The organism is Thalassospira australica, assembly GCF_000763295.1.
GTDB lineage: Bacteria > Pseudomonadota > Alphaproteobacteria > Rhodospirillales > Thalassospiraceae > Thalassospira > Thalassospira australica.
The window spans coordinates 574,682-619,067 of record NZ_JRJE01000031.1 but is presented as its reverse complement, the minus strand read 5'-3'; the positions used below and the strand labels follow the sequence as shown (position 1 = coordinate 619,067).

Genomic DNA, 44,386 nt, shown 5'->3' with positions numbered 1-44,386 from the left:
GCCGGGAACCACCTGATCCCTTCCCGAACTCAGAAGTGAAACCAGCCTGCGCCGATGGTACTTTGTCTTAAGGCACGGGAGAGTAGGTCACCGCCGGGCTTTCCAAATACAGCACCATATTCCCTATAAACACGTGACATCCTAGAAAACCCTCGACCTTCATTGGTCGGGGGTTTTGTCGTTTTGGCATATTTTCAGGCCATTAATCCCAGAAGGTCCCTCACGGCTTTGTGAGCACTTGGTCATGTAACCTCACGGCGCTTTGACAATGCGTGTGCGAATGGTGCAGTGACCGCAGTGCTTATCCCCCTTACGGTTAAATCATCACTTTGATGTGGTGTTCCGAATTTAACCGAAGGGAAACGACGATGAAAAAAGCAATGGTTCTGGGCGCAGCATTGAGTGCTGCTGTTTCAATGGCTGCTGTTGAGCAGGCGTCTGCAGATGGCGCAAAGGAAAAATGTTTTGGTGTATCACTTGCCGGTCAGAATGACTGTGCAGCAGGTCCGGGCACGACCTGTGCCGGGACGTCGACTGTCGATTATCAGGGCAATGCCTGGAAGCTGGTTCCGGCAGGCACCTGCGAAGATATGAGCTTCACCACGGCAGATGGCCGCGAAGTGATGGGCAGTCTTGATGCGCTTGAGCGCGATATTCCCCAGGGCTAAGTCCCTGACCCCTGAAGACGGTCAGTGCACGCCTCCCCCCAAGTTTGCCCCGGTGTGCTGACCGTCTTCCCCGATTTTCTTGATGTATGTTGGTCGATAAATGATGGATGAAGGTGCGGCTATGGAACAGGTTAGCAGGTTTTCCGAGCTTCCCGAAACGGCCGGTGTCGGTTTTAAGGCCGAACATGCTCAAGATGTGTTTGGCGGGGAGCCATCTGTCGGCTGGTTTGAAGTCCATCCGGAAAACTACATGGTTGCCGGTGGGCCACGTCTTGCCATGCTTGAAGAATTATGCGGACGCTATCCCGTTTCCATGCATGGGGTTGGATTATCCCTCGGCGGCGGAGAGAAGCTTAGTGAACGTCATTTGGCCGATCTCAAGCGTCTGGTGGATCGGTTCAATCCCGCGATGGTGTCCGAACATATTGCCTGGTCGTCGCACGAAGGCCTTTATATGGCAGACCTGCTGCCAACCCCGATGACCGAAACATCATTGGATCAATTGGTTGGCGCAATTGATCAGCTGCAGGATTATATTGGGCGACGGATTTTGATCGAAAACCCGACTTCTTATTTGGGGCTACCGCAAAATTCGATCCCTGAACTTGAATTTATCACCGAAGCTGCACGGCGTAGCGGGTGCGGTTTGTTGATTGATGTGAACAATGTTTACATCTCGGCTCATAATCTTGGTTTTGATGCTAATCGCTTCATGGATGCCGTGCCCGGCGATCTGGTGGGGGAAATCCATCTGGCCGGACATGAACAGGATGCCAACCCCGATGATGATGTTCTGATCGATACTCATTCACGCCCGGTCGCAGATCCGGTCTGGGCGCTTTTTGATCGCCTGATTGCGCGTATTGGTCCGCGTCCGACCCTGATTGAATGGGACAATGATGTGCCAAGCTGGGATGTTCTGGCCCGTGAGGCGGCACGCGCCGATCAGCATTTGGTCGCAATGTGCGAAAAACGTTTTGAGGCAGCGTCATGAATGACCTTAAGGCATTTTATGACGGGTTTTCTGATGCGTTGCGTCATCCTGATCCAACGGCATTGCCACAGGGAATGGAAGACAGAGCGGCACACCGGTTTGCAATTTACCGCAACAATGTTCATCGCGGACTGTATGACGCGCTTGGTGCGGCCTATCCCACGGTACGCAAACTTGTTGGCGAGGGTTTTTTTGGCAAACTTGCCCAGGGTTTTGTGCAAGGGGAAGCCAACCGCCCCGGATCGCTTGCCCTGTATGGGGATGGCTTTGCCGATTTTCTTGATGGGCATGCGGTCATTGATCGTTTGCCATATGTAGGCGATATCGCGCGGCTTGAGCGCGCAGGACTTGAGGCAAGCAACGCCCGTGATGCGCAGCCATTGATGGCAAATGCATTGGCAGGGATTGAAGATCAGCTTGAGCATATGATGCTTTTGGCCCATCCGGCTTGTCGTCTGGTCCGCTCAAGCCATCCGATTTTTGCCATTTGGCAGGCACAAAACAACGCCCCCGATGCGACGGGAAACAAAGTCAGTATCGTTCAGCGCCCCGAGGCGGTTTTAGTTGCCCGACCGGCGATGCAGGTGGAAATGCGGTTCCTTTCCCCCGGACAGGCAGCGTTTTTGGCGGGATTGGTCGAGGAGGGCCTGTGTCTTGCTAAGGCCTGTGCCAAGGCCATCCAGGCCGATCCCAACTTTGATGTGACACAGAGTTTTGCAGAATTATTGATGGCCGGTGCGTTTGATGCCCGCTTTGAAATTACGAAAGGACACGGGCATGACTGCGCGTAAACTGTTTGAGTGCTATGGCGTTGCCGAAGACAAACTTGATGCCCTTGCCCGGCGCGATTTTCTGGCGTTGGCCAGTCGGGCGATGTTTGTCGTTTTGTTGCTGCCGTATTATTTCAACAGTGCCCTTACGAAGCTTGATGGTTTTGGGCTGAGTGCCGGGGCCTTTGCACAGATCCTGCCGCCGATTGCCGAGCAGTATCTTTATGATACGTCCGCCATTCCGTTCTTCCCATGGCATCTGATTGTCTGGACCGGGACCCTTGGTGAGTTCATCTTGCCGATCCTGATCCTGATCGGGCTTTTCACCCGCGTGTCCGCCGTTGGCATGATTGGCTTTGTTGTGGTTCAGACAATTGTTGATGTCGCGTTTCATGGCGCGGCACTTGGCGCGCTTACCAATGGATTGCCGACCGAACTGATTGATCAGCGTTTGCTGTGGATCTTTGTACTTGGGCTTTTGATTTTCGCTGGCGGCGGGAAGCTGTCGGTCGATCGGCTCCTGTCGCGCCGATGGGCGTAGGCGCCTTTTAGTTCGGCCACAACATCGGCGCCATTGATCCAACCAAAAGCCCGGCCATGATGATGTTGAAAATGCGGGTTCGGTTGCCTTGGTTGATGAAGGACCGCATGGCCACCCCAAACATGGCCCAGCTTGAAATTGACGGAATATTGACCAGAGCAAATACCGCGATCATCGCCAAAAGCCCCGGTATGCCTGCGGACGGGACGGTATAAGTGACCGTGACGATCAGGGCGACAGTCCATGCCTTTGGGTTGAGCAGCTGTAACATCGCAGCCTGAACAAATCCGATGGGTTTTGCTGCCGCCGGATCGTTGCCTTCAAGCGATCTGATTTGCGATATCTTGTAGGCAAGCCACAGGATATAGCCAAAGCAGATAAAGCGCAGGGCGTCCTGCACGACCGGGAAACGTTCCAAAATCTCGCCAAGGCCCAAGCCAACCACGAACACCATCGACAGAAAACCACTGCTGATGCCAAGAATCAGTGGGATTGTGCGGGCAATGCCGAAATTGGCGCCTGACGCAAGAAGCAGGAAATTGCCAGGACCGGGCGAAACGGACATGACAAAGGCAAAGCCGATCAGGGCGGTAATGTTTTCGGGGCTCATGATTTCATCATCCATCTGAGGGTGTGTTTTGACGATCATTGATCATTCCCGACCGCACGTCTTTGCGATAAACTACCAATAATTTATCAGATCGTTCCAAATTGCCTTGGTGGATAAGGTGCAGCAAGATGTATTGAGTGACGTTTGTGCCGGATTGCGTTTACGCAGTGATCTCTATTTCACGGCGGAACTGGCAGATGATTTCAGTGTTCTTATTCCCGCTGACGGTGCGCGTATCCGGTTTCATCTGGTTTTGGCCGGCGGCTGCAAGCTTGTTCTGTCCGACGACGAACCGGCACTTGATCTTTGCCAAGGCGACCTTGTTTTGGTGCCAAATGGCCGTGGGCACATTCTGTGTGATGCACCGGGACGCGAAGCGGTAATGTTATCTGATGCGATGGCGGCCGGGTTTGACCCGGTTGCCGGGGTGTTGCGCAATCAGCCCGATGGTCGGGGTGATGTGCGTTTGTTGTGCGGGTTTTGTGCCTTTGACGACGATGTTCGTCATCCGGGCTTTGGTTTGATCGATGATCACGTAATCCTGCGTGCAGATAATGGCGGTGTCGATTTTGGACTGACTGCGCAATCATCCATCGTTGCGATGATCCAGACGCTTGCGCAAAACGCCGAACCTGGTTGGCGCAGTGCCTTGGCGCGTCTGATGGAGGTCCTTGTGATTGCGCTTATGGCAGCACAACTGCAACGCTCTGACATGCCACAAGGTTTCCTTGCCGGATTGGCCGATGCCAAAATTGCGCGGGCTTTATCAAGTATCCATGCCCAGCCGGAAGGTGATTGGACCTCGGACCTGCTCGCCCAACAGGCCGGCATGTCGCGGACGCGCTTTGTTGTGCGATTTGGCGACTGCGTCGGTGTTGCGCCCATGCAATATCTGCAAAATTGGCGCATGCGCCGGGCCAGGGCGCTTTTGCGCGATACCAATCTGTCGATGGATGAGATTGCCTTGCGGTGCGGCTATCAATCGATGCCGGCATTCTCGCGGCGGTTCAAAGCGCAATTTGGGGAAGGGCCAGGGGCATTCCGGCGTGGATTGCGAAAGCCCGAGGCGATGTCATAACCCCTGTGTCGAAACCTATTTTGCTGCGGCCCGGTCGTTTTGTGCACTTACGTCGCGCAGGCTTGCAAGGTATTCCTGGCTGATCTCATGCACCGCCATGATGTGCCCATACAACAGGTCTTCGGCTGCCTTGACGTCACCGCGCAGGATGGCATCGACAATGCCCTGATGTTCTTCGTGTGAGGACGCAAGGCGCGTAAGGCTTTGGAACTGCACACGGCGAAACGGGGCGACGCGCCGACGTACCGCAAGGGTCACATCCACCAGCACATCATTATGGGTGCCGCGATACAGCGTGTTGTGAAATGACCGGTTGAGGGTTTCATAATTGTCGCTATCGCCCAGGCGGACGGTTTCGGCCAGCTCGTGATGGAGCTTTTCAAGGTTGTGACGTTCACCACTGGTCATGCGCTTGGCGGCCAGGCGCCCGCACATGCCTTCTAGTTCTGCCATGCTTTCAAACATCGCGGTTAAACGTTCCGGGGTCGCAAGCGAGACATATACACCCCGGTTGGGGATCTTTTCCGCCAGTTCGGTTGCTGTAAGCAATTGTAAAGCTTCGCGAACAGGCGTGCGTGATACGCCAAACCGCTTGGCCAAAAGCGGTTCTTCAAGGCGTTTTCCCGGCGGAAGTTTGCCCTTCACGATGTCGTCTTCAAGCGCCTGACAAAGCTGCTGGGCAATGCCGATGGGTTCGGATTGCTGCGACGGGGTAGAGAGCGTTTGATGAAGCTCGATCATATGGCGTTTTGAACCCTTCTTGCGTGGTCTGAATGATCTCCTCTTATTCAGATGTATACACGATTTATCTGACCAAATCCAAGTATCCCGTTGGTTGTGGAGCGAGATGATTTTTTCACGCAAGAAACTGCCCATAATTTATGCGGTAAAAATGCGCATTGCCTTAATATGGTTAAATAATATGCATTGTGGTTTTCTGAAATTTTGTGAAAATCAATTAAGTTATTGAAAAACAATAAATGGCATGTGGGTTGCAAGATGTATACACATGGCGGAGTGGGTTCCGCTGGAGTTTCAGGCCCATTGATTGGGCGATCTCTATCAGGGAGACATCAATGACAAACGTTAAGCGACGTGATTTTCTTACCAAATCTGCGATCGGTGCTGCGGCGACCGGTGCTGGTGTGATTGCCGCCCCGAACATTGTTCGTGCGCAGGAAACCTTTAACTGGAAAATGACCAATGCCTATGGTCCGGGCTCGCCATTCTATGCCACGGGTCCGGGCAGCCCGGAAGATTTCTGCAAGCGGGTTAAGGAAATGTCGAATGGCCGTTTGAACATTCAGCATTTTGCCGCTGGTGAATTGATCCCGGCACTTGAAGGTTTCGACGCGGTTCAGGCCGGTACGGTCGAAATGAATGCCGCGAACGCCTATTTCTGGGCTGGTAAAATCTTTGCTGCACAGTATTTCACGACAGTGCCATTTGGCCTGAACTTCCAGGGTGTGAATGCCTGGCTGTATCATGGTGGCGGGCTTGAGCTGTGGCACGAAGTCTATCAGCCCTATGGTCTTGTTGCCTTCCCGATGGGCAATACCGGCGTTCAGATGACCGGCTGGTTCCGTGAGCCGATTGAAAGCCTGGATGATTTCAATGGCCTGAAAATGCGTATTCCGGGTCTGGCTGGCAAAGTTTATCAGCAGATCGGTGTTGAAGTGAAACTGCTTCCAGGCGGGGAAATCTTCCCGGCACTTGAGCGTGGTGTGATTGATGCCGCCGAGTTTGTTGGCCCGTATCAGGATCGCCGTTTGGGTCTGCAGAAAGCTGCGAAATACTATTACACCACCGGTTGGCATGAGCCGTCCAACGTGACCGAACTTCTGATCAATCAGAAAGCCTGGGAAAGCCTGCCGGCTGATCTTCAGGCGATTGTCAAGAATGCGGCACAGGCATGCAACCTTGATAGCCATTCATGGTGTGAGGCCAACAACGCAGCCGCCCTGCGTGATCTGGTCGAGAACTTTGGCGTTACCGCCCAGACCTTGCCCGACGATGTCGTTAACAAGCTTAAAGGCATTACCGCAGATACGCTTGAAGCCGAAGCCGCCAAGGACCCGGTCACCCAAAAGGTCCATGACAGCTTCATGGCATTCCGCGATACCCACCGTGAATGGGCCGCGATCAGTGAAAAACCCTATCACGGCATCGTTTCATCCAAAGGCGGGATGAGCTGATATGAAGTCGACCCGTATTAAACCGTTACCTGACCGTATGTTGGGTTGGGTTGTCGATACTGCCGGATGGGCTGCCGCGATCAGTGGTCTTGCCCTTGTTCTGGTGGTCGGCGGCAATGTTTTGCTGCGCTATCTGTTTAATTCCGGAAGCGTTGCGATGCAGGAACTTGAATGGCATCTGGTTTCACCAATTGCCCTGATGGGGATGGCTTACGGTATGCGCCATGGCGGTCATGTGCGGGTCGATTTTCTCTATGAACGTCTGGGCGTGCGCGCCCGGGCGATCATCGACCTGTTTTCTGCAGCCCTGATGGCGATTTTGGGTGGGGCGTTGATCTGGTTTTCGATCCCCTATGTCGAACAATCCATCATGATGGGCGAAGGCTCACCCGATCCGGGGGGCTTGCCGTATCGCTTTTTGCTTAAGGCCTTTATTCCCGTCGGGTTTGGTCTTTTGCTCGTTCAGGCCATTGCACAGGGCCTGATCAATTACCGAGAAATCATCGCTGGCAACGGCGATCCTGCCTTTGATGCATCTGCTGCGGTCACGCAAAACGGTGCAGGAGACTGATCAGATATGACCGGAAATGAATGGCTGGCCATCGGTATGGTCGGGGGCTTTTTTGGCTTCCTTGTACTCGGTGTGCCGGTGGCGATCTCGCTTGCGATTTCGGGATTTGCCTTTGGAATAATGGGTTTTGGCACAAATTTGTTCAACCTGTTGCCCGCACGCGTTTATGGCGTTGTGACCAACTATACGCTTCTTGCTCTGCCGCTTTTCATCTTTATGGGGGTGATGCTTGAAAAGTCCAAGCTGGCCGAGGAACTGATAGATGTCATCGGTCATGCCATGGGCCGTTTGCGCGGCGGCATGGGTCTTGCGATTGTGATTGTCGGCGTTCTGATGGGGGCGTCATCGGGGGTTGTGGGCGCGACCGTTGTTACGGTTGGCCTGTTGTCGCTGCAGCCGCTGATCAATCGCGGCTATGACAAGGGGGTCGCCAGTGGCGTGATTTGCGCATCGGGCACCCTGGGACAGATTATCCCGCCCAGTCTTGTGTTGATCCTTTTGGCCGATATTCTAGGTGGGTCTGTCGGTACGCTGTTTGCGGCGGCAATGGTGCCGGGGCTTATTCTGGCAGGGATGCTGGGGCTTTATCTGGTTTTGCTCGGGATTTTCAAGCCCGACATGGTGCCCGCCATCCCGCAAGATGAGCGCGACACCATGAGCACGCAGCAATTGCTGATCAAGATTGCCAAGGTGGTTGTGCCGCCGCTGGCGCTTGTGTTTGCTGTGCTTGGCTCCATCGTTGGCGGGGTTGCTGCCCCGACAGAGGCCGCATCAATGGGGGCACTCGGGGCGCTGATACTGGCGTTGATTTCCGGGCGGCTTAACTTTGGTGTGATGCGGGACGTCTTGCATGACACCCTGATCACCAGTGCGATGGTGTTCTTTATTCTGATCTGTGCGCAGCCCTTTGGTCTTGCGTTCCGTGGCTTGGGCGGAGAGGGGCTTGTACATGCCATGTTTGAATGGGTGCCCGGCGGCGATATGGGCAATCTTCTGTTCATGATGGCTGTGATCTTTGTGCTTGGCTTCTTCCTTGAATGGATCGAGATTTCCTACATCGCACTGCCGATGTTCCTGCCGGTCTTCCTTAATAGCGGGATTGATATGGCATGGCTTGCCATTCTGGTGGCGATGAACCTTCAGACAAGCTTCCTGACCCCGCCATTTGGCTGGGCGTTGTTCTTCCTGAAGGGGGTGGCGCCAAAATCGGTTTCAACAATGGATATTTATCGCGGGGTCATACCGTTTATCGGCATTCAGGCAATCGCCCTGATCCTGTTGTTCGTGTTCCCGGAACTGACAAGCTGGTTGCCAAACCTGATCGGCTGGTAGGCAGGGTTTCTACAATGTGAAAAGGCGCTGACCAGAAACGCAAAACAGCGCTATGACCAGATCAACCGGACATGCTGCAGTCAAGACGCAGCATGTCCGAAACGTTGCGGCAGGGAGGCCAAGGCAAGATGTTACGTTCAAGAACCGCTGTCGGGGGCATGGTTACAGCTCCTCATCATTTGGCTGCCCAGGCCGGGCGAGATGTACTGCGCGAAGGCGGCAACGCCGTTGAGGCAATGATTGCCGCAGCCGCGACCATTGCGGTTGTATATCCGCATATGAATGCGATTGGCGGTGATGGTTTTTGGCTGATAGCCGCGCCGGGCAAGGATCCGGTTGCCATTCGTGCTTGTGGTGGTGCGGCGGGGCTTGCGACCCCGGAATTTTACCGTGAGCAGGGCAAGGCTGCGATCCCGGCGCGCGGACCCCTTGCGGCGCTGACGGTCGCGGGGGCCATTGGCGGCTGGCAACGCGCCGCCGAAGTGGCAACGTCACTGGGCGATAACATCCCGATGACACGCCTGATGGCCGATGCCGTTCATCATGGCAAAACCGGGGTGCCGGTTACGAAATCCCAAGTGGCATTGACCACCAGCAAAATGGCGGAGCTTAAAGATTCTCCGGGCTATGTTGATACCTATGCCGCCGATGGCATTCCCGAAATTGGGGACGTGCTTAAGCAACCGGCCCTTGCGGGAACGCTTGAGCATCTTGGGCGCGTTGGCTTTGATGATTTCTATCGCGGCGATATTGCGCGCAGCAACGCGCAGGGGCTTGAGGCGATTGGTAGCCCGCTCAGGCTGGCAGATTTTGAGGGGTATGACGCCAAAATCATGCCGCCACTGTCTGTCAGGCTTTCGACCGGGACGGTGTTTAATATGGTGCCGCCAACCCAGGGTGTTGCATCGCTGATGATCCTTGGTCTGTTTGATCGCCTTGGTCTTGCGGGAGCAAAGCCCGATGAATTTGATCACATCCACGGATTGATCGAGGCCACCAAGCGCGCGTTCCTCAAGCGTGATGCCCATGTTGGCGATCCGGACCGCATGCGCATTGATCCGATGACGCTTCTGTCTGACGAAATGCTGGACAATGAGGCCGCCAAAATCGATATGAAAACAGCACTGCAATGGCCGCATGTGGCAAAGCCGGGTGATACCATCTGGATGGGGGCAGTCGATGCCAATGGCGTTGCGGTTAGCTACATCCAAAGCATTTTCTGGGAATTTGGTTCCGGCGTCGTCGTGCCCGAAACCGGGGTGCTGTGGCAAAATCGCGGTTCAAGCTTCACGCTGCATGACGGGCCCAATCAGTTGGGTGCAGGCCGCCTGCCGTTCCACACCCTCAACCCGGCCTTGGCGAAACTCAACGACGGATCGGTGCTGACCTATGGCACCATGGGCGGCGAGGGGCAGCCACAAACCCAATCGGCGGTCTTCACCCGCAATGTCCTCTATGGGCAGGACCTGCAAGAAGCGGTTAGCGCCCCGCGCTGGTTGCTGGGCAAAACCTGGGGTGAAGACACCACAACCCTTAAACTCGAAAATCGCTTTGACCCGGCCCTGATCGATCAACTGAAATCCGCCGGTCATGCGGTCGAACTCGTCGGCCCATATGAGGACATGATGGGCCATGCAGGTGGCATTCGCCTGAAACCCAATGGCGTTATGGAAGGGGCCACTGACCTGCGCGCCGATGGAAATATTGCTGCCCTATGATCGGTGCGCTATCGACTTAATGTATGGAGGGGGGGGGGCTTGAGAATGAGTTCCAAAATTATCCATTGTTTTAAATTAGATTTTTTTGTTTAATTGATTTTAAGAGGAAAATGTCAACATGAGAGCAATCTTAAGATGAGTATGTATTTTTGGCAATTTGTAGGTGCGTTCTTTGCATGTATGACCATATTTTATCATTGGGATAAGTATCAGCCTGATGATTCGAGAGATGAGATGTCCTCGTGGTTGGTAAATTCAAAGTGGAAAAATGCGTCGTGGATCGCATATTTTTTGAGGTTACTTTATTTTGTTTCAGGGGATAAATTCTTTTCATTGCGCCGTATGTTTGTTTTTTCTTTGTTGAGCGTAATTATCTCGGTATGTGTGTTTTATTTTGGATTTTTTGTCCAAAATGAAGTTTTTATCGGAATGGGTATTCTAGATTTTATTCTTAAGTTTGTTGCAAACGGAGGGTTTGTGATATTCTTGTTGGTGTATGTTGTTCTGAACTGTGCTTCCGATTTTGTGTCTTTTAGTTTAACCGTTTTTCTTTTCAGGCTGGTTGACGGTCTCAATATCGTGCATTCAGTTGTTGTATTATTTGTCGATATTTGTGTGACATTGGTCGTATGGCTTATTTTCTGTGTCAGTGCGTTGTATTTATCATACAAATTAATTGGATTGACTGTTGAAGAAGTCATGATCGCTTATGAAGGGTTCTTTAAACTGTTTCATCAGGTATTGAGTTATCCAATTGAAGATGTGATTTCCGGAAATTTAAATGGTTTGCAAATTGATGATGGCTTCTTGAAGTCGGATGGGGTTAGGATATATTTCTTTGTTGCCATGGTTGTATTGGCATCATTTTATACGAATTTTTTCGTGACCGTTACGTTGTGGGCATTTGCGCTTTCTTCAATATTTGTGTCTTGGTTGCTTCGATTTGGTGCAAGTCGATTTATCCGACGGTTTATTAATGTTGAGAAGCATCCGGTTATAGTTATCGGTGCAGTGTGTTCAATTGTACTTTCCACGATTTTTGTTACATTGAATGCACGAGGATATGCACTTTAGTTTACGCAATCAGTAAAACTCCCACTCGATCAAATGCCGGTAGGTTTCACCGGGTTTAAGCCAGGGTCTTGGAAAGTCCGGGCGGTTGGGGCTGTTGGGATAGGTTTGCGGTTCGAGCGCGATGCCGCCTGACGGGTGCAGGGACATGCCGTTTTCGGTTTTCATCGCGTCATTGAAATGCTGCGATAGATAGAATTGCAAACCAGCCTCGGTTGAAAACAGTTTCATCGATCGGCCACTCTCGGGATCTGAAAGTGTGGCGATTTGGCGCAATGTGCCGCGGTCGCCATTAAGGCAGAAATTATGATCAAAGCCCTGCGTCGCATTGGGCAGCATGTCCGCGACGCGCTGGGGGTTTCGGAAATCATAACCGGTGCCATTGACAGATTTGGGTTTATCAAGCGGGATCAGCTTGTCATCGACTGGAAGCCAGTGATCGGCATCAATCTGCAGAATATGATTGCTGGCCGTTTGATCGAACTTTCCAGTGAGGTTCCAATAGGCGTGGCTGGTCATATTGACAGGGCAGGCCTGATCGCAAGTAGCCGTTATTTCAAGGCGCAGGCGGTTTTCATCAACAATCGAATAGGTCGCAGTCGTGACCAGAGTGCCGGGATACCCCTGATCCCCGTCAGGCGAGGTCAGGGTGAAAGAAACGCTGCGTTCTGATTGTGCGGTGATGGCCCAAATGCGTTTGTCAAACCCGTCGATCCCGCCGTGCAGATGGGTTGTGCCTTCATTGGCGACAAGCCGGATTTCCGCGCCGCTTTCATCGCAATACCGGGAATTTTCAATCCGGTTGGCATATCGGCCGCAGACAGCGCCGATGTAGCTGTCCTGGGCCATATAGGCATCGTCATCTGACAGGCCAATGGCGATGTTTGTGCCGTTGGGGACTGAATCCTCATACAATTCAAGGGCGCACATACGCGCGCCAAGCGCAGAAACCGTAAGGCGAATCTGGGACGTGGTCAGGCGAATGCGTGGTGCATTTGTGCCCTTTTTGCGTGGGGCTGGCTGGGCTGTTTCCGCGTTGGGTTTGGCTGCGTTCATTGGTGTTTGTTCCTCCCGTAGGCTTTGATTTTTCTATGTTAATGCCAATCACGCAATCGCGAAAGGCGATGTGTTTCCTTGCCGTGCAACTATCTGGTTGAGTTCGCTCAACTCATATTGTAATACTATATGGCTTTTAAGCAATAAAACCACACATAGGGAGGAAATCGTGGTGAATTTTAAAAAGCTTGCAGTTTCAACTGCAGCGCTTGGTCTTGCACTTGGTCTTTCGGTTTCTGCGCATGCAGAAATGATGATTGGTTTCTCGCAGATTGGGTCGGAAAGTGGTTGGCGTACGTCGGAAACGGCGTCGATCAAGGCCGAAGCCGAAAAGCGCGGTATTGATCTCAAATTCTCTGATGCGCAGCAAAAGCAGGAAAACCAGATCAAGGCTGTCCGTTCCTTCATCGCGCAGGGTGTTGACGGTATTCTTCTGGCACCGGTTGTTGAAACCGGTTGGGATCAGGTTCTTAAAGAAGCAAAAGACGCCGGTATTCCGGTCGTTCTGGTGGACCGTGGTGTTGACGCCAGCGAAGACATGTATCTGACCAAGGTGGCATCCGATTTCGTGGTTGAAGGGGCACTTGCCGCAGCATGGCTTGCTGCTGAAACCAATGGTGTTTGCGATGTTGTTGAGCTGCAGGGAACCGTTGGTTCGTCTGCTGCCAATGACCGCAAGGAAGGGTTTGAATCCGTTGTTTCGAACTTCCCGGCGATCAACATCATCCGTTCGCAGTCCGGTGACTTCACCCGTTCGGGCGGGAAGGAAGTCATGGAAAGTTTCCTGAAAGCGGAAAACGGCGGCAAGGACATCTGCGCGGTTTATGCCCATAACGATGACATGGCACTGGGTGCCGTTCAGGCAATCAAGGAAGCCGGTCTCAATCCGGGGGAAGATATTCTGATCGTTTCAATCGATGCCGTGCCCGATATCTTCAAGGCCATGGCAGACGGTGACACCAATGCCACCATCGAATTGAACCCGCATTTGGGTGGTCCGTCCTTTGATGCGATCAAGGCATCGATGAATGGCGAAGAAGTGCCGAAATGGATCAAGGCCAATGGCCCGCTGTACCTGCCAGACACCGCAGCCGAAGAATATAAAATGCGCAGCAAGTAACACACGAGCCTCGGTGCTGTGACCTTCGGGTCACGGTGCCGGGTGTGTGGCTGAACATTAATACGGACGTACTCCGATTTTATCGGGGTGCGTCCGGCTGTATCGGCAATAAAAATCAAAGTTACAGGGAGAGGGTGAGACAATGTCAGACACCTCACTTTCTGCAGGTCCGCAGGACACAGTGCTTTCGGTGCGCGGTGCCGGAAAGTTCTTTCCCGGCGTGAAAGCCTTGCAGAATGTCGATTTCGACCTCAGACGCGGCGAAATTCATGCCCTTCTTGGGGAAAACGGGGCGGGTAAATCGACCCTGATCAAGGTGATTACCGGGGTACACCCCCGCGACGCCGGGACGGTATTGCTTGAAGGGACGGAAATTGATCCGCAGCATCCCGGTGATGCCCAGGGATTGGGGATTTCCACGGTTTATCAGGAAGTCAATCTGGTGCCGACGCTTTCGGTGGCTGAAAACCTGATGCTGGAACGTCAAACCCGCAAGTTTGGCCTTATTTCATGGAAAAAGACCGAGGCGGACGCAAAACAAGCGCTTGAAACGCTTGGTCTTGATATCGATGTCAACCGACCGCTTGGGTCCTATTCGGTTGCCATCCAGCAGCTTGTCGCCATTGCGCGCGCTGTTGCCCTTGATGCCAAAGTCCTGATTTTGGACGAACCTACTGCATCGCTTGACGGCGAAGAAATCCAGACGCTTTTCCGCATCATGCGCGCGTTGCGTGACAAGGGGTTGGGCATTGTTTTTGTTACCCACTTCCTTGATCAGGTCTATGCCGTAACTGACCGGATTACGGTTTTGCGCAATGGCCAGCTTGTCGGCACCTTTGTCACCAACGAACTTGAACAGATTGATCTGATCAATCACATGCTGGGCCGTGAATTGGCCGAGGTCAGTGCGCACCGTCATCAGGACGAGGGCAGCTACACCGGACCCAAACGCGAAATTCAGGTCAAAAACCTTGGCAAAAAACGTGTACTTGAACCGGTGTCACTTGATTTGCAAGCAGGCGAAATCGTTGGCCTTGCAGGGCTTTTGGGATCAGGGCGTACCGAACTTTCCGAACTGATCTTTGGCACGCAGCGCGCTGATAGTGGTCTGGTCTTTATTGATGGGGAACCGGTTTTGCTGCGCTCCCCGCGCCATGCGATCCGGGCCGGTTTTGGCCTATGCCCGGAAGACCGCAAACAGGATGGTATTGTCGCCGAACTGAGTGTGCGCGAAAACATCGTGCTGGCCCTTCAGGGACGCAAAGGATGGTTGCGGCCGATCCCGCGTGCCGAACAACAGCAATTTGCCGATGACATGATCAAGGCACTTGGCATTGCCACACCAGACAGCGAAAAGCCCGTCGGGCAGTTAAGTGGTGGCAATCAGCAAAAGGTCATTCTCGCACGCTGGCTGGTGTCCAAGCCGATCCTTCTGATCTTGGATGAACCGACGCGCGGCATCGATGTCGGGGCACATGCCGATATCATCAAGCTGATCAAGGAACTGTGTGACGAGGGGCTGGCATTGCTGGTGGCCTCATCCGAGCTTGAAGAAATCGTCGCCTTTGCTGACCGGGTTGCGGTCATGCGTGATCGCGTAAAGGTCTCCGAACTGGTGGGGGCCGATATCACCCAGGACAATATCATCGAGGCAATCGCCCGATGACCAGCTTGCAAGACAAAAAGAAATTACGGGAAAGCAGCGCAATGTCTGCATCTTCTTTGATAAGTCGGCCCTGGTTTGGCCCGGTCGCGGCACTGGTTTTGATCGTGCTGGGCATCGGGGTGATCTCGCCGGACTTCTTTAACATTCGTATCGTTGACGGGCATCTTTATGGATCGCTTGTCGATGTCGTGCATCGCGGGGCATCAACCGCCCTTGTTGCGGTGGGCATGGCGATTGTGATTGGGACACGCGGCATTGATTTGTCCGTGGGCTCGATCATTGCCATTTCCGGTGCGGTGATGGCCGTGCTGATCCGTGATACCGACCTGCATCCTGTCGTGATCATTCTGGCCGCCCTTGGGGCCGGGATCCTGTGCGGGCTTTGGAACGGTATTCTGGTGGCCTTTCTTGATATTCAACCGATCATCGCAACCCTGATCCTGATGGTGGCCGGGCGCGGGATTGCCCAGATGATTACGGGTGGTCAGATCGTGACTTTCCACGGTGAATTCTTTGAGGCAATCGGCAGTGGCTATTTGCTGGGCATACCGTGGCGGGTGATCATTGCCGCCGCCGTGATTGCCGCGATCTATGTCATCATGCGCCGAACTGCATTGGGCCTGTTTGTTGAATCCGTTGGTGGCAATGCGCGCGCCAGCCGGGTGGCAGGCATTGATGCGCGCGGCATCAAACTGATGGCGTACGGCGCATCCGGGCTTTGTTCGGCCTTTGCAGGGATCATCATTGCGGCCGATATTCGCGGGGCGGATGCCAACAATGCCGGCTTGTGGCTTGAACTTGATGCAATCCTTGCGGTGGTGATCGGTGGGGCGTCGCTGATGGGGGGCCGGTTCTTTATCGCCATGACCGTTATTGGTGTTCTGATCATTCAGGCCCTGACGACGGGGATATTGCTGTCGGGGCTTCCGTCGCAATACACGCTGATTGTCAAAGCGGCTGTGGTGATGGTTGTTTTGCTTGTGCAGGCACCAAAATCACGGGAACTGGTTGGGCAGGCCATGGCGCGCATGAAGCGGGGGAAATCAGATGAAAATTAATGAACGGTTTTATCCGATCCTTGCCACGATTGCGGTTCTGGTACTGCTGTATGGCTATGGGATATTCGAACATCGGGCCTTTTCCGATACCTATGTTCTGGGCGCGCTTCTGACCGATAACGCCTTTTTGATCATAACCGCCGTTGGCATGACTTTTGTTATTCTTTCAGGCGGGATTGATCTTTCGGTTGGCTCCATGATTGCCTTTATCGGGGTTTTGATGGCCGAACTTGTTACCGGCTTTGGCATGCACCCGATAACGGCTGCGGTGATTGCAATGATTGTCGGGTCGGCATTCGGCGCCTTTATGGGGGCGATGATCGCCAAGTTCGATATTCAACCCTTTATCATAACCTTGGCGGGCATGTTCTTTTTACGCGGGGTGTGTTTCCTGATTAATCTGGATTCCGTTCCGCTTGATCACAGCTTTGTCTCCGACTTTGCCGGGTTCAAGGTGCCTTTGCCCGGTCGCGGATGGCTAAGCGCATCGGCCTTGCTGATGCTGGCGACCGTGATTGGCGGGGTGATCATTGCCCATTTCACGTGCTTTGGGCGGAACGTCTATGCGATTGGCGGGGATCGCGCTTCGGCTGCGCTTCTGGGCATTCCGGTGCATAGCACCATCATTCGCGTTTACACCTTGTCTGGCTTCTTTAGTGCGCTTTCAGGCGTTGTCTTTGCCTTTTACACCGCATCGGCCTATCCGCTTGCAGCGGTCGGGGTGGAACTTGATGCGATTGCCGCAGTGGTGATTGGCGGAACGCTTCTGACCGGGGGGATGGGCTTTGTGATGGGAACGTTCTTTGGCGGGATCATCATGGGGGTTATTCAGACCCTGATTGCCTTTGACGGGTCGCTCAATAGCTGGTGGACCAAGATCATGATTGGCGCATTGCTGTTTGGCTTTATCGTTTTGCAGCGTCTGATCACCCGATCGTTCTCGGGCATGCGGGCCGGTGCGACATAAAGCCGGTATCTGAGTTTGAATTAACGAAGCAAGGGCGGCCAGATTTGGCCGCCCTTCATTGTTTTTGTGTTTTATGATCAGCAGCCAGAGCAAGTCTCGCCTTCGTCAGAGCAGACGTCGGCAATCTTGGCTTTCAGGTTGTTAGCCGATTGATCTGCTGCCTTGTAGCAGGCGCTGCCCGCTGTTCCGGTCTTGAGTTGATCGCCCTCGACAAAGTTATAGTGATTTGACCCGCTGCTATAGGTCAGGAAGTTTTTGCCGCAATGCAGATGCGGGTAAGTGTTGCCATCATCCGCACCGGAATCCGTGTAGTAGGTCTGATTGGAACAATAGTCCTTCTTGAGGTTCGCCTGCGCGGTTTGGGCCGTGACGGCAAGTGCGATCAGCGCACCAAGCACTGTCATAAGGTGTTTCATCACATACTCCTTCAAGATGAAGAAAACCGGCCAAAGGGCCGGTTTTGCGACGTCTCAGCGTATGTGTTGTGAGCAAATGCCTCTACAGCCCGATCTGGTCCCAGTCGTGTTCGACGGCCATGCCCAGTTGCTGGCGCAATTGGCGCATGGTTCGGCGCAGCAATTTATGCATGGTTGCGCGTGCTTCTTCCGGGTCACGATGGCTTATTGCGGCATAGACCGCCTGATGGTCGGGCAGGGATTGCACCTTGGCGGCAGGGCCGCCCGATGACAGGCGGAACGATCCGATCAGGGCGGTTTCGATCAACATGCCAAATGATTTCATGAAATCGTTGCCCGATGCATTGAGGATCCCCTGATGGAACTCAAGGTCGGTAAGATAGACCGCCTCTGTATCGGGTTCAGCCTTTTCCATCGCATCATAGGCATCACCAATCGCCTTGATTTCTTCTGGCGTGGCGCGGATGGCGGCCATGGCGGCTGTATTGGGTTCGATGATCAGGCGGGTTTCAAACAGCGCATACAGAAATTTCGGTTCCGGGTCCGGGAAGTGCCAGGACAGAACATCGGGATCAAGCAGATTCCAGCTTGACCGCGGCTTGACCCGTGTGCCGGTTTTCGGGCGCGATTCAATCAGGCCCTTGGCCGACAGGATCTTGATGGCCTCGCGCAATGCCGTGCGTGATACATCAAGGGAGTCGCTTAACGCCGCCTCTGTCGGAAGAACATCGCCCGGTGCCAGTTTGCCCGAAACAATCCGCGCGCCCAGATCGTGCGCAACAATGCTGTGCAGGCTGCGTTTGGCATAGGTTCTTGACATGGACGACATAGATTTCCTCCGGCGTGGCCCTGATTGGAATACAAAAGGTAAAAGGCCCGCTTTGATATTATTCATATAATATGAATTAATTCGCAGAGCAACTTATCTGGCCATCAATGGCTTGTATTGCAAAGTATATAATTATTTCGGGCAGGGTGCGGACAGTTGATGCGAACCCGAATGGGTTATTGCAAAGGTGATGATATCATAAACCAGTGGCGGACATATCCAAAGAACTCTGTTCGGGCGTTTGACGCTTGACAGGCCCGGATATCCTGATCATTAATGTTATTGTATGAAGAATTAAGAAGCGTAATTTCAGGAGGAAACATCAGGGCCATGGGCAGGCGCAACCATCCGGGCCATTAATCCGGTGGCTTGATCGAAATGTGCAGCGGGCCAACCTGTGCTTCAGGAATTTGGTTTTGATGCGCTGCTCAAGTCCTGAAATGATGCATCCTCTGAGAGTTGCGGATTGAAAATCGACCAGTTGCGGGGTGGAAACTCCGTGGTTGGTTGAGAACATAGAAACCACATAGAAATCACACGACGGGAGATGAAACGATCATGTCTGATCGCATGCCGACACATTACACAAGCCTTGAAGATAAATCGGTATTCATCACCGGTGGCGCATCTGGCATTGGCGAGGCGCTTGTGACTGCGTTTGTCGCGCAGGGGGCAAAGGTTGCCTTTGTTGACATCATGGAAGATGCCGGGAATGCCCTTGTTGAGAAACTGTCCAAGGGCGCGCGCAATGCGCCGGTCTTTATCAAATGCGACCTGACCGACATCAACGCTCTTCAGGGGGCTGTTGCCAAGGCAGCCGAAATCAATGGTCCGATCACGGGTTTGATGAACAATGCCGCCAATGACACCCGCCACAAATGGCAGGATGTTACACCGGAATACTGGGATGAACGCCAGGCGATCAATATCCGCCCGTCCTTCTTTGCCATTCAGGCCGTTGCGCCGATGATGCAAAAGGCCGGTGGCGGTGCGATTGTCAATTTTGGCTCCGTCAGCTGGATGATGGGGCAAGGTGGTATGCCCGGCTACACCACGGCAAAGGCCGCAACCCATGGCATGACGCGCGGCATGGCGCGTGATCTTGGCAAGGATCATATCCGTGTTAACACGCTTGTTCCGGGCTGGGTCATGACCCAGCGCCAGCTTGACCTTTGGGTCGATGAGGCCGCTGAACGCGAAATTGATGCGCGCCAGTGCCTTAAGAACCGGGTGATGCCGGACGACATCGCGCGCATGGCGCTGTTCCTGGTTTCCGATGAAAGCCGGATGGTCACAGCCCAGAACTTCATTGTTGATGGCGGCTGGGTCTGATCTGACGCCAAACGCATTTGTTTTCCGTACGTTTACTTACGATCGATCAGGACAGAATTTGATGAGACTGGTTCAATATAAGGATACCGCTGGCGCGCAGCATGTTGGCGTTGTCGAAGATCAGGCAACACTGGTGGCGCTTTCGGGCGTTTCGACCACCCGCGAACTTGCCGGCATTGCCATCGAGCAGGGCATCACCATGATCGCGGCCGCCAAGGCCCGCATGGGGGAGGAGCGCCTTGATTACAACGCGATTGCCGCCGAAGGCCGCCTGTTGCCGCCGATCACCCACGCCGATCCGGCGCACTTCCTTGTTACCGGAACCGGGTTGACCCATCTGGGGTCGGCATCGGCACGCGCAAACATGCATACGTCCAATAACAAGGCCGCCGACGAGACAGATTCCATGAAGATGTTTCGCATGGGTGTTGAGGGCGGCAAACCGGCCGCTGGCGAAACCGGTGTTCAGCCGGAATGGTTCTATAAGGGCGATGGCTCCATCGTTTCCAATCCGGGGGCAGACATCCCAAGCCCGTCCTTCGCCCTTGATGGCAGTGAAGAGCCGGAAATTGCCGCGGTCTATGTGATTGATCCGGATGGCAACCCGGTGCGCATCGGTTTTGCCATTGGTAACGAGTTTTCCGACCATGTCACCGAACGTCAGAATTACCTGTATCTGGCGCATTCAAAACTGCGTGCCTGTTCGATGGGGCCGGAATTGCTGCTGGGTGAATTGCCAAGCCATGTTGAGGGCACGTCACGTCTGTACCGGGATGGCAAAGTGATCTGGCAAAAACCGTTCCTGAGCGGCGAAGACAATATGTCGCACAGCCTTGCAAACCTGGAATATCACCACTTCAAATATGATCTGTTCTGCCGTCCGGGTGATGTGCATGCGCATTTCTTTGGCACCGCGACGCTGAGCTTTGCCGATGGTGTCACGACCCAGGATGGCGACGAGTTCGAAATTGAAGCAGCCCCCTTTGGTCGCGCACTGCGCAATCGCCTTTCGGTTCAGGCCGAACGCCCGGTTGTGGTTAAAACCATCTGATCATCCGGGGATTTTTGTAATCCAAAGGGGTGTTAAGCCCCGTCTCCCTCTGAACGACACGACTTCCCCGGCTCAAGTGATTGGGCCGGGTTCTTGTTTTTTATGGGCCAAGATAACGTTAATGGTCTTGGTGGAGTGCATGGTCAATTGTCCTTTGCCAAGAGGAGCCAGAAAGCGAAAAGCGGCGTCCGTCCCGCACGCATGGCGTGAAGAATGCCCGGCGGATTGTAGAAGGAGCCGCCGGGGCCCGGCTGGAACCAGGGTCCGTCATCTTGGCTGAAATCGCCGGGGGTCAGGACGAGGTAGGTTTCTTCCGGTGGGTGGGTGTGATCGGGATAGCGCACGCCGGGTGCTAACAGGGAGACGCCCAGCCAGACATCGCTGCGACGTTCGATCCCGCCGGGACCGATCAGGATGGCATTGGCATGGCCCGCCGCGAAATCAGCACTGGCATTGGCGGTCGCGCCGCTGCGCGGCTGCCAGCAAAGCTCGGTTTCCACGGCTAGGAAGGCGTCGGCCAGATGGCGCAAATCCCCCGTCAGCTCGGCCGAAGACAGGGCCTTGTCCAGCCAGAGGTCGCAGACCGGCAGGCGCACGGCATCCCGTCCGGAAGCGGGCCGGACCGTTTCCAGTGCTGCGAAGGCCCGTGCGATGCTGCGGCGCGAGGCCGCGTCGGCGGCATGGGTTGTGAAGGCCGCCTCGGCCGCCGTTACCAGGGTCTGAAGGGCAGGGGAGCGCATGTTGTCCGTGTCCTTTTGCGTTTCGATTACTGGACCTCGAAAAAAGGGGGTTGTCGCCTTTTTTGAACTTTAGTGGACATTTTAGACATTGCAAATGCGTTGAAAGGAAGGACAGCAGGAATATCTGCTGTCCTTGTGATGTCTTGCGGTGGTGACGCGAAAGGGGACTAGGTTTGTTCGCTCGCGACCGGCGCGGGGCGCAGCGCAATTGTCACAACAATCGATGCAACGACAAGCACAGCGCCGCCCACACCAAACACGCCAAGCGATCCGACGAAATCAAACAAAAGGCCACCAATCACCGCACCACTGGCAATCGCTGTCTGGAAACCGGCAACAACCAGGCCGCCGCCACTTTCCGCCTCATCAGGCACGGTGCGCGTGATCCAGGTTGACCAGGCGACGGGAACGCCGCCAAATGCCGCCCCCCAGATCGCGACAAGAACGATGGTCGGGTTAAGAGCGCCATTGGTCATGACCATGCCAAGGGTGGCAACGCCCATGACAAGTGGCATCAAGGCGATGGTCATGCGCAGCGACTTTGCGATCAAGGAGCCGGCCAGATGGGTGCCGATAAAATTGGCAATCCCAAAGCCCAGCAATACGCCAGAAACACCCGCTGTTGCCACGCCCGTCACGTTTTCAAGGAACGGGCGGACATAGGTAAACAAGGCAAAGTGACCGGTAATGATGATAACCAGTGAAAACAGGCCAAATTTCATTCCCGGACGCCGGGTGAGTTCAATCAGGGTGCCCAGTGAGGCCCGCCCGCGCGGCGGCAGGGACGGCAGGGTCGCGAGTTGCACAAGAAATGTGATCACGCCAATGCCAGCCGCAATCAGAAATACACTGCGCCAACTGATGATATCGCCAAGATAGCTGCCAAGCGGAGCGGCAAAGACGGTGGCCGCCGATACCCCGCTAAACAAGATTGCAAGCGCGCGGGGGACGTGATGTTCGGGGACCAGCCGCATGATGGTGGCTGCCGACATTGTCCAGAAACCGCCAAGGGCAATGCCCAGCAGGACCCGCCCAAACAGCAGAAAGGCAAAGTTTTCCGCCAAGGCAACCATCACGCTGGAAACGGCCAGCAAGGCTGAAAAGCTGAGCAGCACATTGCGCCGATCAAAGCGTCGGGTAAGGGTTGCGATCAAAAGGCTTGTGATCAGGGCCAGAACCGCAGTGGCCGAGACCGCCTGACCTGCCATGCCTTCGGTTACCGAAAGGTCGGCCGCCATGGGGGTGAGCAGGCTGACGGGTAGAAATTCAGCTGTCACAAGGCCAAAAACGCCAAGCGTCATGGCAATGACAGCCCCCCATGCAGCCTGCCCTTGTTCGGGCGGTGCGAGGGTTTTGGATTGGGGCGTACTCATGAAATGTCCTATGAATTGTTTTCGTGTGTTGGCGTTACCATAGGCTCGACTTCTCAGACGATCTATGCCAGTTTGTCCGAATTAAATGATCATTCGTCCGGAAAATCATGGCGCATACCCCTGAACCCGTATCACGTCGTCTTGCCGATCCTGTTGAAGGACAGGTCGGTCAGGCTTTGCAGAACGTTAATCACGACATGGTCAGTGAATTATTGTCGGGCGTGCGATTGCGCGGGCTGGACTACCGGCGCATTGAAATCAGCGCGCCGTTCGGTCTTCGGTTTGGCGAAGGGCAATGCACGACCCGTGCGTGGTTTCATTTTATTGGTCAGGGCACGGTGTATTTACGCACCAAAACCGGGGCAGAATATAAACTTGGTTGCGGGGATGCGGTCCTGATGCCTTGTGCCGGGGTACATCAGCTTTATAGTGCAGAGGGGGTTGCGATCCGTGATGTGGATGCCTTTCAGGCGTCCAGGCTGTGTGAAGTGGCAACCGAAATTCGCGCATGTGATGATGATGTATGCCGTACCGGGGATCGTTTGATTTTCAGTTGTGCGATGGAATTTGATCTGGGTTGGCTGCATCCGCTTGAGCACCTGAAACCCGAAGTGATGCTGATTGAAACGGTGCCTGACCATGATCCACAAATTCCGGCCATCCTTGATGTGATGACCGAAGAACTCAAGGCCCGGCGTTCGGGGTATGGTGTTATTTTAACGCGCCTTGCCGATGTGGTGGCTGCTGCGATCCTGAGAAGGTGGGTGGAAACCGGTGTTGATGTGTGTGGCTGGGTCGAAGCTATCCGTGATCCGAAACTGGGACGGGTTCTTGCTGCCCTGCATGACGATCCGGGGCGTCAGTGGTCGGTGGCGGATATGGCATCTGAAATGGGTGTTTCGCGGTCCGTCTTTGCCGAACGCTTTGCTGCAATGACGCAAAGTACGCCGCAACAATATCTGACCAACCTGCGCATGCGGATTGCCAGCCAATGGATCGGGCGTGACAACCTGACCCTTGATGATGTCGCCGACCGTTTGGGGTATGGTTCCGTTGCGGCGTTCAGCCGCGCATTCAAACGCACAACCGGGCAGTCCCCCGGTGCTGTGCGACGGACCGGTCAGGGCGCACTATAAATAACATCCTGTGCATTTTTTGCAGCTGTTTGCAGGTGGGCCAGAAACGCTTTGCGGTTCTGATCAAGGATGGCAGGTGATGCGCCAAATACCGAGAAGGCCGAAATCATTTTGCCGTGCGTGGTCGTGACCGGAACGGCGATGGCATAAATGTCATTTTCGCGTTCGCCATTATTGGTGGCAAAACCTTGATCGCGGATGGTTTCAAGTTCGGTTTTTAGGGCGGTGATATCGGTAACTGTTCGGTCCGTCATGCCGGTCAGCTCGGCATTTTTGAAATAACGGTCCTGTTCGGCGGTGGTCATATGCGCCAGCCAGAGTTTGCCATGGGCTGTGCAAAAGGCGTCAAGTTTCGACCCAATGCGGATATCAACATAAAGTGGCCGGTCAGGCAGGGCCTTGGCGATGCAGACAGCCATGTCGCGATCAAACCGTGTGGCCATGCAGGCCTCGCCGGTGTCAAGCGCAAGCTGATCAAGGATCGGTTGAAGCAGGGCGGGCAGATTGTCACCCTGTAAAACCCGTTCCCCCAGGTCGGCAAACATATATCCCAGACGAAACACACCACGAGAAGATGTGCGCAACGCCCCGGCATGCACCAGGGTATGCAGGAAACGGTGGGCGGTGATCATGTTGATGCCAAGGGCCTCGGTAGTTTCACTGGCGGTCAGTTCGGATTTTCCAGCTGCAAACAAATCCAGAATTTTAAACGCCTTAAGCACAGAGCCATTGAGCTGACTGGTCATCACATTTCATCCACATCGCTGTTGGCCGGTTGCCCTACTTGACGGCGACCGGATTTCGATAATATACTATATTATAAATAATATTTCAAATATAGAAATATCGAGCGATTAAAGCAAGAGGCGTCTGATGAAAAACGACAAGCGCGATCCCTCGGGGCAAATCACCCTGACTGCCGGTGGGGCTGTTCTGGCCCGGATGAAAGCCATCGGGATTGACTATATCTTTGCCAATTCCGGTACGGATTTTCCGCCAATCATCGAAGGCCTGGCCGAGGCCGCGGCAAAGGATATTGATCTTCCGCACGCGCTGATCATGCCCCATGAAAATGCTGCGATGGGGATGGCGCATGGTTATTACCTTGCGACCGGAAAAACACAGGCGGTTATGGCGCACACCAATGTCGGTCTTGCGAACTGCGCGATTGGCGCGATCAATGCTGCGACCGAACATGTGCCGGTCGTGCTCATGTCCGGCAGGACGCCGGTGATGGAAAAGGGTCGTCTTGGCGCGCGCACTGTCCCCATTGGCTGGGGACAGGAAATGCGCGATCAGGCCGCACTGGTGCGGGAATCCACCAAATGGGAATATGAGCTTAAATTCCCCGAACAGGTGCCCGATGTGGTGGATCGCGCCTATGCGATTGCGTCTTCTGTGCCCAAGGGGCCGACCTATGTCAGCCTGCCACGCGAAGTTCTGTGTGAGCCGTGCCCGGGGGATGAGATTGACGGGCCACTTCGCATGCAGCCGGTACCGGTTGCCCCGCCGCAAGCCAGTGTCGAGGAAGCCGCAGACATCCTTGCCAATGCCAGGAACCCGGTGATCATTGCCCAGCGCGGTACGGGTACGCTTGAGGCCTTTGGCTGCTTTGGCGATCTGGTTGATCAATGGGGCATTCCCGTCGTGCAATATTGGGCCATTCAATTGGCGATTGGCACGGAACATCCGATGTTTGCCGGGATGGACCCGGCCCCGTGGCTGGAAGACGCCGACGCGGTGGTGGTGGTTGATTGCCTGGCCCCCTGGTCGCCCGATATTCATGAGTTGCGCGCGGACTGCAAAGTTATCCAGATCGGCCAGAACCCGCTTTATTCCCGTTTTCCGGGGCGTAATTTTGCCGCCGATATCTCGCTTGTTGGCGAGACGGGGGATGTGATCATGATGCTGGCGGACGCCATGGATCGTCGACATTCCGATCATGCGTCCATGTGCGCAGACCGCCGTGAAAAGGTGGCGGCAACCAATGCCAAAACCCGCAAGAAGGCGTTGGCGATGGCCGATGCCGGTTCGGTTGATCCGATGACCAAGGCTTATGTCTCGCGCTGCCTTTCGAATGCGATTGCGGAACGTTCAGCCACGGTCTTCTCAGAACTTGGCTGTCCGTTGGAGCCATTGTCGCTGTCCGAACACAGCAGCTGGTATCAGGAACCGCATTCAGGCGGGCTGGGTTGGTCTTTCCCGGCATCGATGGGCTATCAACTGGCCGATAAGGACAAGCTGGTTGTCGCGACCATGGGCGATGGATCCTATATGTTTGCCAACCCGACGGCCTGCCATCAGATTGCCGAGGCTTTGGAACTGCCGATCCTGATCCTTGTTTTAAACAACAATGAATGGGGGGCGGTGCGCCAGTCGGTCACGGGTATGTACCCGGACGGCTATGCGGCGAAAACCAATGAAATGCCGCTAACAGCCCTTAAACCCAGTCCGGACTTCACCAAGGTTGCCGAAGCCAGCCGGGCGTGGGTCGCCAAGGCCAAGCGCGCCGAAGATCTTCCGGGGATTTTGCGCGATGCCATCAAGCATATCGACACCAACCGCACGCATGCGCTGGTCGAGGTGACGATTGCGCCTTAAAACGTCGTGGGCTGTGGATTTTTGACAGGGCGTCGGGAAAGCGACGGCCTAAGCCTTGAGAAAATCAGCTAAATTATTTTAGATTGCATGATCGTGGTGGTACGCAGAGGAGTAGTATGAAGTATGCAAGGCTGAGACAGTATGTTCGTTTCTTCCCTGTGAAAACCGTCAAATACGTAGGCATCATCGTGTTTCTCTGGCCGATAATTGGCGGATTTTTGATTTATAACCAATTATTGCCGAATTTGGATTGGTTGAACTTCAGTATTTATTCTGTCTTGCTGGTGATTTTTGCGGCTTCTCCACGTCGTCGGAAAAGTCTGCGCTCCATTGCTTATAAGGCGACCCTTTGGGGATGGAGGCGTCGTCCTCATCCGAAGCTGTACGTGATTGTGATGCATTTTGCGGGTCCACTATTCATGTTTGCGTATTCTGGTTTGTCGCAACATGATGCCCAATTTATTCTTCCGGCATTTGCATTAGTGGCCGTAATCGGCGTTTCCTTTCCCTTGTTATTCTGGCGCCCGCTCATTCTAAGGGTGCTGTTTGGGTTTGATAAACGAACTAAGGTGTTCGGTGTGCTGAAGTAGGGAGAAGTAAGTTCAACTGATCTATTGCAACTATTGCCGCTGATGCGCCTTCTTTACGCATGCCTGCTTTCTCAGCACATTGAAATGCCTGCTTGCATCGCAGGCAAATTCATTATTTCATTAAGCTAATCATTTGAATTGCCCGCCCGGAAGGAGCCAGTATGGATCGTGTTGTCGGAACCTCGGGGCGTATTGCGTTTGCCAGCGCGATGCGCAACCTTCTTGCGGATGTGTATCCCGAGCACGACCATGCCGAGCTGGTCCGTCGGGTGTTCGAGGTTCTGGGCCTGCCGATTGAAGGCGAGGGGCCGGAACCCTGCGAAGAATATTTGCGCAAATGGGATCAGCGCGATGCGTTTCTGATCACTTATGGCGACAGTATCCAGCAGGACGGCAAAAAGGGCCTGCAAAGCCTTGGTGCGTTTCATCGCAAATGGCTCAAAGACTGGCTTACGGGTATACACATCCTGCCGTTCCATCCTTTCACGTCCGATGACGGCTTTTCAGTCAGCGATTTTGACATGTTGCGGGCCGAGCTTGGCGATTGGAGCGATGTTGAGGAGCTGGCAAAGCATGGCACGGTGATGGCCGATTTGGTGGCCAACCATATTTCCGCATCGCACCCCTGGTATCAGCAGTTTCTGGCCGGTGAAAAACCCGGTGTCGATTATATCAAGACCGCAAGTCTTGAAGATGATTTGTCCGATGTGGTGCGTCCGCGCAGTCACGCGTTGCTGAATGACGTGATCACGGAAAACGGCGAACAGCATGTCTGGTGCACGTTCAGTTATGATCAGGTCGATCTGGATTATGGCAATCCGGAAGTGTTTTTCGAGATGCTCAAGGTCGTTCTGAACTACCTCAAGCACGGGGTTCGTGTGGTCAGGCTTGATGCCATCGGCTTTATCTGGAAAGAAGTCGGCACCACCTCGATCAATCTTGAACAGACGCACAAGCTGATCAAGGCGATGCGTCTGGCCTGTAATGCCGTGCATCCTGATGTGTTGTTTATTACCGAGACCAATTTGCCGCTTTTGGAAAACCTGTCTTACTTCGGCAATCAGGATGAAGCACATCTGATTTATAACTTCTCGCTGCCGCCAGTGATCATTCATGCGCTGCTCAGCGGTCGGTCGGACTATATCCGCAAATGCATCATGGCGATGCCACCGGCCCCGGCAGGCTGCACATTCTTTAACTTTACCGCCAGCCACGATGGCATCGGCCTGCGCCCGGCTGAAAACCTGATCCCGGATGATGACATTGACGGGTTGAAGGACCATGCGCTCAAGATGGGCGGGCAGGTCAGTTTCCGTGCGCTTAAGGGCGGTGGGCAGAAGCCTTATGAATTGAATGTCACGCTGTTTAGCATGCTGGCGGAAAACTTTGCCGGCGAGGCCACCATGGGGCTTGAACGGTTTGTCATGAGCCAGGCCATTGCCATGTCGCTGGAAGGCATTCCGGCGGTTTATGTTCAAACCATCCTTGCGACCGAAAACGATCAACATGCCTATGAGGAAACCGGCATTCCGCGCCGCCTGAACCGCAAGGTATGGCAGCTTGAGGATGCGGAGCGCGCCCTGTCAGAAGACGGGCCGGCAAAATCGGCCTTTGGTCAGTTGCGCGCGTTGATGTCGATCCGTCAGGGGCAACCGGCCTTCCACCCCAATGCGACGCAATATACGCTCAACCTTGGTCCGAACCTGTTGGGTGTTTGGCGGCAATCGCATTTGAACGAGCAGAGCATTTTTTGCGTGTTCAATCTGACCGAGACGGTTCAGGAGCTTGATCTGTCCCATATCAATCTGATTATGACCGAAGGCTGGCAGGATCTGATCACCCAGCAGGTGATCGAGGATTATGACGGTATCATGAAGTTGGCCCCGTATCAGATTGTCTGGATATCAAATCTGGATGGCCGTAACCGCACCGAAAGCCGTTTGTTGCAACGCTATCGCGATGCGATGCCGGTTTAAGCCTGTACCCCGGGGGGGGGTGGTTTCCCGATGATATCTGTTGCGCAGGTCTGAATTTCTGCGCTATCGGTCATAAAGAATGCAAAAACAAGAGGCATAAAGCGCAATGGCTTATGCGCAAGAAGTCCGAATTTCAGACTTGCCCAAGGATGCGGACCCGCGTGTTTTGACCTATGTTGACACATGGTGGGATGCGGCACGCGACGGACAGGTTCCCCATCGAAAATTCCTGAGTGGGGATGTTTTGTCGCGCTGGGTTGATGACATAAGCATTTACGAGTATTTGCCTGCAAAGCGCGATTTCGTCATTCGCATTGATGCCCCCAATATTATTGCTGCCAGTGGTGAGAGCTATCAGGGGTGCTCGCCGCGCCAGATCGATCTTGATTTTGGCACCACGGTCCATCCCACGCTGCTTGAGGTGATCGATCAGGGGGAACCCATGTTCCACCGGGTCGGGTACGAACGTTTGGTGTGGGAAGAGTGGTTGCGCCTGATGTTGCCTGTTCAGACGACAGATAAGGAAGGTCGTCCCGTTCAACAGGTATTTGTCAGTCATTTTCTGTATCGCGGGAATTAAATGCGCTTGCTGAGCCCGCTTGTTTCAAACGAGACGAACCCCATCTGAACATAAGGGAAATCTGTTTGGGGGACCCATGCCGGGCGTTTGTGAGCCTGAGCCCGCAGGATTTTCAGGCGTGGGTCTTTTCCGGACGACGATTTATGTGCAGTAAGGGGAACGGATGTCAGATTTTCCTGATTTACAGGTGAAGGAAATTTCAAGGCAAGCACTGGACGAAGATGCCCCGGCTGCTGCGCGCACATTGCTGGCATTTTGGCATGATCATGCACAGTCGGGGATTTTGCCTACGCGCGATGTCTTTTGTCCTGCCAAGCTGACGCCCTGGATCGATGATCTGAGCATTTATGAATACAAACCGGACAAGAATGATTTTCAGATACTGCTGGAAGGTGAAAATATCATCGCCATAACCGGAGAGGATTGGCGTGGCGCCTTCGCACGCGAGATTGATTGCCATTTTTCAACAAGTTTACATGCCGCCATGAGTATGGCGCGCGTAACCTGTGCGCCGCAAATCCATCATCTGCTGGTTTTTCAGAAAGACTGGCAGGAAGCCGTACGTTTGTTGCTGCCGATTTTGTTGCAAAAACCCGGGCGGGAAGATGCGCTGCAGGTTTTTCTGGCGATCTTTCCGTTGCCGCAAACGATCCTGTGAGTGGTGAACTGATCGTTCTGCCCCCTGACAAAAGGTGCTGCCCGCGGCGAGAACTATCAGAGGGGTCTTGCCGCGCCAGATCGATCTTGATTATGCTACCCCGATCTATCCCACGTTACTTGAAGTGATTGATCGGGAGATGCCCATGTTTCACCGGGGTGGCGACGCAGTTTGGTGTAGGAAAAGTGGTTGCGCCTGATGTTGCCTGTTCAGACGACAGATAAGGAAGGTCGTCCAGTCCAACAGATATTTGTCAGTCATTTTCTGTATCGTGGAAAAATTTTGTCGATTTGACCGACAAAGCTTGTTTCTGGAGCTAGTATTCCCAAGTGGATCATGGGAAGAATTTGGGAAATTCATCACCAGTGTTTGATGCGTCCAATATTGAAGCCTGTTTGCCGGCGCATACAATCTAACAGGGGGTATCAGTTTGAGCCCTTTGCCGTCCAAGAAAAAGAAATTACGCAAGACGCGATGGACGAATTGGTGCCCGCGAAAGCCCAAGAGCTGCTTGCATTTTGGAACAAGCATGCATCAAAACGACGCCTGCCGACACGCGATGAGTTTCGCCCGGAGAAACTAAGGGCATGGTTCGAAAACATCGCGATCTTTGAATATATCCCGGAAAAGGATGATTTTCAGGTTCTTCTGGAAGGCGAAAATATCGCGGTCCTGACCGGAGAAGACTGGCGCGGTGGGTTGGCCCGCGAGGTCGACAGTCAATTTTCATCGACCCTGCACGCTTCAATGACCGTTGTCCGAATGACAGGCGAGCCAACGATCCATCACTTGCAGGTTTATAAGAACGATTGGCAAAACGCGTGGCAAAACGCGATACGTATGCTCTTGCCAGTATTGCTTCAGAAGCCGGGCAAGGAAGACGTGCTGCAGGTCTTCCTTGCCATTTTTCCAATTGACGATTAGCCGCGCCCGTTCAGACGTCTACTCCTTGCCGATGTCCATGTCGTTTAGATCATCTTCGACAGCGGATGAAAGATGCTCAAAGATGTCGCCCATGGCACTTTCAACACGCTGCCAGCTTGGAATGAACGGGCTTTCCAGCGGATTTTCCAGATAATGTTGTCCGGCGCTGATGATCACTTCAGACAGTACCTCAACGCAGTTTTCTTCTTCGTCGCGGTTGATTTTAAGGCCGTTAAACAAGGCATCGGCACGGTACTGTTCAATCAGATCAAGAGCGACGCGATAATAGGTTGCTTTGAGTGTGCGGAAGGTTTCCGGGGTAAAGACCGTGCCCTGGGTTGCCAGTTTGCGGAACAGGGATTTGGCGATGTCGCTTGCCATGCGTGACAGGCCGTCATCTTTTTGGGCGGGATCAAATTCGCGGTGCTTGTGATCATAGATATCGGCGATATCGACCTGGGCCAGACGATGAACTGTGTGGTTGCGATACATTTCCGAGAGCATGGAAACTTCAAGCCCCCAGTCCGATGCGACGCGCAGGCCATAGGCCACATCGGTTCTGATCGCAATTTCACCTGACAGGGAATAACGGAATGAATCCAGATAGTTCAGGAAATCAGTCTTGCCGACAACCTGTTTAAGCGCCCGTATCAAGGGGGTGACAAACAGGCGACAAACGCGGCCTTTAAGGGTGCCATTGGCAACGCGCGCATAATAGCCCTTGGCGAAGGCAAAGTTGAAGGCCGGGTTGGCAATCGGATACATCAGCTTTGCCGGCAGGTCCGGCGTATAGGTTGCGATATCACAATCATGAATGCCGATCACCGAACTGCGCCCGGATGCCAATGTATAACCAAGGCAGTACCATACATTGCGGCCCTTTCCGGGTTCATAGCGGGCAAGATTGTTTTCCGCCAGTCGGTCATGCACGTTGCGCAGGCGCGGCCCATCATTCCACAGGATGCGCACATGTTGCGGCAGGTCCTTGAAAAACTCGCGCGCATGCAGGTATTGCTGCGCATCTGCCCGATCCAGCCCGACAACAATCTGATCAATATAGGTTGCCTGTTTGAGGCCTTCGACAATGGTTGTCATGGCCGGGGTTTCCAGTTCGGAATACAGGCACGGCAGGATCAGGGTTTGGCGGCGTTGACGCGCAAAGGCGCTTAGTTCGTAGGCGAGTTCTTCCGGGTTGCGGTCAAGAATGCGATGAAGGGTTGTAATCGGACCACCCTGATGGAAATCAGCCATGAAGTACCTCGCTGTTTTTATTGGTATTGATTATTTTGTCCAGAATGTCGTTGACCGCTTCGTTCCAGCCAGCAGGCCCCGGTTTGGGGGCGATGTGCAGGTTGGGATGATCGAGCAGTGGTAATGTCCGTTTGCCGCGCTTTGTCGGAATTTGAACGGCGTAGTCTGCCTCGGCCAGCATGGGGATGTCGTTTGGTGAATCCCCCAGTGCAATGGTTACAAAACGTTTCGCGGCTGCATCGGGGGTGTCCTGACGCCAGGTGACAGACAGGCGCTCGATCATGCGCTGCATGGCGTGTCCCTTGTTGGATAGGCCACAAAGCGTATGAAAGCGGCCGCCCTTGATCAGGTTAAGCGAAAACCGTTCGGCGATATCGCGTGCAATCGCGACGTCCTTGTCGGTCGGTTTCCAGATCAGCGGGTCCGAACAATGGCGCTGTCCAGCGCGCATGGCATCTTCAAGTGGCAAGCCTGTCTGGGCGGATATGATATCGGGTGTGACAGTCCTGAAGCTTTGGACGGGGATGTTTATCGCCGTTTGAATTTCTTGACGCGCGCGATCAATGGTTTCGGGCGACGGGCCAAAATGTTCGACATCGTTTCGAAGTGCGACAACGCTGCCATTTTCCCCAATCAGCCCGTCAAACAGATCGGCTGTCTGATTGAGATATTCAAGTTCGGCCAGCGTTTTGGAGGACACAGCAATAAGTGGAATGGATAGTTGTTTCAAACGATCCAGAGCCGGGCGCGCATCCGTCCAGCTATAGGTGTCATGATCAAGCAAGGTGCCGTCAAGATCGGTAAAAATTGCGATGGCGCGGCTTTGAGGCATCATCCCGTTCTGTCGCGGTTTTAAACGTTTTCAGGCCGCTTGTTTAGGCCCGAAGAAATAGCTTAGCACAGCAATCACGGATGATCGACAGTTCACGGGATGAATTTTTCATCACATTGAAAAGGTGATGAAATTCCAAGCGATTTTACCCGGTCCCATACACAAGGTTTTGACTTTTGGGGTATTTCCATCAAGCATGACAGTGGCCGTCTCGTCATGACGTGCCGAAAATTGCTGTTCATTGGCAGATGAAGTTGCCAGCCTTACATCGGCGTTGGAGACAAGCTGTTCATGGCAAAAGTGCGGAGCGTTCAGATTGTACGACCTTTTACCTCCGGACTGGCTTATGCCTGCGTACTGGCCATTGGCGTGTTCCTTGGGTTTGCGCTGTCCGTGCAGGCTGCTCCAAACCCGTTAAAAGCATCTGGTGGCGGCAAAGAGGTGCTGTTTGCTGTTGCAGAGTGGCCACCTTTGGTCACGGAAGACGTGGATAATTTCGGCAGATGGTCCGAAAGGGTTACCGAGATTTTTGCGCGCATGGGGTATGAGGCGCGGTTTGATTTTTTGTCCTGGCCACGCGCAATGGAGCTAACCCGCAGGGGCGAATATATTGCCACGTTCCCGTGGCTCAAGACCGAAGAAAGGGCCGAGGAATTTCACATTCCGCGCTACGCGATGGCGCGCGCCCTACATAAAGGGTTTTATAAGAAATCCCGGTTTCCGGATGGCCTTGATATCAATGGTTTTGACGATGTTGCCAAGCTGGGTTTGCATGCGGTCGGCATTGCCAGTTACTGGCATAAAGAAGAGTTCAATAAACACAACATCAATGGTGCGATCGTTGCAAACTCCGGCTCGGCCTGGCGATTTCTTGATGCCGGTCGGGCAGATATTTTGTTCGAAGAGGAAGAGGTTGGCTGGTTTGACCTGACCAACGTTTTGGGCGCAGAGGCGGCCGAAACCTATGCGACCACGGATGCCGTGCCCTCAAGCAGCATGTTCATATTGTTTTCACGCAATCACCCGGACGGCGAAATCCTGAAGGCCGCGTTTGATGACCTGATGGGGTCTGATCCTGGAAGGGAAATGTGTCAGGAATGGCTGACCTGTGATCGGGACCAACTGGCCCCGGAAAAGATTGAAGGCGATGTTTTGGATATGATTTCGGAAGGTGTGAACTGACCATCGTCGGCTATCAGGTAAAACCAGATCATCTCGCAACTATAACCAATCATCAATACATGTTCGATTTGTCCAATCATTATCCCGGTTTGTCCATTCTGTACTGGCGGTAACAGGCGTATTGTTTCCGCAATGGAACGCTTCTTGTTCCAATTCAAAAACAGAATCAAAAACCTTGATCTTGTGAGGAAACTATCATGCATGTCCCTGTCGTCATTATCGGTTCGGGCCCGGCGGGGCTGTTGCTGTCGCATCTTTTGCATGTGCAGGGGATCGATTCCGTTATCCTGGAACGCAAAAGCCGTGATTATGTCGAAGGCCGTGTGCGTGCAGGCGTTCTGGAAATGGGAACCGTCGGCCTTATGAAGCGTGTGGGGGTTGATGCCCGCATGAACAAGGAAGGCATCATTCATGGCGGTTTCTATATCAGCGTCAATGGCAAGCGCACCCATGTAAATATGGAAGAACTCACCGGCGGGTCGACGGTGATGATTTATGGCCAGACCGAGGTGACCAAAGACCTGATCCAGGCCCGCCTGGACCACGGTGGCGAGATCGTTTTCGAGGCCGAAGACGTCAGCCTGCATGACATCGAAGGTGACAAACCCCGCGTTCGATATGTCAAAGACGGCAACCCGGTTGAACTAAGCTGCGATTACATTGCTGCCTGTGATGGTTTCCATGGTGTCGGGCGCAAATCGCTTCCCGGTATTCAGGAATTTGAAAAAGTCTATCCGTTTGGCTGGCTGGGTGTTTTGGCCCATGCAAAGCCGGTGGCCGACGAGCTGATCTATGCCAAGCACGATCGCGGTTTTGCCCTGTGTTCGATGCGTTCAGACACAGTCGTGCGCCATTACGTTCAGGTGCCAAGTTCTGAAAAGATCGAAGATTGGTCTGATGATCGTTTCTGGGATGAATTGCGCACCCGCCTTGGCGAAGAAGATGCCGAACTTGTCAATGAAGGCGAAGTGTTTGAGAAAAGCATCGCCCCGCTGCGCAGCTTTGTTGCCGAACCGATGCAGCATGGCCGTCTGTTCCTTGCCGGTGATGCCGCCCATATTGTGCCGCCGACCGGGGCGAAGGGGCTTAACCTTGCGGCAAGTGACGTTCACTACCTGTCCGAAGCCCTGATTGCGAAATACAAATCCAACCGAGAAGAACTTCTGGCAAGCTATTCCGATACCGCACTTGCGCGCGTCTGGAAGGCAGAGCGGTTCTCTTGGTGGATGACATCCATGCTGCATACCTTTGGCGACCAGAATGAATTTGATGGCCGCATTCGAAATGCAGAACTGCAATATATCCTGTCTTCCAAGGCAGGTTTGACGAGCCTGTCGGAAAATTACGTCGGTTTGCCTTACTGATCGACGTATCGGGGATACCCACCCCCGAAGGAGAATTCCCGCTCTCCCTATCCGCCCAGAATTTCCGACAGGTTTTGAAACGGCCCGCAGCCCACGCGGGCCGTTTCTGTTTGTGCGTCCCGGGACTGTTTGCAGGTTATCTTCGGGGTCGCTTGGGGCGATGCCCAGAAATCATCACAATTGATCAGGGAACTTGTGGTGCCTGTGCACGTTGTCTGTGTGTTGCTGTTTTCAAATCAAAAGGAGAAAACCATGGCGACCAAGACCGAGACGACTGCTGATACTGCAAAATTGCAGGCCGACGTTGACGCACTTCGTGGCGACCTGGCGGAAGTGACCAAGACACTCAAGACAATGGGTGGCCAGACCGCTGAAAGCAAAACGCAGGCGGCGGCAGAACGCATTCGTGAAGTGTCCGGTCAGGCGCGTGAACAGATTGATCATGCGCGCGGCGTAGCCGTGGGACAGGTTCGCGAAAATCCATTGGCATCTGTTGCCGTGACCTTCGGTGTCGGCCTTCTTGTTGGCCGTCTGCTGCAGAAATGATCGAGCAACTGACAGATATCCTCGCTGATCAGGCAAAGGTCGCCGCACGCAAGTGTGCGGCCTTTGCCGCGATCGGTGTTGTGATGCTGATCGGTGCCGGTTTTCTGTTGGCGGCGATTTATATAGCAATTGCCGCGTCCTTTGGCGCAATTGCCGCTGCACTGGCGCTTGGCGGTACGCTTGTGACGCTGTCGCTGGTCGCACTTGCCATCATGCTGCAGCGTGACCCCGGTGAGGGAATTGATCAATCTGAGGCGCAGAGAAAAACGGCGCAAAACAGCAAGTCGGAAGACGACATGCTGTTTGACCTTCTGGTGCATTCAGCCATGACCGGCTATGCCACCGGGCAGGGCAACAAACCGCGCATGCAGGCGGGGTTTGACCAGATGATTGATGACCTCGGCGTATTGGGTGTGTTTGATCCGCCAGGAACGGGACCACAAGATGACGAACGGTCCGATACGCAAAACACGGATACAAAAATGGCGGGATAGCATCAGCATCCCGCCATTTGTTATTTCAGGTCGATGAGTGTTTATTCGCCGCGGAAATGCACCGTACCGATATAGGGCAGGTTACGGTTGTTCTGGGCGTAATCGATGCCATAGCCAACCACAAATTCGTCGGGAATGTCAAAGCCGCAGAAATCAATCGGAATTTCGACTTCGCGTCGGGACGGTTTGTTCAGAAGCGTGCAGATTTCCAAACGGTTCGGGTCGCGGGTCTTAAGCAACCGGACCACTTCCGACAGCGTATAGCCGGTGTCGATGATATCTTCGACCAGAACCACGTCCTTGCCGCGGATTTGACCATCAAGGTCTTTGACGATGCGCACATTGCGCGAGCTTTCCGTGGAATCGCCATAGCTTGACGCAACCATGAAATCGACTTCGACCGGGACGGTCAGTTTGCGTGCCAGATCGGCAATAAACACAAATGAGCCGCGCAGCAGGCCGACAACGATCAGCTTTTCAGTGTCTTTGAAGCTTTCATTGATCTCGGCGGCGAGTGCGTCGATCTTGGTGGCAATTTCGTCCGCCGTAATCAGCGGCTTGACATCATAATCGGCCATAAATTCTGGTCCTGAAGCGTTATGGTGTGATGCGTCGCTTGCTAGCACAAGCCGATCACGATGACCAGCCTGTGAATGGTAACTGAAGTATAATCCCGTAGAACGGAAAACCAAATATCGCACATTTGGCGAATAAATGCCCCGTCACCGCACGTTATGGTGATGGCATTTTGCCGATATAAGGACCCGTCATTTGGGGTGAAAGTCGATTTGTATCTTTGAAATTCTATGCGGCTTTGAAGATAACCGGTGCGTCGCCCTTGTGCCATTGATCATATTTCTTCATGGCGTGTTCAAAGAGATCGGATGCAAGGAAATCGGCAAGCCAGCGCTGCACATGGACAAAGGGCATGGCGTCAAATGCCTCTTTGTCGGTATTGGCAAATTGGCGCACAAACGGGGCGATGGCAAAATCAGCCAGTGCCGGGCGCGACCCAAACAGATATTTGCCAACGGCAAGCCGCCCATCAAGACGGTTGAGAATTTTTTCCGCATCCCGGCGATGTTCGGCCGGATCGACGTCTTCATAGCGGGTGTGATATTTATAGCGGTCGAGATGATGCTTGAAGGGCCCGTCGTTCTGCGCAATCAGGGCCAGCATGTCATCAAGTGTGCCGCTTTCTGGACTCAGCCATTCAAGCGGATCATTTTCCGCAAGCGCCCACACCATGATTTCAAGGCTTTCATCAATCACAGTGCCATCTGGCAGGACCAGAACCGGCACAGTTGCCTTAGGAGATGCGTCGATCATGCTTTGCGGTTTGTCGCGCAAGACGACCTCACGCAGTTCCACATCCAGGTTTGCCGCCAATAGCGCCATGCGCGCGCGCATCGCATAGGGGCAGCGGCGGAAACTATAAAGGATTGGTTGTGATTGCGCCGTGCAGTCGTCTTTGGTGTCCGCCGACGACTGGTCGTTTTGGGCGGTGACGGGCGTTTTGATATCGGTCTTAAGCTCAATCTCGGACATAAATTTGGATTAAACCGTGCATGAGCCGAATGCAATAGACATTCTGGCGCGCGCAGATACGAAAAACCCACCATTTGGCGATTTTTTTGGTCCAATGGGCTTGATTTCAAGGGCCGGTTTATGGAAGGACAGTGCACCAGATTTCGCAAGGGGACAGGAAAGAGGGCAGACGCAAAAGCGTGCATGCGATATCCTGTGATCCTGAAGATAACAGCCGTTGGAAAGAACAAGGGGCCAGTCCTATGACACCGTCAGAGATCGCACGCGTCGAAGATTACCTGCGTCGCACATTCGAGAACCCGAAAATTGCCGTTGATGTGCCCAAGAAAAAGGGCCATCCGATCGAAATGCGTGTTGGCGATGAATTCGTCGGTGTTGTCCACCGTGACGAAGATGAAGGCGAAGTCAGCTATTCGCTGAACCTTGTGATCCTTGAAGAGGATCTGCCGCCGGCAAAATAACCGCCGACCGCAACAGATCAAAAGCGCTGTGGCCCTAGGCTGCAGCGCTTTTTTTGTGCCTGAATGACCCCATCGTCGCAAATCTTCTCAACTCAGGAGGAAGTTTGCGGGGCGGCGTTCAGTTCGTTTGACAGCAATATGAACGCGGACCTACCGTTTTGATTGCACTGCGACACCTAACTATCGCGCGGTGATTTCAGTTCGGGCAGGGTCACGCTAGAAGAACTCGAAAACCCGGACATAAACAACAATCCTGAACTTCATATCAGGGAAGAGGAAACAGAATATGAGCAGTCCATCAAACCGTGGCGTTGTATTCAAAGGTCCGGGAGAAGTCGCAATCGAAAGCATTGCGTTTCCAGAACTCGCACTTGGCAATCGCAAATGCGATCATGGTGTGATCCTGAAAGTTATCACCACAAACATCTGCGGCAGCGATCAGCACATGGTCCGTGGCCGCACCACAGCCCCCGCAGGGCTTGTTCTTGGTCATGAAATTACCGGTGTCATTGTTGAAGCCGGTCGTGATGTTGAATTTCTGAACGTTGGTGACGTTTGCTCAGTACCGTTCAATATCGCGTGTGGCCGATGCCGCAATTGCAAATCCGGTTTGACCGGCATTTGCCTGAATGTAAACCCGGCGCGTCCGGGGGCTGCCTATGGCTATGTCGATATGGGTGGCTGGGTCGGCGGCCAGGCCGAATATGTCATGGTGCCTTATGCGGATTTCAACCTGTTGAAATTCCCTGACAAGGATCAGGCGATGGAGAAAATCCAGGACCTGACATTGCTGTCCGACATCTTCCCGACCGGGTTCCATGGCTGTGTCACCGCCGGTGTCGGTCCGGGGTCAACGGTTTATATCGCCGGTGCCGGTCCTGTTGGTCTGGCGGCCGCCGCATCGGCGCACCTTTTGGGTGCGGCCTGTGTGACTGTCGGGGATATGATTGATGACCGTCTTGCACAGGCACGAAGCTTTGGCTGTGAAACCATCGATCTTAAAAAAGATATGCCGATGGAAGACCAGCTTGAAGCCATTCTCAATGATCGCGAGGTTGATTGCTTCGTCGATTGCGTTGGCTTTGAAGCCCATGGCTGTGGCTGCAATCATAGCCACGAAGCCCCGGCAACGGTTCTGAATTCTGCCATGCAGGTCACCCGTGCGGGCGGTTCCATTGGCATTCCCGGCCTTTATGTGACCGAAGACCCCGGTGCGGTCGATGATGCGGCCAAAGTCGGGGCGCTGAGCATGCGGTTTGGTCTGGGCTGGGCGAAATCCCATTCGCTTCATACCGGTCAGTGCCCGGTGATGAAATATCATCGCAACCTGATGCAGGCGATCCTGTTTGAAAAGATCGACATCGCCAAGGCAGTCAATGTTCAGATGATCAATCTCGATCAGGCCCCACAGGGCTATGCCGATTTTGATGGCGGGGCGGCGAAGAAATTCGTCATTGACCCGCACGGATCTGTTGCCGCCTGATCCATCTGCCGCAAACGACAGATAAGTTGCATCGAACACCCCGGCATCTGCCGGGGTGTTTTGCGTTGAAACAAAACAGGTATCAGCACGTTAAACAGATGTTGCGCCGCCGACAGAGGCAGTGCGCGAGCCGAAGTTGTTCGTTCTGCAAGGGGTGCCAGATGCTTTCATGGATTGAACAGCATGCCACACTGCTTCAGGTCGGGGTCAGCATTGCCACCCTTTTGATCTGGATTTTCTATGCGCAATTGCTGTTTCTAAGCTATCGCCGGGTTCGTCGCCCGAAAATCGTCATCAACCAGATGCTTGGTAAATCCGACAAGGCGCGCTTTCTGATCAGTAATATGAGCCAGGAAGCCATTCATATCGACAAGGTGCTTGTCTGTATTGGCGATGACACACATCAGGTTTGCGAACAGGTCACAGATACCGATCCGGAAATCGATTTTAAAAATGACGAGGACCGCAAATCTGCCCATGTGGCACGCCTTGATGAACTCACCGTGCAAGGCCCGCTGGAATCAGGAAGCTGTATCGAGCTGGGCGCGCTGCAAAAACTTATGCGGCGCATTACGCAGCAGGCCCGTGCGAACGATCAACCTGATCCGGCAAATGAGCAAGGGCAGTGTCGCATCGAAATCATCGTTATTGCTGTCTATAGTTCGGAAAAGGGCGTGATTGGTGCTGGTCGGGCCTTTGTTTCCGACGATGACGGGCAGTTGCGCCCCGAACAGGTTCAGACAACCCAATATGCCGGATTTTTCGCGCGCAGACGCATGGCCCGCCTGCATGCGCAATATGCCTGATCCGGTCAATTGATCGCCAAAACGCATACGGGCCCCGCAATGGGGCCCGTGTTGTTTGTTCGATTGGCGCGATGCTATCAGGCAGCCGTTTTGGCATCCTCGGATTTGATGACCTTGTGATTGTCTTCGTTCATGCCAAGCTTCCAATAGCTTGAAATATAAAGATCATCCCGGCCAAGACCCCGGTCTTCACGGAAATAGCGGCGCAGTGCCTGCATGGATGTAAATTCGCAGGCGGTCCAAACCGATGCGCGGCCATCTTTCCAGGGGATGTTTTTCACAACGTCACTCAGTGCGGTATTGCGTTCGCCCGGATGCGGATTGATCACCCATTCAATCGTGATGTTGTCGGGCTTTTTCAAATCCTGCATGTCGCCTTCTGACTGGACCTCGATCACCGCATAGCCGTGCGCGTCAGATGGCAGGGTTTCCAGATTGACCGAAACCGCGGGAAGGGCGGTCATGTCGCCAACAATCAGGAACCAGTCGGCTGTTGGATCGACCAGTTTCTTCGGGCCGGGGCCACCAATGGTGATAACATCACCCGGCGCACAATTGACCGCCCAGTTCGAGGCCGGACCGCCATGATCATTGTCATCGGATCCATCGCCATGCATGACGAAATCGATATCGATCTCGCGGCCCTGATCGGTCATGCGGTCGTGACGCACGGTATAGGTCCGGCGCAAAACGCGGCCTTTTTCGTCACCTTCAATCGGGAAGATCAGTTTGACATAGGCGCTTGCCTGATCTTCGGGGAAATCCTTCATGCCATCCCCGCCAAGGGTGACGCGCAGCATGTTGGGGGTGACATGGCCTTTTCTGATCACGGTCAGATCGCGTGGGGCTGGTTTGTTCATTTGTTCACTCCTTGGTCCTCGGGATCGTTGTCCGCGAAGTCCAGTTTCTTGCATTTGTGGGTTTCCAGATTGTCCGACATCAGATTGGCGATCTCGACAAAATCATGGATCTGCTGAGGCGTGAGACCGCTTGTCATGCGTGATCGGACTTCTTTTTCAACAGCGCGGAAATCTTCCATTTTCGTGCTGCCCGCGGCCGTCAAATGCAGGGTTTGGCTGCGTCGATCTTCGGGGTGCGGGCGGCGTTCAATCAGCCCGCCATTTTCAAGTTCTTTTAAAAGCCGTGTGATCCGGCCTTTGTCCTGACCGGATTTTTCGGCCATTTGTTGGGCGGTGATGCCGGGAATGCGCATAATCCATTTCATCACCCGCTTGTGCGAGATCGGCATGGGCATGTCGGCTGCCTGCATGGCATGCATCAGTCTGCGCTTATAGGCATGGACCAGCCGATGCAGCGTTTCGCCCGGAACGTGGACCTGATCTTCGTCGATCATGGTTTTGTCTTTCATTCTCATACGTTTGCCGCAATCAATCCGGTGCGAAGGGCATGGCGGCGACCTTCGCAAATCAATGCTGCCAGAACGGCCGATCCACTGGCAACCCACAGGATGGTCTGCAGGTCAAATGTGCCGCTGGTGCCAATCAGGATGGCGGCCAGGGCTGCACCAATGGACTGACCTGTCAGGCGTGCGGTGGCCAGTAACCCGCTGGCACCCCCTGCGCGATCGCGCGGGGCACTGGTCAGCAACAGGCGGTTGTTGGGCGCCTGAAACAGCCCGAACCCGGCCCCGCACAGCGCAAGTGTGGCAACCGTTGCGCCGTATCCATCAATATTTGCGGCCAGCGTGATGCCATACAGCCCGGCGGCAAACAGGCCCATGCCGACCCCGGTCAAGTGCACCGGGGAATAGGCGTCAGAAAGTTTTCCGGCCAGCGGGGCGATAATTGCCGCTGCCACAGGCCATGGCGTCATCAAAAGGCCAGTCAGGGTCGGGCTATATCCCAATACATCGTGGAAATAGAACGGCAGGGTGACGAACGCAATCATCAGGGCGCAAAAACCGGTAACCGATGCTGCAATCGAACAGGCAAAGACCGGCAACCTTAACAGATCAAGCGGCAGCATCGGTCGGGTGCGCGTCAATTGACGGCGCACCAGAAACACCCCGGCAATCAGCGATGTCGCAAATTGTGCCGCAATCAGCACCGGATCGCTTTCAATGCCGATATTGCCAAGGGCGGCCACCAGCCCGCCAAAGGCAAGGACGTTAAGGATCGCACTGATGTAATCAAACCGTGCGCGGCTTGGCTCGGTAAATGGCAGGCTAAAGAAACCGATGACAATCGCCAGAACCGACAACGGCAAATTGATCAAAAACAGCCAGTGCCAGGTGCCGACCGCCAGAATGGCCGAGGCAATGGTGGGGCCGGCAGCAGCCGATACCGATACCGTCATGGCGATCCAGCCAATCGCCATTCCCAGTTTGGCCTGTGGGAAGATATGGCGCATCAGGGCGGGGTTGATGCTCATGATTGCGGCGGCACCAAGGCCCTGCAATACACGGGCTGCGGTCAGAAATTCAATATTTGGGGCCATGGCACACAGGGCCGATGACACACCAAAAAGACCAACCCCGACAAGATTGATCTTGCGAAAGCCAATCGCCTCGCCAAGGGCGGAAAGCGGCAAAAGTGCGACCACGATGGAAAGCTGATAGGCGGTTACCACCCAAATCGCATGGGCCGGGGAAACGCCCTGATCATTTGCAATGGTCGGCAACGCCACATTCATGATCGTACCATCAAGCACTGCCATCATGATCGTGACCAGAATGGCAAGGGATGCATAAAACCGCCGGGGTTTTGGCAATCCGTCAGGGTAAATTTCCGTTGATATACGAAACAGTCCGGGCATGGGGCAGGGGTGCTTTCGATCTG

45 protein-coding genes and 1 rRNA gene are annotated in these 44,386 nt (G+C 54.0%); 31 read left to right on the top strand and 15 right to left on the bottom strand.

Going from position 1 to position 44,386, the window contains the following annotated elements; translation table 11 throughout:
• The 5 genes from rrf to JF44_RS0116055 all read left to right on the top strand — a co-directional run.
• Positions 1-99 (top strand): 5S ribosomal RNA (gene rrf, locus JF44_RS0116075); the annotation flags it as partial.
• 269 nt (positions 100-368) lie between these two features.
• On the top strand, positions 369-668 hold the full coding sequence (locus tag JF44_RS0116070; protein ID WP_033069925.1) for a BufA1 family periplasmic bufferin-type metallophore: 300 nt from the start codon (positions 369-371) through the stop codon (positions 666-668).
• A 121-nt stretch (positions 669-789) separates the two neighbouring features.
• Positions 790-1,662 carry an MNIO family bufferin maturase gene (gene bufB, locus JF44_RS0116065; RefSeq protein WP_033070035.1) on the top strand — a complete coding sequence of 291 codons (873 nt, stop codon included), beginning with the start codon at positions 790-792 and terminating at the stop codon, positions 1,660-1,662.
• Positions 1,659-2,453 carry an HvfC/BufC family peptide modification chaperone gene (locus tag JF44_RS0116060; protein ID WP_052065979.1) on the top strand — a complete coding sequence of 265 codons (795 nt, stop codon included), beginning with the start codon at positions 1,659-1,661 and terminating at the stop codon, positions 2,451-2,453. The genes bufB and JF44_RS0116060 overlap by 4 nt, the downstream gene beginning before the upstream one ends.
• Positions 2,440-2,973 (top strand): DoxX family protein, encoded by a 534-nt coding sequence (locus JF44_RS0116055; RefSeq protein ID WP_052065978.1) that lies wholly within the window; start codon positions 2,440-2,442, stop codon positions 2,971-2,973. The genes JF44_RS0116060 and JF44_RS0116055 overlap by 14 nt, the downstream gene beginning before the upstream one ends.
• Positions 2,974-2,980: 7 nt before the next feature.
• On the opposite strand, the gene JF44_RS0116050 is transcribed toward JF44_RS0116055, so the two are convergent.
• Positions 2,981-3,622 carry a LysE family translocator gene (locus tag JF44_RS0116050; RefSeq protein ID WP_052065976.1) on the bottom strand — a complete coding sequence of 214 codons (642 nt, stop codon included), beginning with the start codon at positions 3,620-3,622 and terminating at the stop codon, positions 2,981-2,983.
• Positions 3,623-3,716: 94 nt separating this feature from the next.
• Here JF44_RS0116050 and JF44_RS0116045 point away from each other — a divergent pair, with 94 nt between their 5' ends.
• Entirely contained in the window at positions 3,717-4,661 is a 945-nt protein-coding gene (locus tag JF44_RS0116045) for an AraC family transcriptional regulator (protein WP_156111704.1), read from the top strand.
• Positions 4,662-4,676: 15 nt separating this feature from the next.
• On the opposite strand, the gene JF44_RS0116040 is transcribed toward JF44_RS0116045, so the two are convergent.
• On the bottom strand, positions 4,677-5,402 hold the full coding sequence (locus JF44_RS0116040; protein ID WP_033069923.1) for a GntR family transcriptional regulator: 726 nt from the start codon (positions 5,400-5,402) through the stop codon (positions 4,677-4,679).
• 335 nt (positions 5,403-5,737) lie between these two features.
• Between JF44_RS0116040 and JF44_RS0116035 the strand changes: the two genes are divergently transcribed.
• From JF44_RS0116035 to JF44_RS0116015, 5 genes are all read left to right on the top strand, one after another.
• The gene (locus JF44_RS0116035) at positions 5,738-6,856 is read left to right on the top strand and encodes a TRAP transporter substrate-binding protein (protein ID WP_033069922.1); all 1,119 of its coding nucleotides are present in this window, start codon (positions 5,738-5,740) and stop codon (positions 6,854-6,856) included.
• Between the two features lies 1 nt (position 6,857).
• The gene (locus JF44_RS0116030; RefSeq protein ID WP_033069921.1) at positions 6,858-7,427 is read left to right on the top strand and encodes a TRAP transporter small permease subunit; all 570 of its coding nucleotides are present in this window, start codon (positions 6,858-6,860) and stop codon (positions 7,425-7,427) included.
• A gap of 6 nt (positions 7,428-7,433) precedes the next feature.
• A complete protein-coding gene (locus tag JF44_RS0116025) occupies positions 7,434-8,759 on the top strand; it encodes a TRAP transporter large permease (RefSeq protein ID WP_033069920.1) in 1,326 nt (441 codons plus the stop codon).
• Positions 8,760-8,887: 128 nt separating this feature from the next.
• A complete protein-coding gene (locus JF44_RS0116020) occupies positions 8,888-10,477 on the top strand; it encodes a gamma-glutamyltransferase family protein (protein WP_033070031.1) in 1,590 nt (529 codons plus the stop codon).
• A gap of 135 nt (positions 10,478-10,612) precedes the next feature.
• Entirely contained in the window at positions 10,613-11,551 is a 939-nt protein-coding gene (locus tag JF44_RS0116015; RefSeq protein ID WP_156111703.1) for a hypothetical protein, read from the top strand.
• Positions 11,552-11,560: 9 nt separating this feature from the next.
• Here the strand turns inward: JF44_RS0116015 and JF44_RS0116010 are convergent, their stop codons facing one another.
• Positions 11,561-12,604: an aldose epimerase family protein gene (locus tag JF44_RS0116010; protein WP_081944473.1), complete on the bottom strand. Its 1,044-nt coding sequence runs from the start codon at positions 12,602-12,604 to the stop codon at positions 11,561-11,563.
• A gap of 172 nt (positions 12,605-12,776) precedes the next feature.
• Here JF44_RS0116010 and JF44_RS0116005 point away from each other — a divergent pair, with 172 nt between their 5' ends.
• From JF44_RS0116005 to yjfF, 4 genes are all read left to right on the top strand, one after another.
• Positions 12,777-13,724, top strand: a complete 948-nt coding sequence (locus JF44_RS0116005) for an ABC transporter substrate-binding protein (RefSeq protein WP_272945642.1) — start codon at positions 12,777-12,779, stop codon at positions 13,722-13,724.
• 142 nt (positions 13,725-13,866) lie between these two features.
• Entirely contained in the window at positions 13,867-15,390 is a 1,524-nt protein-coding gene (locus JF44_RS0116000; RefSeq protein WP_033069917.1) for a sugar ABC transporter ATP-binding protein, read from the top strand.
• A 41-nt stretch (positions 15,391-15,431) separates the two neighbouring features.
• Complete coding sequence (locus JF44_RS0115995) at positions 15,432-16,448, top strand: ABC transporter permease (RefSeq protein WP_033070029.1); 1,017 nt, start codon at positions 15,432-15,434, stop codon at positions 16,446-16,448.
• A complete protein-coding gene (gene yjfF, locus JF44_RS0115990; RefSeq protein ID WP_033069916.1) occupies positions 16,438-17,415 on the top strand; it encodes a galactofuranose ABC transporter, permease protein YjfF in 978 nt (325 codons plus the stop codon). Before JF44_RS0115995 ends, yjfF begins: the two co-directional genes overlap by 11 nt.
• Positions 17,416-17,492: 77 nt before the next feature.
• On the opposite strand, the gene JF44_RS0115985 is transcribed toward yjfF, so the two are convergent.
• Together JF44_RS0115985 and JF44_RS0115980 are read right to left on the bottom strand one after the other, a co-directional pair.
• Positions 17,493-17,831 carry a hypothetical protein gene (locus JF44_RS0115985; protein WP_033069915.1) on the bottom strand — a complete coding sequence of 113 codons (339 nt, stop codon included), beginning with the start codon at positions 17,829-17,831 and terminating at the stop codon, positions 17,493-17,495.
• 82 nt (positions 17,832-17,913) lie between these two features.
• Positions 17,914-18,660 carry a FadR/GntR family transcriptional regulator gene (locus tag JF44_RS0115980; RefSeq protein WP_033069914.1) on the bottom strand — a complete coding sequence of 249 codons (747 nt, stop codon included), beginning with the start codon at positions 18,658-18,660 and terminating at the stop codon, positions 17,914-17,916.
• 558 nt (positions 18,661-19,218) lie between these two features.
• On the opposite strand from JF44_RS0115980, the gene JF44_RS0115975 reads away from it, so the two are divergent.
• Both JF44_RS0115975 and araD1 read left to right on the top strand, forming a co-directional pair.
• On the top strand, positions 19,219-19,992 hold the full coding sequence (locus JF44_RS0115975; RefSeq protein WP_033069913.1) for an SDR family NAD(P)-dependent oxidoreductase: 774 nt from the start codon (positions 19,219-19,221) through the stop codon (positions 19,990-19,992).
• 61 nt (positions 19,993-20,053) lie between these two features.
• Positions 20,054-21,043 carry an AraD1 family protein gene (gene araD1 / locus JF44_RS0115970; RefSeq protein WP_033070028.1) on the top strand — a complete coding sequence of 330 codons (990 nt, stop codon included), beginning with the start codon at positions 20,054-20,056 and terminating at the stop codon, positions 21,041-21,043.
• A 143-nt stretch (positions 21,044-21,186) separates the two neighbouring features.
• On the opposite strand, the gene JF44_RS0115965 is transcribed toward araD1, so the two are convergent.
• Both JF44_RS0115965 and JF44_RS0115960 read right to left on the bottom strand, forming a co-directional pair.
• On the bottom strand, positions 21,187-21,783 hold the full coding sequence (locus JF44_RS0115965; protein WP_033069912.1) for a dimethylsulfonioproprionate lyase family protein: 597 nt from the start codon (positions 21,781-21,783) through the stop codon (positions 21,187-21,189).
• Positions 21,784-21,950: 167 nt separating this feature from the next.
• Entirely contained in the window at positions 21,951-23,156 is a 1,206-nt protein-coding gene (locus JF44_RS0115960; protein WP_033069911.1) for an MFS transporter, read from the bottom strand.
• A 107-nt stretch (positions 23,157-23,263) separates the two neighbouring features.
• Between JF44_RS0115960 and JF44_RS0115955 the strand changes: the two genes are divergently transcribed.
• Complete coding sequence (locus tag JF44_RS0115955) at positions 23,264-24,292, top strand: AraC family transcriptional regulator (RefSeq protein ID WP_081944471.1); 1,029 nt, start codon at positions 23,264-23,266, stop codon at positions 24,290-24,292.
• On the opposite strand, the gene JF44_RS0115950 is transcribed toward JF44_RS0115955, so the two are convergent.
• A complete protein-coding gene (locus JF44_RS0115950; protein ID WP_033069910.1) occupies positions 24,277-25,038 on the bottom strand; it encodes an IclR family transcriptional regulator in 762 nt (253 codons plus the stop codon). The two genes, JF44_RS0115955 and JF44_RS0115950, sit on opposite strands and share 16 nt — an antisense overlap.
• A 127-nt stretch (positions 25,039-25,165) precedes the next feature.
• On the opposite strand from JF44_RS0115950, the gene JF44_RS0115945 reads away from it, so the two are divergent.
• The 6 genes from JF44_RS0115945 to JF44_RS0115920 all read left to right on the top strand — a co-directional run bounded on the left by JF44_RS0115945 (position 25,166) and on the right by JF44_RS0115920 (position 31,621).
• Entirely contained in the window at positions 25,166-26,893 is a 1,728-nt protein-coding gene (locus tag JF44_RS0115945) for a thiamine pyrophosphate-requiring protein (protein ID WP_033069909.1), read from the top strand.
• A gap of 116 nt (positions 26,894-27,009) precedes the next feature.
• Entirely contained in the window at positions 27,010-27,483 is a 474-nt protein-coding gene (locus JF44_RS0115940) for a hypothetical protein (protein ID WP_033069908.1), read from the top strand.
• A 161-nt stretch (positions 27,484-27,644) separates the two neighbouring features.
• The gene (locus JF44_RS0115935) at positions 27,645-29,459 is read left to right on the top strand and encodes an alpha-amylase family glycosyl hydrolase (RefSeq protein WP_033069907.1); all 1,815 of its coding nucleotides are present in this window, start codon (positions 27,645-27,647) and stop codon (positions 29,457-29,459) included.
• A 106-nt stretch (positions 29,460-29,565) separates the two neighbouring features.
• Complete coding sequence (locus JF44_RS0115930; protein WP_033069906.1) at positions 29,566-30,039, top strand: hypothetical protein; 474 nt, start codon at positions 29,566-29,568, stop codon at positions 30,037-30,039.
• A 163-nt stretch (positions 30,040-30,202) separates the two neighbouring features.
• A complete protein-coding gene (locus JF44_RS0115925; RefSeq protein ID WP_033069905.1) occupies positions 30,203-30,697 on the top strand; it encodes a PAS domain-containing protein in 495 nt (164 codons plus the stop codon).
• Between the two features lie 486 nt (positions 30,698-31,183).
• A complete protein-coding gene (locus JF44_RS0115920) occupies positions 31,184-31,621 on the top strand; it encodes a PAS domain-containing protein (RefSeq protein ID WP_162181416.1) in 438 nt (145 codons plus the stop codon).
• Positions 31,622-31,639: 18 nt separating this feature from the next.
• Here JF44_RS0115920 and JF44_RS0115915 read toward each other — a convergent pair whose 3' ends face one another.
• Positions 31,640-32,872, bottom strand: a complete 1,233-nt coding sequence (locus JF44_RS0115915; protein ID WP_033069903.1) for a glycosyltransferase family protein — start codon at positions 32,870-32,872, stop codon at positions 31,640-31,642.
• Positions 32,865-33,707, bottom strand: coding sequence for an HAD-IIB family hydrolase (locus JF44_RS0115910; RefSeq protein ID WP_238318474.1), 843 nt, complete (start codon positions 33,705-33,707; stop codon positions 32,865-32,867). The genes JF44_RS0115915 and JF44_RS0115910 overlap by 8 nt, the downstream gene beginning before the upstream one ends.
• 288 nt (positions 33,708-33,995) lie before the next feature.
• Between JF44_RS0115910 and JF44_RS0115905 the strand changes: the two genes are divergently transcribed.
• The 4 genes from JF44_RS0115905 (at position 33,996) to JF44_RS0115890 (ending at position 37,290) form a co-directional block, all read left to right on the top strand.
• The gene (locus tag JF44_RS0115905) at positions 33,996-34,886 is read left to right on the top strand and encodes a type 2 periplasmic-binding domain-containing protein (protein WP_033069902.1); all 891 of its coding nucleotides are present in this window, start codon (positions 33,996-33,998) and stop codon (positions 34,884-34,886) included.
• A 197-nt stretch (positions 34,887-35,083) separates the two neighbouring features.
• Positions 35,084-36,250: a 4-hydroxybenzoate 3-monooxygenase gene (gene pobA / locus JF44_RS0115900; protein WP_033069901.1), complete on the top strand. Its 1,167-nt coding sequence runs from the start codon at positions 35,084-35,086 to the stop codon at positions 36,248-36,250.
• Between the two features lie 252 nt (positions 36,251-36,502).
• Positions 36,503-36,796 (top strand): ElaB/YgaM/YqjD family protein, encoded by a 294-nt coding sequence (locus tag JF44_RS0115895; protein WP_033070025.1) that lies wholly within the window; start codon positions 36,503-36,505, stop codon positions 36,794-36,796.
• Positions 36,793-37,290 (top strand): hypothetical protein, encoded by a 498-nt coding sequence (locus tag JF44_RS0115890; RefSeq protein ID WP_033069900.1) that lies wholly within the window; start codon positions 36,793-36,795, stop codon positions 37,288-37,290. Before JF44_RS0115895 ends, JF44_RS0115890 begins: the two co-directional genes overlap by 4 nt.
• A 41-nt stretch (positions 37,291-37,331) precedes the next feature.
• Here the strand turns inward: JF44_RS0115890 and hpt are convergent, their stop codons facing one another.
• Both hpt and JF44_RS0115880 read right to left on the bottom strand, forming a co-directional pair.
• The gene (hpt, locus tag JF44_RS0115885) at positions 37,332-37,868 is read right to left on the bottom strand and encodes a hypoxanthine phosphoribosyltransferase (RefSeq protein ID WP_033069899.1); all 537 of its coding nucleotides are present in this window, start codon (positions 37,866-37,868) and stop codon (positions 37,332-37,334) included.
• A gap of 226 nt (positions 37,869-38,094) precedes the next feature.
• A complete protein-coding gene (locus JF44_RS0115880; RefSeq protein WP_081944469.1) occupies positions 38,095-38,838 on the bottom strand; it encodes a glutathione S-transferase in 744 nt (247 codons plus the stop codon).
• A gap of 242 nt (positions 38,839-39,080) precedes the next feature.
• On the opposite strand from JF44_RS0115880, the gene JF44_RS0115875 reads away from it, so the two are divergent.
• The 3 genes from JF44_RS0115875 (at position 39,081) to JF44_RS0115865 (ending at position 41,588) form a co-directional block, all read left to right on the top strand.
• On the top strand, positions 39,081-39,299 hold the full coding sequence (locus tag JF44_RS0115875; RefSeq protein ID WP_033069898.1) for a DUF3126 family protein: 219 nt from the start codon (positions 39,081-39,083) through the stop codon (positions 39,297-39,299).
• 286 nt (positions 39,300-39,585) lie between these two features.
• Positions 39,586-40,782, top strand: a complete 1,197-nt coding sequence (gene fdhA / locus JF44_RS0115870; RefSeq protein WP_033069897.1) for a formaldehyde dehydrogenase, glutathione-independent — start codon at positions 39,586-39,588, stop codon at positions 40,780-40,782.
• A gap of 161 nt (positions 40,783-40,943) precedes the next feature.
• The gene (locus JF44_RS0115865; protein ID WP_033069896.1) at positions 40,944-41,588 is read left to right on the top strand and encodes a hypothetical protein; all 645 of its coding nucleotides are present in this window, start codon (positions 40,944-40,946) and stop codon (positions 41,586-41,588) included.
• A gap of 77 nt (positions 41,589-41,665) precedes the next feature.
• Here the strand turns inward: JF44_RS0115865 and JF44_RS0115860 are convergent, their stop codons facing one another.
• The 3 genes from JF44_RS0115860 to JF44_RS0115850 are packed head-to-tail and all read right to left on the bottom strand — an operon-like array spanning position 41,666 to position 44,363.
• On the bottom strand, positions 41,666-42,448 hold the full coding sequence (locus tag JF44_RS0115860; RefSeq protein ID WP_033069895.1) for a siderophore-interacting protein: 783 nt from the start codon (positions 42,446-42,448) through the stop codon (positions 41,666-41,668).
• Positions 42,445-42,957 carry a MarR family winged helix-turn-helix transcriptional regulator gene (locus JF44_RS0115855; RefSeq protein ID WP_238318473.1) on the bottom strand — a complete coding sequence of 171 codons (513 nt, stop codon included), beginning with the start codon at positions 42,955-42,957 and terminating at the stop codon, positions 42,445-42,447. The genes JF44_RS0115860 and JF44_RS0115855 overlap by 4 nt, the downstream gene beginning before the upstream one ends.
• Before the next feature lie 2 nt (positions 42,958-42,959).
• On the bottom strand, positions 42,960-44,363 hold the full coding sequence (locus JF44_RS0115850) for an MFS transporter (RefSeq protein WP_052065974.1): 1,404 nt from the start codon (positions 44,361-44,363) through the stop codon (positions 42,960-42,962).
• Between the last annotated feature and the right edge of the window lie 23 nt (positions 44,364-44,386).

Bases quoted from the DNA above. Each gene is read 5' to 3' on its own strand.
- JF44_RS0116070 (WP_033069925.1), top strand. From the start codon at position 369: ATGAAAAAAGCAATGGTTCTGGGCGCAGCATTGAGTGCTGCTGTTTCA.
- bufB (WP_033070035.1), top strand. From the start codon at position 790: ATGGAACAGGTTAGCAGGTTTTCCGAGCTTCCCGAAACGGCCGGTGTC.
- JF44_RS0116060 (WP_052065979.1), top strand. From the start codon at position 1,659: ATGAATGACCTTAAGGCATTTTATGACGGGTTTTCTGATGCGTTGCGT.
- JF44_RS0116055 (WP_052065978.1), top strand. From the start codon at position 2,440: ATGACTGCGCGTAAACTGTTTGAGTGCTATGGCGTTGCCGAAGACAAA.
- JF44_RS0116050 (WP_052065976.1), bottom strand. From the start codon at position 3,622: ATGATCGTCAAAACACACCCTCAGATGGATGATGAAATCATGAGCCCC.
- JF44_RS0116040 (WP_033069923.1), bottom strand. From the start codon at position 5,402: ATGATCGAGCTTCATCAAACGCTCTCTACCCCGTCGCAGCAATCCGAA.
- JF44_RS0116035 (WP_033069922.1), top strand. From the start codon at position 5,738: ATGACAAACGTTAAGCGACGTGATTTTCTTACCAAATCTGCGATCGGT.
- JF44_RS0116030 (WP_033069921.1), top strand. From the start codon at position 6,858: ATGAAGTCGACCCGTATTAAACCGTTACCTGACCGTATGTTGGGTTGG.
- JF44_RS0116025 (WP_033069920.1), top strand. From the start codon at position 7,434: ATGACCGGAAATGAATGGCTGGCCATCGGTATGGTCGGGGGCTTTTTT.
- JF44_RS0116020 (WP_033070031.1), top strand. From the start codon at position 8,888: ATGTTACGTTCAAGAACCGCTGTCGGGGGCATGGTTACAGCTCCTCAT.
- JF44_RS0116015 (WP_156111703.1), top strand. From the start codon at position 10,613: ATGAGTATGTATTTTTGGCAATTTGTAGGTGCGTTCTTTGCATGTATG.
- JF44_RS0116010 (WP_081944473.1), bottom strand. From the start codon at position 12,604: ATGAACGCAGCCAAACCCAACGCGGAAACAGCCCAGCCAGCCCCACGC.
- JF44_RS0116000 (WP_033069917.1), top strand. From the start codon at position 13,867: ATGTCAGACACCTCACTTTCTGCAGGTCCGCAGGACACAGTGCTTTCG.
- JF44_RS0115995 (WP_033070029.1), top strand. From the start codon at position 15,432: ATGTCTGCATCTTCTTTGATAAGTCGGCCCTGGTTTGGCCCGGTCGCG.
- yjfF (WP_033069916.1), top strand. From the start codon at position 16,438: ATGAAAATTAATGAACGGTTTTATCCGATCCTTGCCACGATTGCGGTT.
- JF44_RS0115985 (WP_033069915.1), bottom strand. From the start codon at position 17,831: ATGAAACACCTTATGACAGTGCTTGGTGCGCTGATCGCACTTGCCGTC.
- JF44_RS0115980 (WP_033069914.1), bottom strand. From the start codon at position 18,660: ATGTCGTCCATGTCAAGAACCTATGCCAAACGCAGCCTGCACAGCATT.
- JF44_RS0115975 (WP_033069913.1), top strand. From the start codon at position 19,219: ATGTCTGATCGCATGCCGACACATTACACAAGCCTTGAAGATAAATCG.
- araD1 (WP_033070028.1), top strand. From the start codon at position 20,054: ATGAGACTGGTTCAATATAAGGATACCGCTGGCGCGCAGCATGTTGGC.
- JF44_RS0115965 (WP_033069912.1), bottom strand. From the start codon at position 21,783: ATGCGCTCCCCTGCCCTTCAGACCCTGGTAACGGCGGCCGAGGCGGCC.
- JF44_RS0115960 (WP_033069911.1), bottom strand. From the start codon at position 23,156: ATGAGTACGCCCCAATCCAAAACCCTCGCACCGCCCGAACAAGGGCAG.
- JF44_RS0115955 (WP_081944471.1), top strand. From the start codon at position 23,264: ATGGCGCATACCCCTGAACCCGTATCACGTCGTCTTGCCGATCCTGTT.
- JF44_RS0115950 (WP_033069910.1), bottom strand. From the start codon at position 25,038: ATGACCAGTCAGCTCAATGGCTCTGTGCTTAAGGCGTTTAAAATTCTG.
- JF44_RS0115945 (WP_033069909.1), top strand. From the start codon at position 25,166: ATGAAAAACGACAAGCGCGATCCCTCGGGGCAAATCACCCTGACTGCC.
- JF44_RS0115940 (WP_033069908.1), top strand. From the start codon at position 27,010: ATGAAGTATGCAAGGCTGAGACAGTATGTTCGTTTCTTCCCTGTGAAA.
- JF44_RS0115935 (WP_033069907.1), top strand. From the start codon at position 27,645: ATGGATCGTGTTGTCGGAACCTCGGGGCGTATTGCGTTTGCCAGCGCG.
- JF44_RS0115930 (WP_033069906.1), top strand. From the start codon at position 29,566: ATGGCTTATGCGCAAGAAGTCCGAATTTCAGACTTGCCCAAGGATGCG.
- JF44_RS0115925 (WP_033069905.1), top strand. From the start codon at position 30,203: ATGTCAGATTTTCCTGATTTACAGGTGAAGGAAATTTCAAGGCAAGCA.
- JF44_RS0115915 (WP_033069903.1), bottom strand. From the start codon at position 32,872: ATGGCTGATTTCCATCAGGGTGGTCCGATTACAACCCTTCATCGCATT.
- JF44_RS0115910 (WP_238318474.1), bottom strand. From the start codon at position 33,707: ATGATGCCTCAAAGCCGCGCCATCGCAATTTTTACCGATCTTGACGGC.
- JF44_RS0115905 (WP_033069902.1), top strand. From the start codon at position 33,996: ATGGCAAAAGTGCGGAGCGTTCAGATTGTACGACCTTTTACCTCCGGA.
- pobA (WP_033069901.1), top strand. From the start codon at position 35,084: ATGCATGTCCCTGTCGTCATTATCGGTTCGGGCCCGGCGGGGCTGTTG.
- JF44_RS0115895 (WP_033070025.1), top strand. From the start codon at position 36,503: ATGGCGACCAAGACCGAGACGACTGCTGATACTGCAAAATTGCAGGCC.
- JF44_RS0115890 (WP_033069900.1), top strand. From the start codon at position 36,793: ATGATCGAGCAACTGACAGATATCCTCGCTGATCAGGCAAAGGTCGCC.
- hpt (WP_033069899.1), bottom strand. From the start codon at position 37,868: ATGGCCGATTATGATGTCAAGCCGCTGATTACGGCGGACGAAATTGCC.
- JF44_RS0115880 (WP_081944469.1), bottom strand. From the start codon at position 38,838: ATGTCCGAGATTGAGCTTAAGACCGATATCAAAACGCCCGTCACCGCC.
- JF44_RS0115875 (WP_033069898.1), top strand. From the start codon at position 39,081: ATGACACCGTCAGAGATCGCACGCGTCGAAGATTACCTGCGTCGCACA.
- fdhA (WP_033069897.1), top strand. From the start codon at position 39,586: ATGAGCAGTCCATCAAACCGTGGCGTTGTATTCAAAGGTCCGGGAGAA.
- JF44_RS0115865 (WP_033069896.1), top strand. From the start codon at position 40,944: ATGCTTTCATGGATTGAACAGCATGCCACACTGCTTCAGGTCGGGGTC.
- JF44_RS0115860 (WP_033069895.1), bottom strand. From the start codon at position 42,448: ATGAACAAACCAGCCCCACGCGATCTGACCGTGATCAGAAAAGGCCAT.
- JF44_RS0115855 (WP_238318473.1), bottom strand. From the start codon at position 42,957: ATGAAAGACAAAACCATGATCGACGAAGATCAGGTCCACGTTCCGGGC.
- JF44_RS0115850 (WP_052065974.1), bottom strand. From the start codon at position 44,363: ATGCCCGGACTGTTTCGTATATCAACGGAAATTTACCCTGACGGATTG.